The organism is Pseudaquabacterium terrae (assembly GCF_013266755.1).
In the GTDB taxonomy this organism is placed as follows: Bacteria; Pseudomonadota; Gammaproteobacteria; order Burkholderiales; family Burkholderiaceae_C; genus Pseudaquabacterium; species Pseudaquabacterium terrae.
This window is the reverse complement of the sequence record NZ_JABRWJ010000003.1, coordinates 735,890-788,610: the sequence shown is the minus strand read 5'-3', so window position 1 is coordinate 788,610 and position 52,721 is coordinate 735,890. Positions and strand designations below refer to the sequence as shown.

Genomic DNA, 52,721 nt, shown 5'->3' with positions numbered 1-52,721 from the left:
GAACGACTCGCGCTTGCCGCCGTTCAGGCCCAGCAGCATGCCGCCGGCATCGCGCTGCACGTCGACGATCGGGTGCACGAACAGGTGCAGCGTCAGGCCGTTGCGGTTGACCTCCATCGTCACGGTGTCGACGAGGAAGGGCATGTCGTCGGTGACGATCTCGATGATCGTGTGCGTCGATTGCCAGCCGTGCTCGGAGATCGTCGGGTTGAAGGCCCGCACGCGGGCGCGGCCGGGCTCGCGCTTGCGCGCGAAATGCCAGTGCGACAGTGCCGCGCCGTACAGGTCGCCGCTGTCGCGCTCGGCCAGGTCCTCGGGATCGACCTGGCCGAAATAGTGATCGACGAAAGTGGCGAGCGTCTCGCGCTGCTCGGCCGGCAGCTTGGCCTGCACCTGGGTCTTGACCGGGGCCAGGAATTCTTCCTGCCGCGCGGCCGCGTTTGTCGTCGTCATCTTGTGTCTCCTCGGTTACCACCCGGTGCGGGTCTAGCGCCATCCACTTGAGCCACCGCGAAGCAACCAACAGTGGCAAGGCGCCGGAGTGGAAGCGGCACGACAAGCGGCTTCTGCCGCTCGTCGTCATTGCGTCGCCAGTAAACTCTCAACTCGTTGACCGTGCGCCTACCGGCGGTATGAGCTCAGAAGCCTCGGCTCTTGACTTCGGCGAGCGACCCTTCGATAGCGACACACACCTTGTCGACCGCCATTGCGTGAGCCGAGGAGACCAGTACAGTCTCCGTCGGCCGCACGGTCGGTGAGGAGTGCCTTTGGCACGCAGCTGAGACCAATCGCGCGCAGCTTGTCTACGCCTTGGTCACGTCGTGGAGGACTCATCGGTACGGGGACGGCGCCTCCGTACAGGCACCCAACGAAGGCAACGACGAAGTCGAGTCCGGGCGGAAAGATGAGCAGTACCCGTTGGCCGGCGAGCCCAGGGTCGGATTGCAAGAGGGTTCCCAATCCGCGCGCTTGCCGATCAAGATCAGCGAAGCTCGGCCGATCCACCTCGTCCTCGCCGTCGCGCAGATACACAAACGCGGCATGCCGAGTGATCGCGGCGTTGCGGCGCACGACTTCGACGAAGTTGGCGTCGGCTCGGACGGCACGCTCAGGAAACAGGGCGCTTTGATCCATGTCGCTACGGGTACTCGCTCACTGGTGGCGCGCCCATCGCTGAGACGCCTACCCGCTTTGCATAACGCGTGCCAAGGGGTGACGTTTCATGAGGGCGGCGTAGACCGTTGATTTGCGGGCGATATCCGCGGCAGCGCTGAAGCGCCGTCGCGCCATGGAGGGCGCCTTCTCATACCACCGACCAAGAAGCAGTGCGGCAAAGGAAACGCCACACCCTGGCACAAACCCTGAGTGCCTGGCCCGCGATGGAGCGCCACCGCGCAGGCTCGGCCATCGTCGTCCCGGTCATCTTCGACCGGTGGCTTCGGCGCCCTTCGGCTCCCTCAAGGCGCTGCCGCGCGATGGCAAGCCCGTCGTGAAGTGGCCGACGCTGGGCGATGCGTTCCTCGATACCGTCCAGGCACTGCGCCAGTTGCTGGGCAAGCGAACAGGCTCGGCAGCCAGCCCCAGCGTCGCGGCGGCGGGCCAGTCCAGCCCCGGCCAAGCGGTCACGGCGGCGACGCCGCGCCCTCGTTCCGGAACCTTGACGCTCGCACGCAAATTCAAGGACAACGATCGCGATAACTTCCTCGTTGCTCTGGCGAACACGGCGATGGACGAAGTGCGCAAGGCGGAATGGAAGGCCGAGGCCGAGCTTGTGCAGCAGGCGCTGGGCGAGCTCGGGCCGAGCGAACGCCGATCGATCCTGTGGGCGATGCGGCGCAACCCGTCGGGCTGGAGCCCGGCACAGGCCAGCGTTATGCACTGGCTGCAGCGCGCCAACCTCAAGAGTGCGCGAGCGTGGCGGCTGAAGATGGGGTTGCGGGAAGTATTCGCTTTGGCGCGATCGCACAACCATGCCGATATGGCCGCAGCAGACCTCAAGCGCTGGATCTCGTGGGCTCGGCGCAGTCGTCTGGAGTCGTTCAAGCGGCTGGGTGCCACCCTGAAGGAGCACTTCGACGCCGTCGTGCGCGGCATGCTCGATCATCGATCCAACGCCTTCGTCGAGGCGATGAACGGGCAGATGCAGCAAGCCAAGCGCGCGGCCCGCGGCTTCCGCACGGCGGCCAACTTCATCGCCGTTGCCTACCTCCGACTCGGGAAACTCACGCATATCCCAGTCTCGCCATTCGTTCGCGCTATGCCGCGTTCTTCAGGCGCTATGTCTCATTGAAGCGCGATCTCGCGCTCCACCCGAAACGACGAAGAGCCGTGAAGGGCTGGCGGCAGATGCCCATGCGCGGGCTGGAAAAGGCCGAAGGCGAATGGACGCTGGTAACGCTTGCATGGAATGTCAAGCGCTTGCACGCGCTGAGGGCAGCATGATGCGGGGGAAATGCCGCGCGAAACCCTCCCTCGGGATGCCCCTCAGGGCACGCTCAGATCGATCAGCGATCACGCAGACAGCCGATTGGACCCTTATCGCACCGCGAACGTCGACAGAGCCAACGTGCTCTCGGTTCAGCGCTCGTGCGGGCTCAAGTCCGACAGGCTCCTAGCAATGGCACCACCGCCCTGGTGCATCCTGGCCGCTGCTTGCGGGCGAAGCCCCGGCCCACGCCGCGGGCGGGCCACTCTCGGTGCCGGCCGCTCAACGAATGACGGCATGGCGCCGGACGCTGCAGCCAAATGGTCGTTCTGAATGGCCTTGGCCACCTGCACTCCGTGCGCGAGGGCGGTGGTGACGCAGGGATGCCAGAAGTTCGTCACCTCGCCCGCGGCGAACAGCCCCCTGAAGCGAGGAACGGCTCCGTGCCGGTCCACGACGATGTAGCCATCGCGCAGCGGCAACCGAATCCCGGCCGGAATACTCGCCTCGAAACCGAATTGCACGCCGAGAACGTCGTATGCGGCTGCGTTGACCGTCATGCGCACCTGGTCGGCATCGAATGGCCCCACATGGACACAGTGCGACGGAATCTCGCGTTGCAGGATCGGCTGCGCCCTGGGCGTGTGCCGGCAATAGACGTCGACGTTGCGCGCGCCGCGCCGAAGTGCGAAGACGGCCTGGTCGAAGGCGTTGTCGCCGCCGCCGAGGATCGCCACGCGTTTGCCATGGACGTCGATCCTTTCCATGGAAATGCCAGGACCAATGCCCACGTGCTCGGTTTCCATGAATCCACCGCACCGCGGCTTCGAGCCGGTGGCGATCACCACGTAAGTGGCACGCAGTGACTCCTTGGCAGCTGATACCTCCCATCCGGAATGGTCGGCACGATACCGAATGGCTCCGACGTCGAAACCCAATCTGCAGGGCACTGACGCCGAACGCACATGCTCTTCCAGCTGTCGGGCGACTTCCTGACCCGTCTTGCCTTGCACGCTCGGAATCCAGCGGTTGGTATAGGGGCTGCGCAGTTGCAAGCCACCAATCGCTCGGCCAGCGTCGAGCAGCATCACCTTCAACCCGAGTTGATGCAACCACAGCGCGCACGCCGCCCCGGCAGGCCCGGCGCCGACCACCAAGACGTCTTCCATGGCTTGTTCGTCCCCTGCGTCGTGGGCGCGTCCGCGACAAACGCGAACGATGAACCGACCCACCCCCAGAGCATGCCGCTCACCAGGATGCGGCCCGCCATCGGATGCGAAGCTCAGGCAGATCCAGCGAAGAACCCACCGCGGGTGTACGGCAGCAGCCGCGCCGCGCTCGAGGATCTTCGCGTTACCGGCCGGGGCTTCGCACGCTTCGCGGGTGCGTGCGCCACGCCGCGTTTGAATCTGCGCATTGCCGCGCTTGCTGCACTGCGAGCAAGCGGCATGGTGGACCAAACAACGCAAAGGAACGGGAATGTCAAATTCGATATCGCCGGTCGGCGGCCCCACTGGGGTGCAAGCCGTCCAGCAACTCATGATGAGTGTGATGGAGGTGATGCTCGCGGCCATGCAGTTCAGCCAGGCGGCATCGCAGGCCGGCGGAGTGCAAGGCCTGAAGGACCTGATCAACGGCAACTTGCAGAGCGGCGGCAACCAGGTCGGCGGCGGCCCGGACAGCAGTGGGGGCCCCGGTGGGCCGAGCGGCCCGGGCGGACCCGGTGGCCCGGGCGGCCCCAGCCAGGTGGGCGGCCCCTCGGGCACGGAGCCGACGGGGGAAGGCGGCGGCATCATGCAGATGCTGCAGCAGCTGTTGCAGCTGCTGATGATGCTGATGCAGCAGATGTCGCAGGGCGGGATGGATCCCAACGAGGATTCCGGCGGCCCCGGCCAAAACATCGGCAATCCGCCCGGTGGCCCGACTGGCACCCCGCCGGTCGGAGGCCCCAGCGGTGGGGGTTGTCCCGGTGGGGGTGGTCCCGGTGGCGGCGGTCCCGGTGGCGGCGGCCCGGGTGGCGGCGGCCCCGGCGGCGGCTCGCCTTCACCCTCTAGCCCCCCTCCCGCAGGTTCGACCGGCACGCCGTCGACCGACAAGCCCGGTGGGGGGACCAACCCGACCACCGGCACCGGCGGCACGAGCTTGCCGACTGCCCAGCCCAAGCCGAGCGGCCCCACGGGCAATTCGACCGATCCGCTCAGCACCGAGCCGCAGAAGGGGCCGTTGTCCGAAGCCGAAGGCAAGGAGATGGCCAAGAACGTGGCCGAGCAGTTGCAGAAGGACTTCGGCTTCACGCCCGAGCAGGCCGCCGGCATCGCCGGCAACCTGTGGCACGAGAGCGACGGCATGAACGCCAACGTCAACGAGTACGCCTACGCCGGCAATGAACCGTACGGCCAGCCCAACTCCACCGACAAGGGCTACGGCTGGGCGCAGTGGAGCTACGACCGCAAGCCGCAGTTCATCAACTGGTGCAAGGAAAACGGCCTCGATCCGGCCAGCCCGGCTGCCAACTACGGCTTCATCAAGCACGAGCTGGAGAACAACGAGTCGGCGACCGTGGATGCCGTCAAGGGCACCAGCACACCCGAAGACGCCGCAACGATGTGGCGCAAGGTGTACGAGCGTGCCGAGGATCCGCAAGACACCAAGCGCACGACTGCAGCACGCATCCTGTACGACTTCATGAACGGCGATTGACGCTGCGCAATCGACCATCTGCCAAGCGGCGCATGCCTGCGCGGCGATAGGAAACACACATGTCAAATTCGATATCGCCGGTAGGCGGCCCCAGCGGAGTGCAAGCCGTCCAGCAGCTCATGATGAGCATGATGGAGATGATGCTCGCGGCCATGCAGTTCCAGCAGGCATCGCAGGGCGGCGGGCTGCAGGACCTGAAGGGCCAGATCAACAACAATCTTCAAGACGGCAGCAACCAGGTCGGCGGCGACCCGAGCAGCATCGGCGGCCCCAGCGGCGTGGGCGGCCCTTCCGGCACGGACCCGATGGGTGGCGGCGGCGGCATCATGCAGATGCTGCAGCAGCTGCTGATGATGCTGATGATGGTGATGCAGCAGATGTCCCAGGGCGGCGAGGGCGGCGGGGGCTTCAGCCCCAACGGCAACTCCAGCGGCCCGGGCCATACCCTGGACTCGGGCTCGCCGTCGGGATCGCCGACCGGCGGGGTCTCGTCCTCGGGGGGCGGCACTCCGGTGGACTCGAACTACCCGAGCCGCACTGGTCCGGCCGGCGGCCAGTACGACGACGCCATCAACAGCGCGGCCGCCAAGCACGGCATGGATCCCGAGGTCATCAAGTGCGTGATGGCCAAGGAGTCGCAGGGGGATCCGAATGCCACCTCCAGCGCCGGTGCCGTCGGCCTCATGCAGGTGAAGCCGGAAACAGCCAGCGAGCTGCTCGGCCGACCGGTGACCGCCGAGGAGCTGAAGAGCAACCCGGAGCTGAACATCGAGGTCGGCACCATGTACCTGAAGAAGATGATGGACGAGAAGGGCAGCCTGGAGGACGCGCTGGGCGGCTACAACCAGGGGCCGAATGCCGACTGGCGTTCCATTCCGGAGTCGCAGAACTACGTCCAGGAGATCATGGACGCACTGGGCAGCGGCTCGCTGCCCAGCTGGTGACGGGAACGCCCATGTCGAATTCGATCGAACCGGTGGGCGGCGCGGGCAACGTGCAGGCGATCCAGAAGCTCATGTCGAGCGTGATGGAAGTGATGCTCGCGGCCATGCAGTTCCAGCAGGCCGCAGGCGGGCTGACAGGCCTGAAAGACCAGATCAACGGCAATCTCCAGAGCGGCGGCAATCAGCTCGGGGGCGGCCCCAACGGCCCCGGCGGGCCGGGTGGCCCCAACGGGGTAGGCGGCCCCTCGGGCACGGACCCGACAGGGCAGGACGGCGGCATCATGCAGATGCTGCAGCAGCTCTTGCAACTGTTGATGCAGCTGATGCAGCAGGCGTCGCAGGGCGGCGGTCCGTTCAGTCCCAATGATCAGGCCAAGGGCCCGGGCGCAGGCATCGACGGGCCTCCAGGCGGACCCACGGAAGGCGGCCAGCCCACCGGACCAGGGGTCCCCCAAGGTCAACCCGGAAAGCCATCCCCGTCGCCATCGCCATCGCCGTCGCCGTCGCCATCGCCATCGCCATCGCCATCGCCATCGCCATCGCCATCGCCATCGCCATCGCCATCGCCATCGCCATCGCCATCGCCATCGCCGTCGCCGTCGCCGTCGCCGTCGCCGTCGCCGTCGCCGTCTTCGACCACCGAGACCGGCGCGGTGGACACCACGCCGCTTCCGGGCAGCGGCGGTGACCTCACACCGGCGCAGATCGGGGAGAAGTACAAGAGCGAGATCGATCGCGCCTCCCAGGAGACGGGCATACCGCCGGACATCCTGGCCGGCATGATCTGGCAGGAGTCCAAGGGCAATGCCAGCACGCCGGGTGGCGGCCTGATGCAGATCCAGGGCAGCGAGTTCGAGACGTACGGCGGCGGTGACGTCAACAACCCCGGCGACAACATCATGGCCGGCTCCCGCTACATGAAGGAGCTGTACGACAAGTTCGGCAGCTGGGAGCTCGCGCTGCGCGCATACAACTCCGGCCCCAACGGCGTCGACGTCAACGACTACACCGCCACGCCCGCCGGCACCGGCGATTCGACCTACGTGGACAAGGTGCTGAAGGCCGCGGAGGAATCCGGACTGTGATTCCGCGGGGGGCGGCGTCACCGGCCCGCCCCTCCGATCTGTCGTCGCGGCTCAACGCTCAACGATGCTCATCCGGCCCGTCGAGGCCTTCATGGCAGTGCGGTTTCGTTCGATACCCGTACATGCCATCCACAAGCGCTCGAACTGAACGACCGGAGAGAAAGCGGATGAACCCCATTGAATTCGCCGATTCGATCCGGCAGCAACTGCGTACCGACGGCTACTCGGTCCTGCGAGGCGGAGCCGCCGACGGCGAGCTACTGGACGGCCGCTACTGGTTCTGCTGGTCCCGCACCGGGATCGAAGACGCCGAGATCGGTCCTCCCTGCGAGTCCGAGCTGGCCGCGTGGAACGGGGCGCTGCAGCACCGCCTGTCGAGCAGTTCCATCGGACCGCATGGCTCGCCGTGGGGCCAGCCGTCGCCGATGGGCAACTTCTATGCGATCGGATCGCCGAAGGAATCGCTCGGCATCGAGCAGGACGCCAGGAGCCCGCGGACGCCGCTTGCAGCTGCCTTGCAGAAGGAAGAGTCCCTGCGACAACAGACCGTCTACACGAACGAGACCTACCAGGTGCGCGTGAGCGTGGTCCGCGCGCCCCTGGGGGCGCAATACGGGGACGTGGCCTGGCTGTCGATCAAACGGCACGACGACGCCGCCGTGCACGATTGGAACGATGTGCAGGAGATCAAGAGCCGGATCATCGGCGCCGAGCATGAAGGCTTCGAGGTCTATCCCGCCGACAGCCTGACGGTGGACACGGCCAACGAACACCACCTGTACGTGTTTCTCAACAGCAAGGTGCGGCTGCCGATCGGTTATCGACTGCACCAGGCGATGTGTGGCCAAGCGGCCGCTGTTGTCCGGGCGGAAGACGAGCTGAGCTCTTTGGTGCTGACACGGCATCCGCAACAAAACTCAACAGGGGCCAATAGGCTGTCAGTTTCGGGCGCTGCTCGACGATAAACAGCCATCGCCTCATGCCTTAGGAGAAATCGAATGATCTTTCGTCTGACGCGCAAGTTGTTTCTTCTTGTCGCCTCGATGACCCTCACCGTCCTGGCGGGTACGGCCCTGGCCGCCACGACGACCACGACCTACACCGTGCAGATGACCGTCGTCGCCTCCTGCGTGATCGGGAGCGCGTCGACCCTCAACTTCGGCGGCAGCCAGGGCGTCATCACGACGAACGTCGACCAGACCTCGACCGTGCAGGTGCAGTGCACGGACACCACGCCCTACAACGTCGGCTTCAACGTCGGCACGGGAGCGGGCGCCACCGTGGCGGTGCGCAAGATGACGAACGCCGGCAACACCATCAACTACAGCCTCTACAGCGACAGCGGGCGCACCACCGTCTGGGGCAACACGGTCGGCACGGACACCGTGGCCGCGACGGGTAACGGCGCCAGCCAGTCCTACACCGTGTATGGCCGCGTGCCGCCGCAAACGACGCCGGCGCCCGCCACGTATTCCGACACGATCACCGTCACCGTGACCTATTGAAGGCTGACGCTCACTACAGGAACTAGCCATGTTGCGACGCTTCTTGCTGCACCTCCTGCCGCTCTTGGCTCTGGCCCTGGCCCTGGGCGCGCCCAAGCCGGCCGCCGCTCAAGCGGCAGCGCTGAGAGTCCAGCCGGTGCTCGTCGATGTGACGGCGCCAGGCGCCGCATCGACGCTGCGCCTGCACAACACAGGCACCAAGCCGGTCAACGTGCAGTTGCGCGTGTTTCGCTGGACGCAGGTGGAAGGCAAGGAGGTGCTCGAGCCGACGCAGGACGTGGTGACGAGCCCGCCGGCATTGACGCTCGCTCCCAACGGCCAGGCCGCGGCGCGCATCGTGCGCGTGAGCAAGCGTGCGGTGCAGGCCGAAGAGAGCTACCGGCTCTACGTGGATCAGTTGCCCGATCTCGCGCAGCAAGAAGCCAACACGGTGAGCCTGCTCGTCCGCCAATCGATCCCGGTGTTCTTCAGCCACCCTGCGTGCAAACGCACGCCCTCGGCATGGTCGATCGTCGCCGACAACGGATCGGCAGCCATCGTGGCCGAGAACAGCGGCGAGTCGCGCGAGCGGATTTCTTCTCTTCGTATCCAGTTGCCGAATGGCGAGAACATCAGTCTGGGCGACGGATTGGCGGGCTATGTGCTGGGCGGCTCGCAGATGCGTTGGTCTTTGGGGGCGGGCCCCTTCGCGGGCGTGGAATCGGTTGCCGTGTCGGGACAGACGGAGAAGGGGCCTTTCCAAGCGATGGCTCGCACTCGTTAGGTCGTCGTCGCGGGGTTCCACAACAAAGCTCAGGGCCGCACAAAACAGCGTCAGGTTCGACGACAGTGAGGACGATAAAGCCTCAGGAGAATTCACATGTTCATTCGTCTCACGCGCAAGCTGGCACTGCTTTTCGCCGCGATGGCGCTCACCATCCTGGCAGGCCCGGCCCCGGCAGCCACCACGACCACGACCTTCACCGTGCAGGTGACCATCGTCGCTTCCTGCGTGATCGGAAGCGCCTCGACCCTCAACTTCGGCGGAAGCCAAGGGGTCATCACGACGAACGTCGACCAGACTTCGACCGTGCAGGTGCAGTGCACGGACACGACGCCCTACAACATCGGCTTCAACGCCGGCACGGGATCGGGCGCGACCGTGGCCGTGCGGAAGATGACCAACGCGGGCAACACGATCAACTACAGCCTCTACAGCGATGCCGGACGCACGACGGTCTGGGGCAATACGGTCGGCACGGACACCGTAGCAGCGACGGGCAATGGCGCCAGCCAGTCCTACACCGTGTATGGGCGCGTGCCGGCGCAAACGACGCCGGCGCCCGCTACCTACTCCGACACCATCACCGTCACCGTCACCTATTGACGGCCACGCTCACGCCCAGAGTTGGACATGCTGCGACGTCTGCTCGCGTCCGCCAGGCGCCGCATCCGCAGCGCGGCACTCGCGCTGGTCGCGGCGGCGTGCCTTGCCGCACCCGGGACGGCAGCGGCCGAAGCGCTGTGGCTCGAGGTGCTGCTCAACGGCAACCCGACGCAGCTGATCGCCGAGTTCGACCGGTCACCCGACGACCGCATGTCGGCAAAGCGGGAGGAGCTCCAGGCCTTCGGGCTCGAGATACCGTACGCCGGCCCTCTCGACGAGTTGATTGCGCTCGATAGGCTGGAAGGCCTTTCATACCAATACGACGCGCCCTCACAGCGAATCTCTATTGTCGCGCCAGAGGCATTGCAGGCCGTGAAGCTGTACGAGGCTTCTGCCCAAGCCGCGGTCGCTTTGCACGGGCAGAAGTCCTCCGGCATGGTGCTCAACTACTGCCTGTTCGCCGGCGCGGCCGGCAAGGCATTGAACGCCACGAGCATGCGCCGGCCCGACGCGTCGCTCGCGCTGGATGCGCGCGTGTTCTCGCCAGTCGGCACGCTGAGCCAGTCGGCCATCGTGCGCACCTCGTCCGTGAAGCGACTCGAGGCCACGCGCCTCGATACGACCTTTACGGTCACCAACGAAGAGACGCTGACCACCTACCGGGCGGGCGATACGATCGCCGGAGGCTTGGCGTGGACGCGTCCAATCCGCATTGGCGGCCTCCAGATGCAGCGCAACTTCGCGGTTCGCCCCGACCTGGTCACGCTGCCTTTGCCCTCTTTCGCCGGAAGCGCTGCGGTGCCGTCGACGGCCGAGATCTTCGTGAACAACACCAGCATGTTCTCTCAGGATCTTGCCCCGGGCCCCTACCGGATCAACAACGTTCCCGTCGTTGCCGGCGCAGGGGTCGCGAGCGTCGTGCTGCGTGATGCAGCAGGCCGCGAGACCGTGACCAGCCAGCCGTTCTACGTGTCGCCACGGCTTCTTGCGCCGGGACTCACCGATTTTTCCGTGGAGGTCGGCGTGCCTCGGCGATCGTTCGGATCCGCGGGCGACTCGTACAGCCGCACCCCCGTCTTTTCGGCGAGCGTGCGCCGAGGCATCTCGCCATGGCTCACGCTCGAGGGGCACGCCGAAGGCGGCGCCGGGCTCGTCAACGGCGGCGTCGGCGCGTCGGTGCTGCTGGGGAGCAAAGGCGCCGCATCGGCGGCCGTCATCGGCAGCCGTCGGCACGGCGAGAGTGGCTCCCAGGCCTTCGTCCACGTCGAGGCGGCACCATGGGGCATGCCCGTCAGCGCCAGCTCGCAGCGCACGTTCGGAGCCTACGCGGACCTGGCCTCTGCCACCGCCCGCGTTCAGCCCGGCACGCCCACGCCCACGTTCATGCCCACCTTCGATGCTCGGCCGAACAAGAAGCTCGACCGGCTCAATCTCAGCCTTCCGTCCAGATGGCTCGACGGCAAGTCCAGCCTCGGTATGACGCTGGTCAGCCAGCAAACGTCGACGGGCCACGCGTCGAAGACGGCAAGCGCCTCGTGGTCGCGCCCGCTGTGGGGCGGCGTTTCCCTCTTCGCGGCGGCATCCGCCACCACCGGCGCCCGCAAAGGCGTCAGCCTCTTCGCCGGCTTGTCGATTCCCTTCGATCGCATGTCGACCACCACGGCGGTCTCGTCCGGGCCGAGCGGTAAGAGCGCCTCGATCGAAATGACCCAGCCGCTCGGCGAGACGCCGGGCAGCACGGGTTGGGGCATTCGCGCCAGCGAGGGATCGTCACGCTTCCAGGCGGCCACCGTGTCGCATCGCCTGCCCTTTGCGCGCGTCGAGGCCAACGTCACGCGGGACCAGGGCGGCGTGCGCGCGACTGCTCAGATCGATGGCGCCGTGGCCACGTTGGGTGACGGCGTCCTCTTCGCCAACCGGATCGACGATGCATTCGCCGTCGTCGATGCCGAGCTGCCGGGCGTGACGGTTTCCTACGAAAACCGCCCGATGGGCAAGACCGGTGCAAGCGGCAAGCTGCTGGTTCCTGCGCTGCGCTCGCATGCGAAGAACACGCTCTCGATCGACATCGACAACCTGCCCGTCGACACCACCGTCGACGCCCTCACGACGGTCGTGGCGCCCCGGCACCGCGCCGGTGTGCTCGTGAAGTTCCCGGTGCAGGTCCGCACCGACACCGCCGTGCTCGTGCTCCACGCGCCGGATGGCGCACCGCTGCCAGTGGGTGCGCAAGGGCGCATCGAGCAGGGCGAGCCCTTCGTCGTGGGCTATGACGGGCGGGCCTTCGTCAAGGGGCTGCGTGAGCGCAACACCGCCATCGTCGAGACGGCCGGCCGGTCCTGCCGGGCATCGTTCGGCTTTGCCCCGGTCTCGGGCGAGCAGGTGCTGATCTCTCCGGTCGTCTGCCATTGAGGGCATGACATGAATCGATCAACACTTCTGCGCATACTATTCACCCTGGCGGCGCTCGTGGCGGCGTCGCTGCCGGCGCGAGCGGCACTGACGTGTTCCGCCACGCAGGCAAATCTCAATTTCGGAACCATCGACGTCACCCAGAACACGTCCTTCTCGACGCAGGTCGCCCAGACGACCACCTGCTCCGGCGGCACGCCGGACGCCTATATCAAGCTTTGCTGGATCTTCAACGCAGGAAGCGGGGGGCAGTCGAGTGGAGGCTCGCCGAGATACATGAAGAACGGGTCCAACCTGCTCGCTTATGACCTGTACATGGACGCTGCACACCAGGAAGTGTGGAATGATTGGTATTGGGTTGCGACCGTTCGACTCGACGGTTCCGGCAATAAAACGCTCAACGGCTTCAACGATGTCTACGCGAAGGTCAATGCCGGGCAGCAATCAGTGGTGCCAGGCGCCTACTCCTCGACCTTTTCCGGTGGTGAGGTGGCCTTGATCTACGGCTACGCGAGCGAAGGCAACTGCTTCGGTGGCCTTTTGAATTCGTCGCCAACCCCCGTGTTCGATGTGACGGCTACCGTTCCCACTGTGTGTTCAGTTTCCGCTTCGACGCTCAACTTCGGGTCCACGGGCGTGCTGACCGCCAACGTCGACAGCACCACGACCGTGTCGGCCACCTGCACCAACGGCACTCCGTACACGATTTCGCTGAGTCTCGGGTCCGGTGCCGGCGTAACGCTGCCCACCGCGCGCAAGATGACCAATGCCGGCGCGACGGTGACCTACGGCCTGTACCGGGACTCAGGTCGCACACAGGGGTGGGGCAGCTCGATCGGAACCGATATCGTGGCTGCCACCGGGACGGGGTTAGCGCAGAACCACACGGTCTACGGCCGCATCCCGGCGCAGACGACGCCGGCGCCTGCCACCTACAGCGACTCGATCGTCGTCACGGTGACGTACTGATCGCGCCGCGGCCGGGCCGCCCGCCTACGGCTTGAGGGCCGTTCGCTCCTGTGAAGCCTCCGCTCGCGCCAGCATGCCCACCACGGTGGTCGGATCTTTCCTGGCCGCCTCGTTTCTTGTCGGCCCCCCTCTGCCTGCCGTGTTGGCGATAAGGGCAGCGTAGGCTTCCGGCGTCACGCCATCGAGCGTTCTCAACGACGGATCGGCGCCGGCCTCGAGCAGTTGTCGGACGGCGTCACGGCTCTCGAGGGCCGCAGCCAGGAGCAAGGGCGTGGGCTGGTTGCGGGTCGTGGTGCGTTGGTTCACGTTCACGCCCGCGACATCGAGGACCGCCTGCAAGGTGGCGGGATTGCCCGAGCGCACGGCCTCGTGCACGGCTGTGTAGCCCCTCTTGCCGGATGGGGCGTTGACATTCGCGCCGTTGGTGATGAGCGTGCGGACGGCTGCAGTCCGTCCGGCGCGGGCCGCATGCCGCAGCTGGCCGTCTCTGCGCTTCTGCGGATCGCGCTGCAATGCGTCGACCACCGGCCTGGTCAGCGAACGCACAGCATTCGCAACACGGGCGGCGGCCGCTTCGATGCGGTCGCCCAGTCGTCGACCACCGCGCGGATTCTCGATGTTGGCATTGACGGCTGCGCAGCGAAGGACGGGATCAAGATGCATGGTGATGGCTGTCGCCGTTTTTTGGTCTGGCGCGAACTGTGCTGCGTGAGCGCACTCGCCAGCGGCGCGAGGCGAAAAGACCTCTTCCGAAGCGAAAGTTCGCTCGAGAGGGCCCGGGAGAAGGGCGTACTTTTCGCGCCGGGGCCACGTCGCTTCGCTTCCTGCGACCGGCCAGCGGCGGAGGGCTTTACCGTCTCACCATGGGACATTCGGATTTCAAAGCATTGGGTGCGGCACGCGATGCCGCGATTCTCGGCTGCTTCGAGGCTTACCTGCTGCACCAGGAGGTGTCCTCGAGCGGCAGAACGACGCTGCTGGACGCCGCGCGCCGCTTTCTGCACTGGATCGAAGGTGGCGACGACCTCGTCGATCGTCTCCATGCGGCCGACGCCAGCGATGAGCTCTGGCGCATTCGGGAGAAGTTCCTTCGTGCCGACTGCCCCGACCGCGACTGCCGCCATGACGTGCGCGCACACCTGAACCAATTCCTTCGCTTCCTGGTGCCCATGCGCGGCTATCATTCCGGCTGACCGGACTGACAGAGCCCAGCAGCATGGATCCAGTTGGCGTGCGTCGCCTCTCGAGGTTTCTCGCCTTCTTGCTGTTCTGGTTGCCGGTTGCCGCGGTGACCGCCTTCGGCGCCCAAGAGGCGACGCCGACCGTCTGCCTGGCCGATCAGTGTCAGGTGCAGTTGAAAGAAGCCGAGAACCAGCTGCTGCAGTCGCGGCAGAAGGCGGTCGAGGCGCATCACCGAGAAGCCGAAGCCCGCCGGTTGGCGCTGATATTCGCGATCATGATGATCGCCGCTGTCCTGGCCGGCTTGGCGCTCTACCTGGGCCGGCGCGCGGCTGCGGCAAGGGTCCGGTCGCGGCACCTCCAGGCGCAGGCCGATGCCGCTGCCGAGGCCGGCCGCGCCAAGGGCGCTTTCCTGGCCAACATGAACCACGAGTTGCGGTCGCCGCTGAACGCGATGCTGGGCTTCAGCCGCCTGTTGATGGCCGAGCCGTCGTTGAGCGCAAGGGTCCGGCAGGATGTCGCGATCATCTTGCGCAGTGGCGAGCACCTGTACGCGCTGATCAACCAGATGCTGGAGATCTCCAAGATCGAGGCCGGTCGTCTGGGCTTGGACCTGGTGCAATTCGATCTGTATGCACTGCTCGAAGAGCTCGAAGAATCCTTCTCGCTGGGCGCTCGGCAAAAGGGGCTGCAATTGCTGGTCGGCGCGGCCGGCACGGTGCCGCGGCACGTGAAGACCGATGTGGTGAAGCTGAGGCAGGTGTTGACCAATCTGCTCACCAACGCGATCAAATTCACCGCAACGGGCAGCGTGGCGCTGCAGGTGGAAGCGCGATTCCATGCTGAACGCACCCATCTGAGCTTCAGCGTCACGGACACCGGGGTTGGCGTCGGAAGCGAAGAGGTGCGGAAGCTGGACGGGACCTTCATGCAGGCGCAGGCGGGGCGGCATTCCGCCGAGAGCACGGGTTTCGGCCTCTCGGTCACGCGAAGTTTCGTGCAATTGCTCGGCGGCGAGCTGCGCGTGACGAGCCAGGCGGGCCACGGCACGACGGTGCAGTTCGAGCTGCCCGTCGAAGTCGTCGCCGGAGCGCGGGCGGCCGGCGCGCACGATTCGCCTCGCCGCCGCGTGACGGGCATCGCCGAAGGCCAGCGCGGGGTTCGAATTCTGGCGGTCGATGACTGGCCGGAAGGCCGGCAGTTGCTGGTGCGGCTGCTCGAGCCGCTGGGTTTCGAGGTGCGCGAAGCGGCCGACGGCCTGCAAGCGGTCGAAGCATGCGAACAGTGGTCGCCGCATCTGGTGTGCATGGACATGCGCATGCCGGTGATGAACGGCCAAGAAGCCACCCGACGCATCAAGGCCCAGCCCGGCGGGGAGCGCATCGTCATCGTGGCGCTGACTGCCAGCAGTTTCGGTGAAGAACGCGAGGCCATTCTGGCGTGCGGCTGCGACGACTTCCTGCGCAAGCCCTTCCGCGAGGAGGCGTTGCTGGAGCTGCTTGCCCGGCACCTGGGCGTACGCTACGAATACGAAACCTTGTTGCCGGAGCGCGAGGACGAAACCCCGCGAGCGTCGATGGCTGCGCTGCCCGGCCCGCTGCGCGAGGCGCTCGGCGAAGCCCTGGGCCGCTTGGACGTGGATGCGATCGAGCGGGCCATCGACGCGGTGACTTCGCATGACGAAAAGCTCGGACGCCGCATGGCGGAACTTGCCGGGCTCTTCGACTACGACAGGCTGCGCAAGATGCTCGAAGCGGCGCCGCGCGAGGGAGCGGCCTGAGGGCGAATGCGCTTGTCGGCTTTGCCATTCAGCCCGAGCCCGCTCCCTGGACTTGGCTTCGCCCTGGACGACAGAGCTTCGGCTACCCGCAATAGTGTCCCCGTAGCCAGGACCATGATTGCCTGCATGCCCGTTCCGAGAGCCGACGATGAATGATCACGCCCATCCGCAGCAGCCGGCACCGCCGAGCTCGGAGCGGTTCTCCGCGCCGCGCATACACGAAGTACGACCCTCCCTGCCGCTGGACGACTATGCGCGCTGCAAGCTCGACGAGGCCGATGCCCGCTTGCAACACATCGTCGGCGAGCTCAACAGCGGCCTCCATCACCGCGCGGTCGCGATGTACGAGATGCGTGAGGTGGCTGGCTTGATCGACCAGATCTGGCTGCCCGAGCACCGCTCGCTGGTTCGCGCCGCGGGCGCCATGAAACCACCACCCGAGGCGCCCACGGGATCGAACAACTCCGTCGACTGGGACGTGACGCTCGCAATGGCCGCCACCATCTGTCGCAAGGCGGAGCAGGGGGAGGGGCTGGACGAGCATGAGGAGGCCGTGTCGCGCATGATCGCCTTTATCAGCACGGCCAGTATGGTCCTCGAGGTAAAGCAGCGCTGGATCCGCCAGCTGGAGGCCGAGGCGCACGTGTACGACCCATCGAACAATGGCCGCTATCCTTACCGCGACGTGCACGGCCTGCCGCTGCGCATCGTTGCCCTCCATCCGCTGTCCGAATGCTCGCAGAGCGGCCGGCGCTATGGCAGCGAGGCGGTGCTGCCGTTCGTACGCTGCACTCGGCCGGACGACGCGGGCGCCGAGGTGGCGATCAGTGCCGCCGAGCGGTCCGCACTGTACGACGCGCTGGCCTGCGTACCGTTCGCGGCCGAACACCTGCGTCGCCCCCATGAAGCGGCGATGATCGGTTTGCACAACACGGTGGTGGCCACGCGTGCCCTGCCGGCGGGCACGTGTATCGGCGTTTGCGGCGGCCCGGTGATCGGCTCCGAACTGGGTGACTGGCGCGCCGTCGTCAGCTACAGCCTCTTCGCGTGGTTGCTGCAGGACGAACATCGGCTCATCGACTTCCAGAATGTCGACGTGAACGACTGCGAGCTGGTGACGATCCAGGGCGACAACATCGTGTCGCGCATCAACTCCATCTTCGACGACGAGAACGGCCTGCCGGTGCGTCAGGCGGCCGAGGGGTACAACGTCGAGGCGGCCTGGTTCCGGGGTAGGCTCGACGACGGGCGCTGTCTGGCCTTCACCGCCTTCTTCACGCAGCAGGACATCGGGCCCGGCGAGGAATTGCGCTGGGACTACTGGTATTCCGAAGAAATGGTGCGCCACTCCATTGCGGAGCCCATCCTGGCTTCGAGTCGACCTGGTCGGCAAGACGACTCAGCCGAACGAACGGCGGGAAGTGGGCACGGCGCGGTCTGACCGGCCGCTCTTGCCAGGCGTCAGGATGACGCAGGCGCCCGTTCCTGCTGCGGGCAAGGCGCTGCGGCGCTTCGTCGGCATCGAACTGGGCCGCGAACGCGTACCCGAGTGCGAAGAATGCTTCTACGGAACGCGAACCCTTCACGTCTTCGGGCACAGCCCGAGCACCTGCCGATCCATCGGGCAGGCCGCCGTCGACGGCTTTCTGCAGGACTTGAGCAGGGACTCGGTCGGCCGGTAGTAGCTCCAGCCCTTGGGCAACGCGGGAAGATCCGGCGCAACCTGCTGCCACTTGTCATGGCCCTGGCGTTGCAGCAGATCGATGTTGCGGCAGATCGACGTCGCCATCTGGACCACCTGCGTCTGCGTCGCGCCGAGGGGGAAGTCGTAGGTGACGAGCAAGGTCTTCACCGACAGCGTCGGTACGTCGGTCTTCAGCAGGTTCGGATAGCTGCGCGACCTGATCACGGCGGGCGCATACGCCCTCAACACGTCGCGCGAGGAGGCGGAGGCCTCGTCGAGCTTGAGCAGCTTGTACGTGCGGCCGGCGTCTCCCTGCAGGCTGGAAAGCAGCGAGGCGGGCTGCCCCGCGACGACGATGACGACGTCGATGCTGCCATCCGCGGCGAGCTTGGCCAATGCCTCCTGATTGGGCAGCGTCGTGGTCCTGCCGGCCGGAGGATCCGTGTAGAAGAGCTTGCGATAGACCGTGGTCGAGGTCATGGCGGTGCCGCTGCCCGACGGCCCGATGTTGATGCGCTTGTCGCGTATCTCGTGGATGTGGGTCAAGGGCGAGTCGGCGCGCACGATGAAGTGCACCTCTTCGTCGTACAGCGGCATGATGACGCGCAGCGGCTGAATCATCCGGGCGGCCTGCGCATCGCCGGCGGCGGCCTCGTCGGTATAGGCCTGGTAGACGTCGGACTGCACGAGTGCCAGCTTGGTGCCGGGCTCGTCGCGCAGGCGCCGCACGTTGTCGACCGACCCGTTCGATGGCAGGCTCACCATCGTGATGCCCGCGGGCTGCGCGACGAGTTTCGCCAGGTCCGACCCGATCTTCTGGTAGGTGCCATTGGAGGGTCCGGTCACGATGTTGAACACCGGCTGGCCGTTCGGGAGGGCAGCACCACACCCTGCAAGCAAAGCCCAGAACAAGAGGACGCGTCTCAGCATGATTGTCTCCGTCGTTATAGGAAGGTCTAACGCAGAGGTCATGCCAGCTCGCGCTGCGGGTGCGTCACCCGGCGTCCGATGCATCAGCGGCGTGGAAGTCCGCACTTTCCGGCCCGGCTGCGGGCGGCTTTTCGCACTGGCGGCGGTCAGCCCTCTTCGGGGTCTGCGTCGGCGCCCTGGCGGCACCTGAACTGGCTCAAGTCGATGGCGTGTTTGCGCACCTTGTCGTAGAAGGTCTTCTTGGCGATGTCCAGGGCTTCGTACACCTGCTTGGGCCGCCCGTCGAACTGGCGCAGGGCCTGCTCGAGCAGCGCCTTCTCGATCATGTCCATCTGAAGCGCCAGCGCCTGGGGTGCTTCGTCGGACGCGAGCGGCGCATCGTCGACGCTGCGCAGAAGACCGAGCACCAGCCGATCGGCAGCGTTGCGCAGCTCGCGCACGTTGCCGGGCCAGTCGTGTGCCATCAGCTGTCTCAGCTGGTCCTGCGGAATGGCCGGCGCGTCGCGGCCGTAGCGCAGCGCGGCCTGGAGCACGAAGTTCTCGAAAAGCAGCGGAATGTCTTCCTTGCGTTCGCGCAGCGGCGGCAGGTGCACCAGCGCCACGCTGAGCCGGTAGTACAGATCGCTGCGGAACTTGCCCTGGTCGCTCAACTGGCGCAGATCGGTCTTCGCTGCCGCGACGACTCGGAAGTCGACCTTGACCGCATCGTTCGAACCCAGGCGTTCGACCTTTCGGTCCTGCAGCGTGCGCAGCAGCTTGACCTGATAGGTCAGCGGCATGCTCTCGATCTCGTCGAGAAACAGCGTGCCGCCGCTCGCGTGCTCGATCTTTCCGACACGGCGCTTCGCCGCACCGGTGAAGGCGCCGGCCTCGTGCCCGAAGATCTCGCTTTCGAAAAGCGTCTCGGGGATGCCGCCGCAATTGATGGCCACGAAGTTGGCATGGCTGCGCCGGCTGTGGTCATGCAGGCAGCGCGCGACGAGCTCCTTGCCGGTGCCGGTTTCACCGACCACCAGAATGTCGGCGCCGCTGTCCGCCACGGCCAGGATCTGCCGGCGCACCGTGCGGATGGCGGGCGAATTGCCGATCAGCACCGATTCCACACCGCGCTGGTCGGCCAGTTGCTGGCGCAGCGCATCGACCTCGATACGCAGCGCACGCTTCTCGATGGCCCGGCGTGCCGACTCGATCAGCCGCTGCGGAGGAAAGGGCTTCTCGATGAAGTCATAAGCGCCTTCGCGCATGGCCTGGACCGCCATGGGCACGTCGCCGTGGCCGGTAATGAGCACGACCGGGAGGTCGGGGTCGGTGTGGGTCAGCTTGCGCATCAGCGCCAGCCCGTCCATGCCGGGCAAGCGGACGTCCGTGATGACGATGCCCTTGAAGTCCCCGTCGATCTGGCGCAGGGCTCGCTCAGCCGACTCGACGGCGCAGACTTGGAAGCCGGCGAGCTCCAGGGTCTCGGTCAGGCTCTCGCGGACGGAAGCGTCGTCCTCGACGAAAACGATCTTGAACGCGTTCCCGCAGCGCGCTGCGCCTGCTTGGGCCGGCCCTGCCGGGCGACACGATGTTTGGTTCTTTTCGTCGGACAACACGCTGAACGCCTCCGGGTGAATGCTAACCCTGACACCGGTTCCCAACTCTCATGAATCCTCTGTGGGTCCGAAGGAAGGCCCCTGTGTTGAAGCGCAAAGCGTGCCAGGGCATCGGCGCGGCTGCTGACGGGGGCGCGCGCACGGCGCGAAGGCGCCAAAGAGGGCGGGGAACCACACCAGGCGGTCGCGAAAGAGTGTGGGATGTCATCCCTTGCCGGGGGAATTCGGGAAGAGCCTCCCCAGCGCTCAAGGGGGGCAGTGGCCCGGGTGGTGCATTGGCACAGGATGTGCACAGGACGAGCCGACCAGCTGATGCCAAGGAGAGGACCAATGAAGCAACTGTTCGAGGCGGTCGAAGAGGGGAGGCCCGGGCCGAAATGGCGCAAGCTTTTCCACAATCACTGGCCCGCATACCGGGAGCCGATGCACCAGGAGAGCGGAAGCATGGTGCCCACCCTGTTCGAGTGCCGCCGGGCGCTGCAGGAGCACATGCCCCTGTGGAAGCCGATCTGGGATGAGCAGGTCGAATGCGTCGGCGGCGGCGATGCCGAGGCGCGCTTCCTGTCGATGTGGTGCCCCGCACCTGCCGTTTTCGCGGGCACGCAAGCCTTCTGGCTCGGCAGCGGCGGACCGGCGCTGCTGCATAACCACGACCAGGCGATCCCTGCCCAGGACGTGACGTGGCTGTCCTCGCGATGGGGCGGGCAACGGGTCGTTGCCGTCACCGACCACCTGTGCGGCGCGCTCGACGGCCTGAACGAATCCGGATTGGCGGTGGCGCTCAGCTTCGGGGGCCGCAAGGTGCGGGGGGCGGGCTTCGGTGCGCAGCTGATCGTGCGCTACCTGCTGGAATTCGCGGGCACCACGCGTGAAGCAGCGGCCATGCTCAGCAAGATCCCGGTGAGCATGACGCACAGCATCACGCTGGTGGATCGGCTTGGAAACGGCTCGACCGTGTTCGTCGCTCCGGACCGCGAAGCCCTGGTCGTGCCGCTGCGGGGAATCGCCAATCACCAGCATGCCGTGGAGTGGCCGGAGTACGCCGTCTCCACCCAGTCGCGCGCGCGCTGCCAGGCGCTGGACAAGGCCATTGCCGAGTCGTCGGCCCAGGAAGAGATGATTGCCGCGATGCTGACGCCGCCGCTCTACCAGCGGTCTTCCCGGCGCGGCCATGGCACCTTGTACACTGCCATCTACCGGCCGGACGGGTTGCGTGCGGAGTTGATCTGGCCCACGGGTGGCTGGGTGCAGTCGATCCATCTATTCGAGGAGGGCGTGCGCCATGTCGCACTTTTCGACGGTCCGCGTGGCGGCGCGACAGAGCGTTCGTTCCGCAGCACGATGCCCGGCGAGTTGCCGGAGCTGTGGCCCTCCTGAATCGGCCAAGATTTTTCGCTTCGTCGCTTCTTTCATGCTGGCGGTCTGTCTCGCCGCAGGGGCCGGCGCTGCCGCGGCCACGGAGTCGCTGACGCTCAAGCGCATCGCGGAGACCGGCATCATCAGCATCGGCTACCGCGATGCATCGATTCCCTTTTCGTACCTCGATGGGCGGCAGCGGCCGATCGGGTACTCGATGGACATCTGCCATCACATCGCCGAGGCGGCCAGGCGCCGATTGAAGCTGGCCGACCTGTCGGTCAAGCTGACGCCATTAACATCCGCGACGCGGCTGCCGATGGTCGTCAACCACGCGGTCGATCTCGAATGCGGCACGACGACGAACACGCTCGAGCGCCAGGAAGCCGTGTCTTTCCTGATCACCACGTTCATCGCGACCGGCCGATTCCTGTCGAAGAAGTCATCCCGCATCGACACCGTCGAAGACCTCCGCGGCAAGACTGTCGTGTCGACGGCGGGCACGACCAGCATGCGCCATCTGGCCGAGTTGAACGCGACGCGCGGTCTGCAGATGAAGATCGTGGCCGGAAAGGACCATGCCGAGTCCTTCCGGATCGTCGAAACCGATCGGGCCGCAGCCTTCGCGATGGACGATGTCCTGCTGCACAGCCTTGCGGCGACGACCAAGCGTCCATCGGCGTATCACATCAGCGGCGAGCCGCTGTCCATCGAGCCCTACGGCATCGTCGTGCGCAAGAACGACCCGGCGTTCAAGCGCCTGGCCGACGAGGTCATCCTCGACTTGTTCCGCAGCGGAGAGATCAGCCGCATCTACCAGAAGTGGTTCCAATCGCCGATTCCGCCGCGGCAGATCAACCTGCAATTGCCGATGAGCGCGCAGCTGATGAAGGCCATCGTCCAGCCGACGGACTCGGGTGATCCTGCGAACTACAAGTGAGCTCTCGGACCGGCCTGCGTCACTATTAGCCTTTCAAAGGCAGGGGCGCTGGCTGCCAACTCGGAGGCAAGCAACTGGCGTCGTACTCGCTCGCGCGCCGGGCGGATGGCGGACGATCGTCCGGTCACGGAATCAGGGGCGGGCATCCGTCAGATCCTGCTTCGTGGCGGCGATCGGCTTCTCCAGGTACTTGCGCAGCCTCCACTGGCCGTCGTCCCCTGTCCATAGGTGCTGATTCTCGGGAGCGGACGGCGTCAGCCGGAGCTTGTCGCCATCCGGTACGAAGCCGACGGCTAAGTAGAAGGCCCTGGAGGCGTCGCCAATGGGCGCGAGTAGAAGATCGCCGCTGTAACCACGGATCTGTGAAATCGTTGCTGCCGCTTCGACGAGCGCGCCGCCGACGCCCTGGCTCAGCGGGTGCGAGACGAGCCCCACCACCGACAGGGCGCCGCGTTGGGGCGGACGTTTGCCGGTCAGAGCTGGATCGTTCAGTGCGACCAGGCCGCTGGGCGCACCATCGAACTCGCACGACAACACATAGTGCGAGTGTCGATCGATGTACATGTCCGCGACAAAATCGGCATCGTCGAATCTCTCTTCCCACGCCTTGGCCGACTTGGATTTGGCGCCGTCCGCAGGAGTGGCATCACTTTCCGGCGCAGCGTCCTGAACGTTTTCGCTGAACCTCTGGACGATGTTGTCCACTGTGCCGGCTCCAGGAGGCGAACGGCGCCGTGGGGCACCAGGCGCTCGTAGGCGATCCGCACTTGCGTGTGCGCCCGATCCAAGGCCTGCGCACGTGCACGCTGAACCGAATTCTGCTCGAACCGCTTGCGCAGCCCTGCGGGCGTGAGCGCGAGAGGCTGGTCGGCTTGCGCTGTTGGTGGGGGTGGCATGGGCACCGTGACTGACGTGATCGCCGTCGCATCCAGGGGGTTTTCGGCCGGCAGGTTCAACGTGACCCGTGGCGGCATGGTCGCCCCCTGCGCCGGGGGCGCGCGGCTCTTGAGCTTCAACGGGCCGAGGGAGAGTTGCCACGTGCCATCCGTTGGTGGGGGCGAATTCGGGTTATGGCTCTTGATATCGACGCGAGTGAACGGAATAGGTACTCGGATTTTCATGGCCTGACTGCGTGGTGCGTCAGAGTGCCACTCCGAGCGTGTCGTCGAGTCGCTCACGCGAAGTCGGCGACGCATTTGCGAATCCCCATGAGGCAATTCGCACCGGACGACATGGCTGATTCGCGACTCGATCCACCCACCGCTCCGGCACTCGGGCAGGTCGCCCGGCGCTGCCGGTGCCCGCGATGACCGTCACGTCAATCGCCGCCTCTGCCAGCTTTCCGCCCGGACCACCGCGTCCACCAGGCGTCCGACCGGGAAGGGTTTCTCGATGAAGTCGTACGCGCCCTCACGAATCGCGCGCACCGCCATCGAGATGTCGCCGTGGCCCGTCACCAGGATCACCGGCACGTCCGCGTTCGACTCCAGCACGCGTCTCATGAATGCCAGGCCATCCATGCCGGGCAAGCGCACGTCGCTGATCACGATGCCGGGAAAGCCGGGCGGCAGATGGCCAATGGCCGCCTCGGCGCTGTCGAAGGCCCGGACCGCGAATCCAGCGAGCTCCAGGCTTTGCGACAGGCTGTCGCGCACATGCGCATCGTCCTCGACCAGGACGATCTTGAGACCCTCAGGCATGATCCTTGACCTCCACCCGTGTTAGGTCGAACTCGAAGACCGTACCGCTCGTCCCCGTTCTCGCTCGCAGTACGCCGCCGAACTCGCGAACGATGCTGCTGGAAATGACCAGGCCCAGGCCCAGGCCTTCGCCAGGCGACTTGGTGCTGAAGAATGGCTCGAACAGGCGCTGCATGACCGCCTCCGACATGCCGCAGCCGGTGTCGGAAACCTGCAGATGGATGCGCTCGCCGTCGATGCGGCCTTCGACGTGCAGCACCTTGACGGGGGTCTGCTTCATCGCATCGAGCGCGTTCGACATCAGGTTGAGCAGCACCTGCTCCAGCCGGTAGGGATCGCATGCGACCCAGGCCCGCTTGGGCACATCGACGTGGACCTCGACCTGCGTGCCCTCCAGGCGGTTGCGCAGCATCTCCAGGGCGCTGGAGACCGTCGCCGCCACCGGGATCGGGTCGGCAGGCACGGACGCCTTCCAGGCGAAGGATTTCAGCTGCGCGGTGATGCGACCGATGCGCTCGGTCAGGGCGGCGATCGTGTGGAGATTGCGCTCGACGTCTGCCGTGCGGCCGATCGCCAGCAGTTGGCACGTGTTCTCGGACAAGGCGCGTAGAGCGGTCAGAGGCTGGTTGATTTCATGCGTGATGCCCGCGGACATCTGGCCCAGCGTCGACAGCTTGCCGGCCTGTATCAGGTCGCCTTGCGCCGCCCTCAGCTGCTCCTCCGTCCGCCTGCGCTCGGCCACTTCGACCACCAGCGCCTCGTTGGCTCGATGCAGTTCCGACGTCCGCTCTTCCACCCGCAGCTCCAGCGCATCGTTGGCTTCCTGCAAGGCCAGCCGGGCGCTCTGCTGGCTGGCGATGGCACGCCGGCGTTGCCGCAGGTAGAGCACCAGAACGCCGGCCAAGCCGGCGACCGCCGCTCCGCCAACCGCACTGCCGCGGGCCTGGCTGCGGACGCCCGAGGCATCCGACAGGGTGATCAGTCGCCATCCCGAGCGCGGCATGGCGCGCTCCTGCGCAACGTACAAGCCGGTCGACGATTCGGCGTCCGCCGAAGCCAACTGGACGAGTTGCGTGCCATGCTCTAGCGCGCGCACCGGCTGGATGTCGAGCGGCTCGATGGCCTGGGTCGGGTATTTCGAGGACTCGAAGGGGCCGATGCTTCGCTCCGGCGCAAGCGGGTTCGCGCTCTTGAACTTCCAGGCCCGGACCGAGGACATGATGACCACGTCGTTCTCGTCGACGACCAGCAACCGATCGCTCGGCGACACGGCCGCCAGGGCCGTCCACATCGACTCGATCGCTTCCAGACTGGTCTTGACCGCCGCCAGGCCGCTGATGAGTCCCTGCTGTCGAATGACGTGGACGAAGTGGTATTCGGGCGCACCGCGATCGCTGCTGGCGATGAACGAGCGGGACTGTCCGCCTTGCATGGCCTCGGTGAAAAGGCTGGTCTTGGACAGGTCGCTGCCCATCGTGCTGTCAGGTTCGTACCAATTGCTCGTTGCGAGGACCCGGCCCGCCGGATCCAGCACGAACAACGACAGCGAGCCGGCACGCACGTTGAGATTGGTCAGGCGCTTGTTGACGCGGCCCTGAAGCTCCGCATTGCGGGGCGTGCCGAGAAGTGCCAGCAGATCTTCGTCCAGCGCCATGATGCTGGGGATGCTCTCGTGCCGGGCGATCTCGATGTCCAGGCCGGCCGAGTAGAGCTCGAGTTGCTGGACCGCGGCATCCGCCAATGCGCGGTAACCGGCTTGCTCGCTCCACCGGAAAGCGGCCAGCCCGCCGGCGAGCATGAGCGACACGACCAGGCCCCACGCCAAGAGGCCATTGGCGGTGCGAAAAGCGACTCCTTGTTGCAAGGAGTACGGGAGTGGGCGCGGCGTGGACATGGCTATTGGTGGAAGTTTTGCTTGCACGGGCCGTGCCAACGGCCCCATCGTGCTTTGGGGGATCGTTCGCGCGTCATCGCTGCTGCAGGGAGTTTGACGCATGTGCTGGACGCCGGGGCGGGTATACGCAATGGCACCCGGTTCTGCGAAGAAAGTGTCGAAAGCCGCACACGCCAGCCGCGCACGGCAGCGGTCCGACGGGGCCAGCGGAGGAAGGTCGTTCTATTTCGCACCATGGGCACGTTCTTTGCAATTCGTTCGCGGGAAGCAGTAGGGGGGACCCCATGTCCAATCGAAGCGAAGCGCTGGCGGCGCGCATGCACAAGGAGCCGCAGGTCGATGCACCGATGGTGCTGCTGTACTCTCTGGCACCCGCCGGCACCGGCGCTCACTTCTGCTTCGATTGGCGGCGCGCATTGCCACCCCATGTCGTCGTGCGGCATGTCGAGCGCCCGGGACACGGCATGCGCATGGGAGAACCGGCGCTTCGCGACTACGAGACTCTGGTGAGAACGCTGGCCGAAGAAGTGGCCGGCGATATCACGAGCCGCCGGTGGAACGGTGGCAACTTTCGCTACGCGCTTTACGGCCATGGCGTCGGCGCTTGCTTCGCCTTCGGTGTCGCCGTGCGACTGCGGCGGCTGGTCGGCGCCGCACCGGCACGCTGCCTCTTGTCCAACGGCATGCCGCCTCACCACGATCGGCCGCGGCGGTCCACCTTGCCAGACCGCGAATTGCTGCAGTCGATGCACGCGGCGGCCGAGCGTCAGGCCAGAGTGTTCGACCGGGAGCACGTCACGAGCCTGCTGCTGCCGCTGTATCGGGCCGACATGGCCGCGTTCGAAGGCGCCGGGCTCGATGCCGATCGCAACCCCGAGTGCCCCATCACGGCGTTTGCAACCCGCGGCGGCACGCCCTCGGCAGAGGTGGCGTGGGATTGGCAGCGGTACGCGCCCGGGAAGCTCTCCAGGGTGCTGCTGGGCGACGCTTCCGGTGAATCCGTCGCGTTCCGCGAGCCACTCCATGCGGCCTGACCGAGGCAGCCCCTTGCGGCGGGGCGTGAGCGCTCGGGTGTTGCCGTGATCTCCCTTCGCACCGCGCTGATCGCGCCCTATGTCGTCCTGGTGATGGCACTGGCGATCGTGATCGCGAGCTTGTCGTACTCGGCCGGAACCAAGGCCGTCGACACCGTGGCCGAGCATCTGCTGCGCGAAACGGCCGGCCGGATCGCCCAGGCCGTCGAACGCCATGTCGTCGGATCGCGCGCGGTGCTGGAAGCGGCATTTCCGGAGGGTATGCCGGTCGCATCGGACATCGAGAAGGAGATTCCCGCGCTGCGGTCGCGCTTTTGGATCGCGACCTCGATGCACCTCGACCCCAACAACTACGCCTACTACGGCAACCGGGCGGGTCAGTTCTTCGGGATCTGGAGAAACTCGCGCAGTGAAGCAGAGCTGCGCCTCAAGCTCAACGCCGGCGCTTCGCGCGTGGTCTCCCGGTTCACCGGGATCGACGGCGCACTCCACGAGCCCGCGGCGGAGGCAAGGCTCTTCGAGCCGCGCGAACGGCCCTGGTATGCGGCCGGACTGGCCGGCGGCGCGCACGCCTGGACGCCGATCTACGTCGACTTCCGAACCGAAGAGCTCGTGCTGACACGGGCGCGCCGCGTCCTCGGGACGGATGGTGCCTTGGAGGGCGTGGTCGCCACCGACGTATCGCTGCGCGGCCTGAGTGCCTTCGTGCGGCAGCTGCAACTCGCGCCGAACGGGTTTGCATTCATCGTCGAGCCGGACGGCAACCTGGTGGCCGCATCGAATACGGCGAGCCTCGCGCCGAATTCCGACGGTGTCCGAACCCGACTCAAGCTGCTGGACGCGGGCAATGTCGAGCTCTGCGCGGTGTACCGGGCGCTGTTGCCGATGCTCGACGGTATCCGGCCCAATCAACCGGCGACCGTCGTCCGCGTGGCCGGCGCGCAGGTCGTCGACGCGGCCCTCGCGCGTTTCACCGACGACGCCGGCCTCGACTGGTTCATCGGCGTTGCCGCGCCGCGCAGCGACTTCACGCAAGGCGTCACCGAGAACGTCCGGCGCACCGTGGCGCTGGGACTGATCGCCGCCGTGCTGGTCGTCGTGACGGGCATGAGCATCCTGGCCTGGGTGGCGCGCGACCTGCGCCGGCTTTCGGTGGCGGCCATGCGCGCCGGCGAAGGTGACCTGCAAGCGGACGTCGGCATCGATCGGGCGGACGAGATCGGCGACTTGGCGCGCAGCCTCGTGGCCATGCAGGACAAGCTCCGGACCGACCGCCTGACGGGCCTCGTCAATCGTGAGGCGCTGCTGAACCGCATTCGCAAGCGCATTGAAATGCACCGGCGGGCCGACGACATGCCGTTCGCGGTGCTCTTTGTCGACCTGAACCGATTCAAGGAAATCAACGACCGCTTCGGGCATGACGTCGGCGATCGGGTACTGGTGGTGGCCGGCATGCGCCTGCTGCACAGGATGCGCGACAGCGACGTGGTCGCGCGCTACGCGGGCGACGAGTTCGCCGTGCTGCTCGACCACGTGGACAGCCGAGACACGGCTGAGCGGGTGCGTCAGAAGGCCGAGCTCGCCTTGGGCGATCCGCTCGAGGGCGAAGAGATCGCAGGGCTCGCGGACCTTCCGCGTCTCGGCGGCGCTGTCGGCGTTGCGATGTTCCCTGCTGACGGGCGCAACGCCGAGGAACTGATCCAGCGTGCCGACGCGGACATGTACGCGCGAAAGCCGGGCAGCCGGGAGGCAGGGCTGTCATGGCCGGCGGGCGGCCAAGCCGTTGATCCGGTCAACGCGTCGGGTTGAGGCTCCCATGAGACCATTCCGCAGGCTCCATCGCATGAGATCGAGCGGACCGCTCAGGGCGCTTTGCAACGAAGCCTCCGTTCGGCCGGGCGACCTGATCTACCCGATATTCGTCGACGAAGGCCTGTCGAGGCCGGTCGAGGTGGCGACGATGCCTGGTGTGCTGCGCCACACCGAGCAATCCCTTCTGCAGGAACTGGAGGCGGCGCGCGCCTCGGGCATCGCTTCGGTCATTCTCTTCGGCGTCTCACAGCGCAAGGATGATTGCGGTTCAGACGCCATGCGTCGAGACGGACTGCTCGCGCGCATGATCGGCAGTGCGAAGACCCGCTTCCCGGACCTCAATATCATCGCCGACATCTGCATCTGCGAGTACACGACGCATGGTCACTGCGGATCGCTGACGAGGGACCGGATCGACAATGACGCCACCATCGCGAACCTCGGCCGGCAGGCGGTGGTCGCCGCCGCCGCCGGCGCGGATGTGCTCGCACCGTCCGGCATGATGGACGGCATGGTGAGCGCCATCCGCTCGGCCCTCGACGAGGCCGGCTTTCACGAGAAGCCGATCCTGTCCTATTCGTCGAAATTCTCGTCGAGCTTCTACGGCCCTTTCCGCGAGGCCTCCGGCATCACGCTGGGCAAGGGCAATCGAGAGGCTTACCAGGCCGATCCGTCGGCGCCTCGGCAGGCACTGCTCGAATCGCTGATCGACGAAGCCGAAGGTGCCGACGCGCTGATGGTCAAGCCCGGGATGGCGTACCTCGACATCCTCTACCGGCTCAAGGAGCGCACGCTGCTGCCCGTCGGCGCCTACCAGGTCAGCGGCGAGTACGCGATGATCAAGTTCGCCGCGCAGCACGGCGCGCTCGACGAGCGCGCGGCGGTCCTGGAGTCCCTGCTCGCGTTCAAGCGCGCCGGCGCTGACTTCATCCTGACCTATTTCGCCAAGGACGCCGCCCGCTATCTGGGTTGAAGGCAGGAACGAGGCCGGGGTGACCCCGCCGCGATCCGGGGGTAGGGAGGTGGCGGGCGGGAATCCCCACCCGCCTTCGGGTGCGCGGTGTGGAATCCGCAACCTGCCGATGACCCGCCATGTCCTTGCTGCCGCGTCCTCCTCCTGAGAGCACAGCGGCGCCGCACCGGCTTGGACGAGCAGCGCCTGCGCTGGCACGTTCCGTGCGATTCAACGCCGTGTCTTCTTGACGTCTTCCGATTCACCATGTCAATCAATCAACAGCTTCAAGCCCGCAAGGAAGCCGCCACGCCCCGGGGCGTTGCCGTCTTTGCATCGTTCTTCGCCGCGCGCGCTCGCAACGCCGAACTGTGGGACGTCGAAGGGCGTCGCTACATCGATTTCGCGGGCGGCATCGGCGTGCTGAATACCGGGCACCGGCATCCTCGCGTGATGCAGGCGGTGCAGGCGCAACTCGAGCGCTTCACGCACACCGCCTACCAGGTCGTGCCCACCGAGGGCTATGTCGCCCTCGCCGAGCGTCTCAACGAGGTGACGCCGGGCATGTTCCACAAGAAGACGGCGCTCTTCACGACGGGCGCAGAAGCGGTGGAGAACGCGATCAAGATCGCGCGGGCGCACACCGGGCGTCCGGGCGTCATCGCGCTGAGCGGTGGTTTCCACGGTCGCACCTACCTCGGCATGGCCTTGACGGGCAAGGTGAACCCGTACAAGAAGGGGTTCGGTCCGTTCCCCGGGTCCATCTATCACGTGCCGGCGCCGATGGCGCTGCACGGCGTCACCGTCGAGGACACGCTGTTCGCGATCGACACGCTGTTCAAGAGCGACATCGATCCGCGCCAGGTGGCCGCCATCATCGTTGAGCCTGTGCAAGGCGAGGGCGGTTTCCACGTGATGCCGGAGACGCTGATGCTGAAGCTGCGCGAGATCTGCGATGCGCACAGCATCGTGCTGATCGCGGACGAAGTGCAGAGCGGCTTTGCGCGCACGGGCCTGATGTTCGCGATGCACCATCACCCGGTTCAGCCCGACCTGATCACGATGGCGAAGAGCCTGGCCGGCGGCCTGCCGCTGTCGGCGGTGACGGGCCGTGCCGAGATCATGGATGCGGCGGAGCCCGGCGGCCTGGGAGGCACGTACGCCGGCAACCCGCTGGCCGTGGCGGCGGCGCACGCCGTGCTCGACGTCATCGACGAAGAGAACTTGTGCGAGCGCGCGGAGCAGCTGGGCTCGCGCCTGCGCAGCGCCTTGGAAACGGTGGCGGTGGAGTATCCGGTGATCGCCGAAGTGCGCGGACTGGGCTCGATGCTCGCCATCGAATTTCTCGACCCCGAAACGCGACGCCCGCTGCCCGAGGTCGCCAAGCGCGTGCAAGCCAGGGCCTTGCTCGACGGCTTGCTGCTGCTGACTTGCGGCAGCCACGGCAACGTCATTCGATTCCTCTATCCGCTCACGATCGAGAACGCCATCTTCGACGAGGCCTTGTCGGCGCTTTGCCGGGCCTTGGTGGACTGAGGGAGGAGGAACGATGCGACACACATTGAAGCGACCCGACCTGCTGCGCTGGCAGGCGTTCGTCGGTGGCCATTGGAAGGACGCGCGAAGCGGCGCCATTGCTGGTGTCACCGATCCAGCGAGCGGAGAAATGGTTGCTCAGGTTCCGCTGCTGAGCGCGGCCGAGGCTGACGAGGCCATCGCGGCCGCGGACACGGCGTTCCGGACTTGGCGCCACACCAGCGCCAAGGAGCGATCGACGATCCTGAGACGACTGGCCGCCCTGATGCACGAGCACAAGGACGACCTCGCGGTCATCATGACCACGGAGCAAGGCAAGCCCTTGGCGGAAGCGGCGGGAGAAATCGTCTATGCCGCCTCTTTCATCGAGTGGTTCGCCGAGGAGGCGCGTCGAATGTACGGCGAGGTCGTTCCCTCGCCCCAGGCGGCCAATCGGATCGTCGTGGTCAAGGAGCCCGTGGGCGTGTGCGCGGCCATCACGCCGTGGAATTTTCCGACGGCCATGCTGGCCCGCAAGGTCGGCCCGGCATTGGCCGCCGGCTGCACGATGGTCGTGAAGCCCGCTCTCCAGACCCCGCTGTCGGCGCTGGCCTTCGCGGCGCTCGCCGAGGAAGCCGGCGTGCCGCCCGGCGTGTTATCGGTGCTGACGGGCCGGGCCGCCGAGATCGGCGGCGCCATGACGCGCAGCACCGTCGTGCGCAAGCTCAGCTTCACCGGGTCGACCGAAGTCGGCCGGATGCTCATGCGCGATTGTGCCGACACGATCAAGAAGCTGTCGCTCGAGCTCGGGGGCAACGCGCCGTTCATCGTCTTCGAAGACGCGGACCTGGATGCTGCCGTCGAGGGCGCACTCGCCTCGAAGTTCCGCAATGCCGGGCAAACCTGCGTATGCACCAACCGCCTCTACGTGCAGCGCCGTGTCTACGATGATTTCGCGGCGCGGTTCGTCGAACGCGTGAAGGGTTTGAAGGTGGGCAATGGCATGGACGCCGGGACCACCCAGGGTCCCCTGATCGACGAGGCGGCCGTCCGCAAGGTGGAAGAGCACGTCGAGGACGCTGTCGGCAAGGGGGGGCAGGTGCTTACCGGCGGCAAGCGGCACGCGCTCGGCGGCCGGTTCTTCGAGCCCACCGTGTTGGCCAATGCGGGCGCCTCGATGAAGGTCGCGCGCGAGGAGACCTTTGGGCCGCTCGCGCCGCTGTTCGCCTTCGACACCGAAGCGGAAGCCATTGCGATGGCGAACGATACCGAGTTCGGACTGGCGGCGTACTTCTACACCCGCGACATCGGCCGCGCATGGCGGGTCGGCGAAGCGCTCGAGTACGGCATGGTCGGCATCAATACCGGGCTGATCTCGACCACGGAAGCGCCGTTCGGCGGCATCAAGCAATCCGGACTGGGCCGTGAAGGCGGAAGCACGGGCCTGGACGAATACACCGAGCTGAAGTACCTGTGCATGTCGGGCGTGGGCCGGTGAGCAGCGTGAAGATGATCAAGCCAAAGAAAGAGAAGGCAGTGCCGTCAGGAACGAATCCATTCGCCGTCGCCGGAATCCAGATGTATGTGTCCGATCAGCAGGACAACATCGCAGCGATGGAGCGCTACGCAACCCACGTCAAACAGCGATTCCCTTGGGTCGACATGCTGTTGTTCTCGGAGCTCGCCTGCTTCGGTTCTCACCCGGAGAAGGCCGTGCCGCTGCCGGGGGAGGTCGAAGCACGCCTGTGCGACATCGCGCGCAGGCATGGCCTGTGGTTGATCCCCGGTTCGTTGTTCGAACAGCGCAACGGCCAGATCTACAACACGTCTCCGGTCATCGATCCATCGGGCCACGTCGTGACCCGGTTCCGCAAGCTGTTCCCTTTTCGGCCGTATGAGCGCGGCATTGCGGCCGGTACCGAGCACGTCGTGTTCGACGTGCCGGGGGCGGGCAGGTTCGGTATCTCGATCTGCTACGACATGTGGTTCCCGGAGACGACGCGGCAACTCGCCGCCATGGGAGCCGAGGTGATCCTGCACCCGACGATGACCGACACCATCGACAGGGACGTCGAATTGGCGATCGCGCAAGCCTCGGCGGTCACCAACCAGTGCTACTTCTTCGACATCAATGGCATCGGCTCCGGCGGAAACGGCAAGTCGATCGTCGTCGACCCCTCGGGATATGTGCTGCACCTCTCGGACGGCACGCCTCAGATCATTCCGGTGGAGATCGACTTCGAGAAGGTCCGCAGGGAGCGCGAGCGTGGCCTGCGCGGGCTGGGCCAGCCGCTCAAGAGCTTTCGGGACCGCGAGGTCGACTTCCCGGTCTACCGGGGCGGCCCGGAGGCTGATGGCTACCTGCGCACGCTTGGTCCGCTCGTGAAGCCGCGCGCGGCATCGACCGATGGCGCGCACGCGTGCGGCCCCGGCGGCGTTGTCTGACCTGCATTGACCTGAGGGACTCCAAGAATGGCTCGCAAGCTTCGCACCAAGCCCTACACGTCGCTCAACCGTTACCACAGCGTCTGGGAGATGCGTGCCGACGGCTGGATCAACCTGACCGATGATCTCGGGCGCCTTGTCGACCTGGGCTCGGGAACGCCCGAATTCCGCGAGCGCCAGGCGCGCGTCAAAGAGACGTTAGAGATGCTCCTGCCGATCGAGAGCTATTGGGCTTTCCCCGGCAAGCGGCTCTTCGGCGAGCTCTGCGGCTGGTTCGCGGCCGGCGAGCTGGCGCGCTTGCATTCTGCCGCCAGGCGCATCAATCGCCTCCTTGCGAGCAACGCCTACCGCCACCAGGAACCGGCGATGGACACGGACGGCGAGATTCCGTCCGAGATCGACACCGAAGAGGAGCGGCTGGCCCAGATACAGCGCCCCTACTTCGAGGTGCTGATCGTCGACGAGATGAGCACCGACGAGGAGGAGGCGTTGCGGCGGCGGGTGCACAAGAAACGGCGGCCCGACGACGCGTTCATCTTCGACATCGTCGTCGTACCCAGCTTCGAGGACGCGCTGATCGCGGTGCTCTTCAACATCAACCTGCAGGCCTGCGTCATCCGGCACGGCTTTCCATTCAAGTCCGAGTACCAGCTCGACCTGCTCGGCAAGTTCCTCGACGGCGTCGACGAACACATCGAGTGCCTGCCGGAGTCCGAGCGCGGTCCGTTGCTGGGCGCGAAGATCTCCGAGGTGCGGCCGGAGCTCGATCTCTACCTGGTCACCGACATCAAGGCCGAGGAGATCGCCATCCGCGTCGGCGATATCTTCAAGCGCGTGTTCTTCCGCGAGGAGGACCACACCGAGCTGTACATGGCCATCATGCGGGGCGTGGGAGAACGGTTCCGCACGCCATTCTTCACCGCATTGGTCGAGTACTCGAAGCAGCCGACCGGCGTGTTCCACGCGCTGCCGATCGCGCGCGCCAAGTCGGTCGTCAATTCGAGCTGGATCCAGGATCTGGGCCAGTTCTACGGCATGAACCTGTTCATGGCCGAGACCTCCGCCACCTCCGGCGGACTGGACTCGCTGCTGGATCCGGTGGGGCCGATCAAGCTGGCGCAGGAATACGCGGCCCGGGCGTTCGGCGCGCGGCGGACCTTCTTCGCGACGAACGGCACCTCGACTGCCAACAAGATCGTCGTGCAGGCCATGGTGCAGCCCCATGACATCGTGCTGGTGGATCGCAACTGCCACAAGTCCCATCACTACGGCATGGTGCTGGCCGGGGCGCAGGTGGCGTACCTGGATTCGTACCCGCTGAACGACTACTCGATGTACGGCGCAGTGCCGATCGCGGAGATCAAGCGCACCTTGCTGCGCTACCGGCGCGCGGGCCTGCTGGATCGAGTGAAGATGGTGCTGCTGACCAACTGCACGTTCGACGGCGTCGTCTACGACGTCGAACGGGTGATGGAAGAGTGCCTCGCGATCAAGCCGAACCTGATCTTCCTGTGGGACGAAGCCTGGTTCGCGTTTGCCCGCTTCCACCCCACCTACCGCCGGCGCACGGGCATGTCGGCCGCGGCACGATTGCACGCGAAGTACCAGAGCGCGTCGTATGCCGACCGTTACCAGGCCTTCTCGCGGGAGTTCGCCGCCGAGGACTGGAACGACGAGGAAAAGCTGGTCGCGACGCGCTTGCTGCCCGACCCCGCGAAGGTTCGCATCCGCGTGTACGCCACCCAGTCCACGCACAAGACGCTGACGTCACTGCGCCAGGGGTCGATGATCCACGTGTGGGACCAGGACTTCAAGGACAAGGCCGAAGAGGCTTTCCATGAAGCCTACATGACGCACACGTCCACCTCGCCGAACTACCAGATCCTGGCGACGCTGGATGCCGGCCGCCGGCAGGCCGAGCTCGAGGGCTATGAGCTGGTGCAACGGCAGCTCGATCTGGCCATGATGCTGCGCGAGCAGGTGCTCAAGCATCCGCTGCTGAGCAAGTACTTCCGTTTCCTGAACGTCGGCGCGGTCGTGCCGGCGGAGTTTCGCGACTCCGGCATCGACACCTACTACGACGCGCAAACCGGCTGGACCAACATGGAGGCCGCCTGGCGCGTCGATGAATTCGCGCTCGATCCAACGCGGCTGACCCTGTCCATCGGTGCTTCCGGCATCGACGGCGATACCTTCAAGAACGCGTACTTGATGGACAAGTACGGCATCCAGATCAACAAGACCTCACGCAACACGGTCTTGTTCATGACCAACATCGGTACGACCCGCTCCTCGCTGGCCTACCTGATCGAGGTGCTGGTGAAGATCGCCACGGAGATCGAAGCCGGCGTCAACGACATGAGCGCCATCGAGCGCCGGCTGCACCAGAAAAGGATCCACGGGCTGACCAAGGCGCTGCCGCCACTGCCGGATTTTTCGAGCTTCCACTTCGCCTTCCGCCATGCCATGCATCCCAGCCTGGCCGATACGCCGGAGGGCGACATCCGCAGCGCGTTCTTCCTCTCGTACGACGAAGCCAACTGCGAGTACTTGACCATGCGCGAGGTCAACGAAGCGATCGCCACCGGTATCGAAGTCGTTTCGGCCCTCTTCGTCATTCCGTATCCGCCCGGCTTCCCGGTACTCGTGCCCGGCCAGGTCATCAGTGCCGAGATCCTCGCGTTCATGCAAGCGCTGGATGTGCGGGAGATCCACGGCTACCGCCCCGAACTGGGCTTTCGCGTGTTCACGCCCCAGGCGCTCGAGCGGATGGCGTCGGAGAACGCGGGCAAGGCGGCGGCGGCCGTTGCTGCTCGCGCCGCGGCACCCCAGGAGCCCGCGCGAGCTCACGAAACCGAACAGGCCACCCTGAACAAGTAAGGAGGAGACATGCAATCGATTCGCAACGTGTCGGACTTGCGGCTGTACTTTCATCGCAACGAACGACCGATCTACTTCATCAGCGCGACCAATTTCAATCTGCTGGGCATCGACCAGTGGGTCAACCGCTTCCAGTACGTCGCGCACATCGATTGTTTCGACGGCCGCCACCCGAACGTCTTCGTGCCGAGAAAGCTGCCTCACGAAGAATTCACGTCGATCGAAGACATCAACAACTACCTGCTGCAGCACAAGGACGTGGTCGACTTCATCGAGCGTCGCGGCGGCAAACCGGTCGCGACCTTCCTGATGTTCGACGAGCGCACGGAAGAACTGGCACGCGACATCGGGCTGGAGGTGTGGTTTCCTCCGGCAGCGCTGCGCTCGCGCTGCGACAACAAGATGGAGACCGTTCGGATCGGCAACAAGGCCGGGGTGGCCTCGGTGCCGAACGCGCTTGCCAAGGTCACCGGATGGCAGGACCTGCTGGCCACGGCGGACCGCCATCGCCTGGGCCACGACCTGGTCATCCAGTCGGCGTTCGGCGACTCCGGCCACACGACCTTCTTCATCGCCAGCGAGGCGGACTTCGAGCGACACCGCGACGAAATCGTCGGCGAGGCCGAGCTCAAGATCATGAAGCGGATCAACTGCCGGGGGGCCACGCTCGAAGCCTGCGCCACCAGCAGCGGGACGCTCGTCGGGCCGCTGCTGACCGAGATCGTCGGCGCGAAGGATCTCACGCCGTACAAGGGGGGCTGGTGCGGCAACGAGATCTTCCCCGGTGCGTTCAGCGAAGAGGTCCGGGCCAAGGCCCGCTCGATGGCATTCAGATTCGGCAACCAGCTGCTCGAGGAAGGCTATCGCGGCTACTTCGACCTGGACTTCCTGATCGACACCGACAACGGCGAGGTGTACCTGGGCGAGCTGAATCCGCGCATCTGTGGCGCGAGCCCGATGACCAATCACGCCGCGTTCGCCTACGCCGACGTGCCGCTCTTCCTGTTCCACCTGCTCGAATTCTCGGGCGTGCCGTTCAGGCTGAACGTCAACGAGCTGAACGAACGCTGGGCGGACCACGTCTTCATCGACTCCTGGTCGCAGATCGTCCTGAAGCACACCGACGAAAGCATCGACGTCGTCTCGAACGCGCCATCGAGCGGCGTTTACCGCATGGACAACGAGGGGCATGTGAAGTATCACCGCTTCGACGCGAATCGCCGCGCCATCGATTCCGAGTCGGAAGCGTTCTACCTGCGGATCACGGGCCAGGGCGACTATCGCTACCCGGGTGCCGACCTCGGCATCCTGATCACCCGGGGCCGCTCGATGGACAAGGATTTCCGGCTGAACGTGCGGGCGCGAGACTGGATTCGGGGCATCAAGGGCTCCTACCAAGGGGGGCCGATGCCGCGCACGGCGGAGCCCTGTGCTCCGGCGCCCGGCGCGTTCAAGATCCTGTGAGGCGAGATGCGTTGGTCGATTGAAGCCATCGAGGAGAACGCTCCCGGTCCCAAGTGGCAGCAGCACTTCCGAACCCACTGGCCGGCTTACCAGAGCTGGTTCCTCCGCGGCGGGATGGGCGCCCGGCGAAGCTACACCGAATGCCGGCGCGCACTGCGCAAGCACATGCCGCTGTGGGAGCCGGTGTGGGAGCGTCTGGTCGACCTTGCGGGGGGCGGCGACATTGAGGCCCGCTTCATGTCGCTGTGGTGCCCGCCGCCGTACATTGCCGGCTGCTCGCAGGCTGTGTGGACCGGGCACGGAGATCCGGTGCTGGTTCGCAACTACGACTATGCGCCGGCGTTGTTGGAGGGTGCATGGCTGGCGACACGGTGGGGCGGCCAGCGCGTCATCGCGGTCAGCGACTGCCTGTGCGGCGCGCTGGACGGCATCAATGAGTCCGGGCTCGCCGCGTCACTGTCGTTCGGTGGCCGCAAGGCGCGCGGCGAAGGATTCGGCATTCCGCTGGTCGTTCGCTACGTGCTGGAGTACGCCACCACGACGCGCGAAGCGGTGCGGCTGCTCAGCTCGATTCCCGTGCACATGACCTACACCGTGACGCTGCTCGACCGCTTCTCGAACCACAGCACGGTGTTCGTCGCTCCGGATCGGCCGGCCGAGGTCGTGCCGCTCGCCGGGGTCACCAACCACCAGCATGCGGTGGAGTGGGCCGAGCACGCCGCCGCCACGAATACGGTCCAGCGCGGCGCGGCGCTGAACCGAGCCGTGCTCGCTTCGGGATCGAAACGCGAGATGGTCGACGTGATGCTCGCCGAGCCCTTGTTCCAGACGTCCTATGAACGTGGCTACGGCACGCTGTACACGGCCGTCTACCAGCCCGCTCAACTCTCCGCGGAGCTCGTGTGGCGAACGGGCACCTGGCGGCAGTCGATCGATGCCTTCGACGAAGGGCGTCGGGAAATTCGCGAGACCGGTTCGAGCGGGATCTCTGAGAATTCGAGGGCGTGTGAGCAAATCCCGCCTGCGGTCGATGCGCGCAGTGTGGATTGCCGCCCTGTCAAACAAGGGCCAGCCGAACGCACGTAGGCCGTCCCCGGGGGGGCGCGGGACATCGACGAGATTCATCGACGCGACGTCTCGAATTGGCATGACTCATGCAACGGGTCCGATAGCGCAGGACCAGGCTCCGTGCGCCATCGATCATCGTTACAGCAAGGAGACCTCATGCGACATACCACTCTCGCCTTCGCCCTCGCCCTTACCAGTGTCTTCACGGCCAAGCTCGCCCAAGCCGACACCCTCAAGAAGATCAAGGAAACTGGCGCCATCACGCTGGGTGCGCGCGAATCGTCGGGCGCCCTGTCCTACACCTTGGGAGACGGCAAATACGTCGGCTTCCATACCGAAATGGCGCAGCGAATCACCGCCGACGTCCAGCAGCAGCTCGGGTTGCCGAAGCTCGACGTCAAGTTCCAGCCCGTGACGTCGGCCAACCGCATTCCGCTCGTCGTCAACGGCACGGTCGACCTCGAATGCGGGTCGACCACGAACAACGCGGCGCGACAGAAGGACGTGGCCTTCGCCGTGACGACCTACGTCGAGGAGGTGCGCATCGCCACCAAGGCGAACTCCGGCATCAATTCGATCAAGGACCTGTCCGGCAAGAACGTCGCCACCACCACCGGCACGACCTCCGTGCAGACGCTGCGCAAGCATGAGCGGACGACGGGCGTGGATTTCAAGGAAGTCTTCGGCAAGGATCACGTCGACAGCTTCCTGCTGCTGGAAACCGGCCGTGCCGACGCCTTCGTGATGGACGGCGCCATCCTGGCCGGCAACATCGCCAAATCGAAGAATCCCTCCGACTACAAGATCGTCGGCGAGGTTCTGTCGGTCGAACCGATCGCGTGCATGCTGCGCAAGGATGATCCGAATTTCAAGCAGGCCGTGGACGAGAGCATCAAGCGCATGATCAAGTCCAACGAGCTGGCCAAGCTGTATGACAAGTGGTTCATGCAACCGATTCCGCCGGCAAACACCCGGGTCGGCCTGCCCCTGTCCGATGCGACGAAGGCCGCTTGGTCCAACCCGAACGACAAGCCGATGGAGGAACTCGTCAGGAAGTGATCGACCGGCAGGACCCGGCGCTGATGGGCGCCAACGACCGAATGTCCCGTGCTTAGGCACGTGAGACATGGCGGCGAATAGAAGGAGACAAGATGGCTTATACATGGGATTGGCAGGTATTCCTGCAGGACACCGGCGACGGGCGCAGCTACCTCCTCTGGCTGATGTCGGCCTGGGGATGGACGCTGTCCGTCGCGGTGTTGGCGCTGTTGGTGGCCCTCGTGGTGGGCTCGCTGATGGGCATATTTCGTACGACACCGCTGAAGCCGCTCGTGTGGCTCGGCAACGCCTGGACCGAGGCCTTCCGGAACGTTCCGCTGCTGGTTCAGCTTTTCCTCTGGTATCACGTGTTGCCGGCGATCTTCAGGGACCTGCAGTCGATACCGAGCTTCCTGCTCGTGGTGGTCGCCCTGGGTCTGTTCACATCCGCGCGCGTGGCTGAACAGGTCCGCGCAGGCATCCAGACGCTTCCCAAGGGCCAGCGCTATGCGGGCCTGGCCATGGGGTTGACGCTGCCGCAGACGTACCGCTACGTTCTGTTGCCGATGGCGTATCGCATCGTCATACCCCCGCTCACTTCCGAGTCCATGAACATCGTCAAGAACTCGTCGGTGGCGTTTGCCGTAAGCATCGCCGAGCTGACGATGTTCGCGATCCAGGCCCAGGAGGAAACGTCCCGCGGCATCGAGATCTATCTCGTGGTCACGGCGCTGTACTTCGTGTCGGCTTTCGTGATCAACCGGATCGCGCTGTACGTCGAAGAGCGGGTGAAGGTGCCCGGCATGATCGGAGGCGGAACATGATCACTCTGGACTTCGGGTTTCTCGATTGGGGCGTCATATCGGCGTTCGTCGCCAAGGGTGCGATCTACTCGGTGCAACTCACCTTGGTGGCCATGATCGGCGGCATCACCCTGGGAACGCTGCTGGCGCTGATGCGCCTGTCGGGCAGGAGCGCACTGGTGGTGCCGGCGGCGGCCTATGTCAACACCATGCGTTCGATCCCGCTCGTGATGGTGATCCTGTGGTTCTTCCTGCTGATACCGCTGGTCATCGGCCGTCCCATGGGCGCGGAGATCTCGGCCGTCATCACGTTCACGCTCTTCGAGGCGGCCTACTACTCGGAGATCATGCGGGCGGGCATCCAGTCGGTTCCTCGCGGCCAGGTGCATGCGGGCTACGCGGTGGGAATGACCTACCCGCAATGCATGTCGCTGGTCGTGCTGCCGCAGGCCTTCCGCAACATGCTGCCCGTCCTGCTCACGCAAACGATCATCCTGTTCCAGGACACCTCGCTGGTCTACGCGATCGGTGCCTACGACATGCTCAAGGGTTTCGAGGTGATGGGCAAGAACTTCAACCGCCCGGTGGAGACCTACCTGGTCGCCACTGTCGTGTACTTCGTCATCTGCTTTGGCCTGTCGACCCTGGTGCGCCGCTTGCAGAAGAAGATCCAGATCATTCGATAGGAGTCTCTCCATGATCGACATCCGAAACGTCTCCAAGTGGTACGGCCCCTTCCAGGTGCTGACCGATTGCTCCGCCACCGTGAAGAAGGGAGAGGTCGTCGTCGTGTGCGGGCCCTCGGGCTCCGGCAAGTCGACGCTCATCAAGACCGTCAACGCGCTCGAACCCTTCCAGAAGGGTGACATCGTCGTCGACGGCACCTCGATCGCCGACAGCAAGACGAACCTGCCGAAGCTGCGCAGCCGCGTCGGCATGGTGTTCCAACACTTCGAGCTCTTTCCCCACCTGACCGTCCGGGAGAACCTGACCCTGGCCCAGGTCAAAGTACTCGCGCGAGGCAAGGAGGAAGCTCAGGTCCGGGGCCTCAAGATGCTCGACCGCGTGGGCTTGATGGCCCACAAGGACAAATACCCGGGGCAGCTTTCCGGCGGGCAGCAACAGCGCGTGGCGATCGCGCGAGCGCTGAGCATGGACCCGATCGTGATGCTCTTCGATGAACCCACCTCGGCCCTCGATCCGGAGATGGTCGGCGAAGTGCTCGACGTGATGGTGAAGCTGGCCGGCGAGGGCATGACGATGATGTGCGTGACGCACGAGATGGGCTTCGCCCGCAAGGTCAGCCATCGCATCATCTTCATGGACGAGGGCAAGATCGTCGAGGACTGCAGTCGCGACGACTTCTTCGGGCGGCCGGAAGCGCGTGTTCCACGCGCCAAGGAGTTCCTGTCGAAGATTCTTCAGCACTGACTGCTGTGCCTGTGGGCCGGGGCGGGAAGCGGCAGTGACCAAGAGAACGATCGGGCCGCCATCTCAGGCATTGGCCACGCTCGTGTCCGTTTGCGGCCATGCTGCCCTGCTCGAGGAGCCCGATGACCGCGCCACGGTGGAGACGCAGTTGCTCTTCGGGGAGCGCGTGCTTGTCATCAAGGAGTGGGGGGATTGGCTCGAGGTCGGCAAGGTGTTCGGCGCCTACTGTCATCGGGGCTTCGTGCGGCGGTCAGCACTCGCCGATTCCGCCCACGAGGCGACTCACCGCGTCTGGGAGACGTGGACCCCCATTCGATCCATTCCTCGACTCAAGGCGGTCGCGGTCGATCGCATCTCACTGGGATCCGAGCTGCGCGTTGTCGGCGAGGCAGAGGATCACTACCAGATCTGGCCACTTGGCTGGGTGTTCAAGAAGCACGTCCGACCGATTGGCGTGGTCGCGACTGACTTCGTCCAGACGATGCGGCGTTTCGTGGGGACACCGTTCGTTTGGGGCGGCAGGTCTTCGTTCGGTCTTGATTGCTCGGGCATGATTCAGCTGGGCCTGCAGCTCGCGGGGGTGTCGGCGCCGCGCGCCATGGCGGACATGAGCGACACGCTGGGTCGGCGCGTCGAAGAAGAAGGGGGGCCGCTGCCCGGAGACTTCATCTTCTACTCCGGACACTGCGGAATGTTCGTCGATGAATCCCACGTCATCAACAGCAATGGAAAGGCGGGTCGGGTTCAGATTGAGCCGTTCGATGAGTTGCACCACCGCATGGTCAACGTCCGCCAGTACATGTACATAGGACATCGGCGACTGGTGGCCGAGCCGAGGCCGGTCCATGGACTGGACCGCCGCCTTTGAGAACCTCATCGCAGGTCACTTCGTGATCACCGGCGGAACTGGGCTGTACTTCGGGCCACAGGCGGCGGCAAGCGGTGGGGCCACGAGGGGTCGCAGGTCGTCACAGCACATGGCGTGTTCGAGGCCGAGGGGGAGATGACGTATTGAACTGACTCAACCCCATCGGCGGCGGCGGTCGTTGCCGCCGCCTGCGGGTGCTTCTGCGGGAAGTTCAATGTCCGGCCGTTCAGGCTCGCATTCCACCAAGTCGCGTTCGGCGAGGTGCATCAGAAGTCAAGGTCCAACAGGTCGTCGTCGTCAAGATCGGTCGATGCTGTCGTCTCCGTCTCCGATTCGCTCTCGCCTGACTCCGCTACGTCTTCTCGATCGTGCCGACCGTAGTGGTCGGACTGGGCCATATCCGTGATGCTGGTATCGGGTTGAATTGCTTGGCCACTCCGCTCTGCATTGTGTCGGAGCCAGGTGCGGACATCCCGAGCCGTGTGCGAGAGCTCGTCGAACCGCCGCACTTGAACCCGGAACGCTTCCTGCTTCGCGTCATTGGGCTCCGCGTGAAGCTTCAGGCCCACCCTTTGGTCGGTCATGGAGCCATCATCCAGGGTGACCGGCGTAATCCTGAAACAGGCCTCGCGCCAGCCGCTGGCGCCGCCGTCATCGGCTTTCTGCAAGGCCTTGAGATCATCGATGGCGCGCCTTACCCAGCGGTTGGCGAAGGTGGCGAGGGAGTTGCTGAACTCCTTCCCGCCCTTCTCCGTTGTTGCCGTGGTGAGGTTCCCCGGACGTTCGTACCGCTGTCGGAGAGTTTGTCCCTTCTTGTTGACAATCTCATTTGCGAGCGAAGGCGATGCCTCCAGAAGCTGATCGACCTTGCCCTTGCGGTCCTTGTCCTGGATGAGCTTGAAGTGCGACGCCGTCAAGCCCGTCATGCGTTGGGGAGAACGCTGCAGGTACAGATCTGGGTCCGAGGGGTGTTTCCATGATGCATCGGGGAGGGCCCCCTTTCGGATCTCGTCCAGCGTCTGGACGGTCCGGTTCATGGCTTTGAACGATTTGGCCAGCAGTGCGAGCGACATCACAATGCAGCCGGCGCCGACCTCTTGAATGTTGGTGCCAGTCGCCAGCGTATTTCCGTGCGCGTGGGCGGACAGCTTGGTGCGCTGGTGGTCATAGGCGATGGCATCCTCGTATTTTCCATTGACAGAATCGACCACCCACGTCGCCATGGCTCGGTCTCCGTCTTGCTTGCCGCCTCCGTTGGCGATGACAGCGCTCCCATGCCTCTGCGATCGGGTCACCACCGCAAAGACCGGCTCTGAAGCATCGCTTCTAGCTCTAGCAGTCAAGTGCGCTGCCAACTCCGTCCCGAAGTCGAAGACCATAGCGTCCATTCCGGGCATCCGCTTGTTCATGCTGTACGCGAGAGCAACGCCCAGGTCGCCCAGCTTGGGCTGCCTGGTATCCACGGCTTCCAGCTGCCGCATCGTGGACCGAAGATTGTCGCGATAGAGGGCCTGTTCTCTTGGCGTCATGGGTTGCAGGTTGGCCACTGCATGTCGCATCGGATCGGCCGTGTCCAGTCCTTCGGTCAGCGGTCTTCCGAGTTGCTCGAGAACCGCAGCACCTACCCGACGCACGTGGCGGGCAGGCAGTTCGGGTGCGGTACGCTGGCCGCACAGAAAGGACTCGAGACATCCCAAACCCGCGGCGAGATGTTCTCGCACTTGCGCGAGCGTTTCCTTTCCTGATGCCGCGGCGTGAGAGGCTTCCTTGTAAAGTCGGTGAAGCACCTGGTACTGGACCGATGAGTTGTCCACGTTGGGCAGCTGATTCAGGAGTGATGTCCAAACGGGTGCCTGGTGCGCTATGACGGCGATTCTTTGGGTGTCCGTCTTGCTGCCACTTCCGAGCGACAGGTATGCGTCAAGCCATCGTGCTGCATTGCCCAGCGCCGTCGAATCGGTGATCGTGGGGAGCGCGGCGGATAGCACCAATGCCACGGGCTGGAGCGATCGTGCGGCACCTTCGTGCTTGAAGTCCGGCGTGGACCGCTCGGTCGGCATGAGCTTCCATGCTGCGTCCACCACATCCAGGTTCACCTGCATGCCGGGAATCCATTTGGTCGTCGCCAGGGCGGGTGGCGCAGTGCGCGGACGTTGCCGGTCCTGCGGTTGATTCGACTGCGCGAGGTCCTGGTTCCGACGGGGAAGGGCAGACCCCGCGTCCAACCCACGAGCAGGTTGAGGCGCACCCGCGGTGCCCGGCATCGATGGCTGCGGCGGTGGCGTGCCCAAGCGGTCTCCAATCGTTGGCATGGAATCGAACCCCCGTCCTCAACGCGTCCGTTCACGGTCTGTGCACGACCATTCATTCATCATCCGCCGGTGACGTCGCGGCGGCTCGGTCGGGTTGCCAGTCCAGCTGTTCATCTTGCTTCTGGCAAGTGAGTTGGATCAGGAGCCGTCGGCTACATACCCCAGTCCAAACCACGACAGCCCGACCAAGTCGATGCGCTGCGCGTTCAGCTCGGTATCGGCGGCCATCACGGCGAGCTCGGCGGCCGATGTGCCGCGCTCGATCATGTCGACGTAGGGCTGGCTCTGCCATGCCGCGGGTGGTGTGCCGAATAGGTTCGTCCACAACTCCGCGACGACCGCGGCCGGCGAGTGAAGCCCTTCGGCCCGGAGCAGTTCGTAGGCGATCGCGACATCGCTGTAGCCGGCATCCTTAAGGCCGAGCGCGCGGCCGACGAGCCGCTCATCGCCGAGCCCATCAATGCCGGCGACGGCACCGATCAGCCGCGCCACGCGGCCGGCGTTGCCGCCGAGGTCGAGCGCGACGGCGATATCGGTGAACTGCAGGCGTTCGACGTTCAACAGCAGGTCGCGGCCGTCGCGGCCGTCGTACAGGTCGCGCAGCGACCAGCCCCACGCGGCGGCGTCCCACGACAACTCGTACTGGTAAGCCGCGCCACTGAAGAGGGCCGTGTCGATGCCCATGCCGCCGTCGATCGTGTCGTCGCCGTTCCCGCCAGCGATGCGATCGGCTCCGGCGTAGCTGCGGATCAGGTCGTCCAGTTGCGTCCCCCATAGGACATCGTCGCTCGAGGTTCCGACGAGCTTCGGTGATGCCGCGGCCGGCGTGCGCACCGTCAGTTGGTCCCAGCCGTAGGCGCCCCAAGGGTCGACGGCGACGATGAGCACCGACACGTCGCGCGCGCCGGCGTGCGGCTGGCCGCTGAGCGTGCGGGTCGGTGCGTGGAACGACATCCACGACGGCAACTCGCTCCCGTCGGCCTGGATCGCGTAGTACCGCAGCGCATCGCCGTCGCCGTCGCCGTCGTAGAACGTGGCGCGGGGCACGACGAACTGCGCGGTCCGTCCCTCGGTCCACGACAGGTCGGGCAGCGGCGCGACGGCGAGCGGCGCGTGGTTGACGCCCGTCGCGGTCAGCGCGGACAGATTGATGGGGGTGTCGAAGAGGTGGTCGGTCATCGGGGCGTCCTGCGGGGATGCGGGAAGGATGCATCGCGTCGACGCGCGGCGCGGCGCCGGAGACGAAGCGGCGCCGCGGCTCGCGAAGTGAAGCCGGCACCCGAAGCCATGGCGAGGGCAGCGAGGCGGGCGCTCGAACGCTGTGGGCGATCGCGGGTTCGCCTTCGTTCGGCGCGGCACGCCTTCGCCTTGTAGGCCCCGACATCGCCATGCCGCTCTACCCTGCGGGTCGGCCCCTCGACAGTCGCAAGCCAGCACTCATAGACCATGCCTCAAGACGCCCGCATCAACATCGGTTCAGCCTCCGGAAGCGCCTGGTCAGTCCCCATGGCCCTTTCTTCGATCCTCACCACATTGAGGTCCTTCGCGCGCAGCATGGCCGCTACCGTGGCTTCCAGGGTTGCGGAACGGGTGGGCAGCCACTTCAATGCGATCAAACCCTCGGGGCCGCCACCGTCCACGCTGAAATGGCCGACCACACCGCCGTTGGGCGCGAAGGTCGAGGTGGGACCGGACGCGCGCGAGCTCGGTCGGCTGCAGCACGTGGAGCACCTGCCCGTGGATCTGCGGCAGTGCGCCGAGGCGAACCTGAAGCGTCTGCCAGGCCTGAAGGGCTACCTTGGCACCGTGGGGCGGGGCTTGGAAGTCATGCGCTTGCGGGAAATGATTCCGGAAGAGCGTGCGGCCAAGGAAAGGGAGAAGGCCAAGACCGGCACTCCGTTCTACAACTGGGTTCCGGAGAGCACGGGCAAGTTCAGCCTGGACGTCCACCAGGCCGAGTTGTTCATCGGCTCGAAAGCGCACGATGATTTGATCCGAATCCCGATCCACGACGGCCCGCATCGCGCATCCGTGTCGCTCGTCCGCGCCGGCGGGCTCCTGGCCGCCGGGATCGACACTCCTCGCATGGCGTGCTTCACGCAGGTGGCTGGATCGGACGCGGTGTACTTCCGGGTCGGCCGGGATGCTGTGAACGCTGGCCACACCCAGAATGGCGCGTGGCGCGCGTTTCCGATCGGCAATGGCCACCACCTCATCCCATCGGTCGGCGACAGTGACGGCGAAATGGCCTGCGAGCTGATGATGCGCATGAGCCGAGGGGAGCAGTTGGACGAGATGGTGGACCCGGCGAACCCGGCCAGTTGGGGCCGGCAGCCCAAGAGCATCGCCGAGCGCTGGCGGGCTCGCACGGGCGGCAGAGAGCAGGTCGTGCGCATTCCCAAGGGGCGGAAGAAGCCGATGCCGTTCGATGCCCTGGTGCGGGACTTGCGGCAAGGACTGCACGACCACGGTTGCGCACTTCTGACGGCCACGACCGGTCTGAGCCCTCGGTATCTGGTGTTGTTGGACATCCAGATGCACGGCGACGCGCAAGGCGTGGCCATCGTCGCTGACCCGCACACAGCCACCGTGACCGCAGTTGCGTTCGGACCCGATCAGCAGTCTCTCGTGCCGCCCGACTGCCGTTACGGCGAAAGCCGGCTGACGGCGCAGTTCTTCACCCGCGATCTCAAGTACTCGGCCGTGCAAGAGCCCGCCGAACCCGGTGAGCCGTCGAACCAAGAGCCATTTCCTTCCGCGTGGTCCTGAGAATCGACCGCAGGGTCGGGGTCAGGCGCTGCCGCTGTCGCCGGCATAGTCGCCAGCGAGGGCGACCTGCGGCGCTCGGCGCTACCGATCTGCGATGGCTTCGCGGGCTGCCCGCGCAAGCGCTCGATATCGGCCGGAACCGGGAACGCGCGCCGATGACCGAGCAGCGTCGCAAGCAGCGTAACTTGCACGATCCGAGCCGCCCCGCTCACAGGTAGAAACACCCCTGCATCATGGGCGTATGGGCGCTGAACCGCGCTTCGCCAGGCCCTGGATCTGGAGCCGATCGGGCTCCCAATTCGTTGATCTGCAACTTTCTCTCTCTCACGCCGCGGCTGCCGCCGGCCTCGTGCCGCCAAGGCCTTGAAGACGGGCGAGCATCTTACGTTCGCGCAGGCACCGAAGAACCCAGGCCGTGCGGGCCGCGCGCTGCCATACTTCGCGGCGGGGAGACGAGCATTGCAGCGTTAGGCCGGCAGAGCGAACCGGCGGGACGAGGATGGTCAGGACGCCGTTGTCGGTGCCCCGTGTCGCGGCATGCCTGGCCGCCTTGCACGGGCTCGTCTTCCTGGTCCACCGGGTGGCTCCGATCCCGGGACTGTCCGGCATCGTTCCCAGTGCCGACATCATCGGCCTGGTCAACCCGCTGCTCTTCGTCGCGATCGCCGTGTGTTTCTGGAGCGCAGCGGCGGCGCGGCCTGCGTCGATCCGGCTGCAGCGCGTCGCCGGCGTGTGCGCGTCGATCCTGGTGGCAGTCCCCGCCGCGTACCTGATCGACAGTGCGAGCGGAACGGCCATCGGACTCGACGCGTTGCTGCGGTCGGCCCCGCGGATGCCGTTCAACCCGGGCCGTCTGTCGCCGAACGGCAGCGTCGCCTTCATCCTCACCGGCGTCGCCTTCCTGCTGCTCGGCCGACCCGCGGGCAAGCTGCGCAATGCGTTCTACGTGGCCTGCACGTGCGCGGTGGCCTTCATCGGCCTGGCGGGCATCACCGGCCATCTGCTGGGATTGCAGACGCTGTACAAGCTCGCCGACTTCAATCGCATCCTGCCGCCCACCGCCGTGGCGTTCGCGGTCGTCGGCGCAGGGCTGTGGGGGCTGCACGAACACGGCAGGCAGGTGCCGCTGCAGCAGATCGAAGGCCGCATCACGCGCCGGACGCTCGCGGTCATCACGCTGGTGGCGCTCGGCGGGGGCATTGCCGGATTCGCGGTGATGCGCGAGAGCTTCCAGCAGTCGCTGTCGAGGAACCTCTATCTGGCCGCCAACACCACGGCAACGTCGCTCGCGCACACGATCCAGGTCGGGCTGCGGTTCCCGCGCACGGTTTCGAGGCGTCCCGCCGTCGCCCAGGCACTGGACAAGCTGGCGGCCGACCCCGCCGACCCGATATCGCGCGCCTTCCTGCAACGCGTCGCGCAGAACATCGTCGGCGATGAGCTGAGCAGCGCGGAGTTCGTCAGCGTCGCGGGAGCGGTCCTGGCCAGCGCGGGCAACAGCGTGCGCGCCGAGCTGAGCGTCGTTCACCCGCTGCGTGCGTCCGGGCAGGTCGCCCGGCTGGGCTGGCACGAAGGTTATGTGCTGACCACGGAGAGCGACGTCCACCACGACGGGCTGCCGGTCGGCCGGCTGGTGACCGAGCAACGCATGCCGCTCTTCGATCGCCTGGTGTCCGACGTGCGCAGCTCGAACGAAACCTCGGATGCCGCCATCTGCAGCGTCGACCAGCGCTGGGCGGTGTGTGCGCCGACGAGGTTTCGGCATGCGCCCTTCACGATTCCGCTGTACGACGAGACAGCCCAGCCGGCGTTTCCGGTCGTCCGCGCGCTGCGGGGGCACAGCGGCGTGCAGGTGGCCAAGGATCCGCGCGGCATCGACGTCGTGTCGGCTCACGTGCCGATCGGCGAGCTGGGCCTCGGCCTGGCCGTCAAGACCGACCTGAGCACGCTCTACGCACCGCTGCGCTCCCGGCTGGCCGTGCTCGCGCTGTCGATCGGCGGCCTGATCGTGGTGGCGATCTACGCGCTGCGCAGCCAGGTCCGTCCGGTCGTGCGCCGGCTCGCCGACAGCGAGCGCTTCATGCGCCACGTGACCGACGGCCTGCCCGTGCGCATCGCCTACCTCGATCAAGGCGCGCGCTACCTGTTCGTCAACGATGCGCACTGCAAGCGATTCGGCCTGCCGCGCGACGAGATACTCGGCCGCACGCGCCAGGAGCTCACCGGCACCCCGCTGAGCGGCGATGCAGCCGCCGCCCTGGCAGGCGTCCTGCAGGGGCAGGCGCAGCAATTCGAGTTCGATGAGGTCGTCGACGGCCGGACCGCGCGCATCCACTGCCAGCTGATCCCCGACCGGGCCGACGACGGCAGCGTGCGCGGCTTCTATTCGACCGGCGTCGACGTCACCGAGCGCAACCTCGCCGAGCGCTCGCAGAGAGAGCTGGCCGCGCTGCTGGAGAACACGACCGATGCGGTGGTGCAGATCGACCAGCATGGCAACGCGACCTTCATGAACCCCGCCGCGCGGCGCTGGCTGAACATCGACCTCGAAGAGGACGTGCATGCACGCAACTTCGCCGAGTTCACGACGCCGGAGACCGACGAGCTTTTCCTGCGCACGATCGTCCCCGCCGTCGCCGCCAGCGGCATCTGGCTCGGCGAGGCCACCATTCGCGATGGCCTGGGGCGCGTGGTGCCCGTGAGCCACATGGTGATCGGGCATGCCGACGAGGACGTCGCGCGCTATTCCTTCGTGATGCGAGACATTTCCGAGGCGCGCCTCGCGAAGGAGCAGCGGGAACGCGAGCACAGAGAGGAAGCGCAGCGCCTGATGCAGCTGTCCCAGCTCGACCCGATGACCGGGCTGCTCAATCGCGCCGGCTTCGAGGCCTTGCTCGATGACCGGCTGCGCACGCTGGACGCGCGCACGAGCCTGGCGCTGCTGTACGTCGACCTCGACCGCTTCAAGCCGGTGAACGACACGCACGGCCACCCGGTCGGCGACGAGCTGTTGAAGCAGTTCGCCACCCGGCTGAAGAGCGCCGTGCGGCCGACCGACGGCGTGGCCCGGCTCGGCGGCGACGAGTTCGCGATCGTCGTGACGAACGTGCGCGACGGCTCCAGCGCGCGGGTGGTCGCCAGGAACATCATCGCTGCAGCGGCGGCACCGTTCCAGCTCGGAGAGCTCATCGTCCACGTCGGAGCCAGCGTCGGGATCGCGCTGAGCAGCGGCGGCAACGACGATTGCGGCGCGCTGGTGGCCCGGGCCGATGCGATGCTCTATCGCGCGAAGTCGATGGGGCGGGGGCAGTTTGCGGAGTCGTGAGCAGCCGAATGGAGATTGAAGAATGTTGCGTGGTCACTGTCGGGTTTCAAAGTTCGTCGCTGCAATGGCCGTGACGGCGATGGCGACATCACTGGCGGGCTGTGGTGTCTTCGTCACGATGTACGCCAGCCAGACGTCGAACGACGGAGGAAACGACAGCGAGAAGTTCAGGCCGGAGACTGACCGCTTCCTCGTCGACATGGCGCAGCGCTTCGGCTTGATGGCACTTCTCGCCGAGGCCGTCTACCGCCGTGACCTTCCGAGGGACGCGCGCGACAGTGACGGCTGCGCCTACCTCGCCACAGCAGGGTCAGGCGCGCCAACGCCGACGTATGGCATGCCACAGGTGCGCACCGGGCGGTGGCTGCGTTGGACGCCGAAATCCAAGGACGGCATCGTGCCCTGTCTCGATGACCCCTCCGGCCTGCACTACGAGACCTACGTTTACGAGCGAGAAGCGGGCAAGTTCGAAGAAGCGGTGATCGCCTTCCGCGGCACCGAGAACCGTCCGGGGCAGATGTTCAACGACTGGCGCTCCAAC

Annotated in this window: 44 protein-coding genes (1 of these 44 cut by a window edge); 33 read left to right on the top strand and 11 right to left on the bottom strand. The window is 66.0% G+C overall.

What is annotated here, in order from left to right:
• On the bottom strand, nucleotides 1–453 hold a 453-nt coding region (locus HLB44_RS12665), incomplete at its 3' end, for an NAD-glutamate dehydrogenase domain-containing protein (protein WP_173122920.1).
• Between the two features lie 168 nt (nucleotides 454–621).
• Nucleotides 622–1,005 carry an AMP-binding protein gene (locus tag HLB44_RS38345; protein WP_425500803.1) on the bottom strand — a complete coding sequence of 128 codons (384 nt, stop codon included), beginning with the start codon at nucleotides 1,003–1,005 and terminating at the stop codon, nucleotides 622–624.
• Here HLB44_RS38345 and HLB44_RS37210 point away from each other — a divergent pair.
• Both HLB44_RS37210 and HLB44_RS37850 read left to right on the top strand, forming a co-directional pair.
• A complete protein-coding gene (locus HLB44_RS37210) occupies nucleotides 970–1,245 on the top strand; it encodes a hypothetical protein (RefSeq protein WP_246312202.1) in 276 nt (91 codons plus the stop codon). The genes HLB44_RS38345 and HLB44_RS37210 overlap by 36 nt on opposite strands.
• Nucleotides 1,246–1,432: 187 nt before the next feature.
• On the top strand, nucleotides 1,433–2,290 hold the full coding sequence (locus tag HLB44_RS37850; protein ID WP_173122918.1) for a transposase: 858 nt from the start codon (nucleotides 1,433–1,435) through the stop codon (nucleotides 2,288–2,290).
• Nucleotides 2,291–2,577: 287 nt separating this feature from the next.
• Here the strand turns inward: HLB44_RS37850 and HLB44_RS12650 are convergent, their stop codons facing one another.
• The gene (locus tag HLB44_RS12650) at nucleotides 2,578–3,999 is read right to left on the bottom strand and encodes an FAD-dependent oxidoreductase (RefSeq protein ID WP_217283622.1); all 1,422 of its coding nucleotides are present in this window, start codon (nucleotides 3,997–3,999) and stop codon (nucleotides 2,578–2,580) included.
• Between HLB44_RS12650 and HLB44_RS12645 the strand changes: the two genes are divergently transcribed.
• From HLB44_RS12645 to HLB44_RS12605, 9 genes are all read left to right on the top strand, one after another.
• Nucleotides 3,977–5,125 (top strand): phage tail tip lysozyme, encoded by a 1,149-nt coding sequence (locus HLB44_RS12645; RefSeq protein ID WP_173122917.1) that lies wholly within the window; start codon nucleotides 3,977–3,979, stop codon nucleotides 5,123–5,125. The two genes, HLB44_RS12650 and HLB44_RS12645, sit on opposite strands and share 23 nt — an antisense overlap.
• A gap of 122 nt (nucleotides 5,126–5,247) precedes the next feature.
• On the top strand, nucleotides 5,248–6,069 hold the full coding sequence (locus HLB44_RS12640) for a lytic transglycosylase domain-containing protein (protein WP_173122916.1): 822 nt from the start codon (nucleotides 5,248–5,250) through the stop codon (nucleotides 6,067–6,069).
• A gap of 11 nt (nucleotides 6,070–6,080) precedes the next feature.
• Entirely contained in the window at nucleotides 6,081–7,154 is a 1,074-nt protein-coding gene (locus HLB44_RS12635; protein WP_173122915.1) for a lytic transglycosylase domain-containing protein, read from the top strand.
• A 167-nt stretch (nucleotides 7,155–7,321) separates the two neighbouring features.
• Nucleotides 7,322–8,119 carry a DUF7694 domain-containing protein gene (locus HLB44_RS12630; RefSeq protein ID WP_173122914.1) on the top strand — a complete coding sequence of 266 codons (798 nt, stop codon included), beginning with the start codon at nucleotides 7,322–7,324 and terminating at the stop codon, nucleotides 8,117–8,119.
• A gap of 33 nt (nucleotides 8,120–8,152) precedes the next feature.
• The gene (locus HLB44_RS12625; protein ID WP_173122913.1) at nucleotides 8,153–8,659 is read left to right on the top strand and encodes a Csu type fimbrial protein; all 507 of its coding nucleotides are present in this window, start codon (nucleotides 8,153–8,155) and stop codon (nucleotides 8,657–8,659) included.
• Between the two features lie 28 nt (nucleotides 8,660–8,687).
• A complete protein-coding gene (locus tag HLB44_RS12620) occupies nucleotides 8,688–9,422 on the top strand; it encodes a fimbrial biogenesis chaperone (RefSeq protein WP_173122912.1) in 735 nt (244 codons plus the stop codon).
• A 96-nt stretch (nucleotides 9,423–9,518) separates the two neighbouring features.
• On the top strand, nucleotides 9,519–10,025 hold the full coding sequence (locus tag HLB44_RS12615; RefSeq protein WP_173122911.1) for a Csu type fimbrial protein: 507 nt from the start codon (nucleotides 9,519–9,521) through the stop codon (nucleotides 10,023–10,025).
• A gap of 27 nt (nucleotides 10,026–10,052) precedes the next feature.
• Complete coding sequence (locus HLB44_RS12610; RefSeq protein WP_173122910.1) at nucleotides 10,053–12,437, top strand: fimbria/pilus outer membrane usher protein; 2,385 nt, start codon at nucleotides 10,053–10,055, stop codon at nucleotides 12,435–12,437.
• A 9-nt stretch (nucleotides 12,438–12,446) separates the two neighbouring features.
• Nucleotides 12,447–13,406 carry a Csu type fimbrial protein gene (locus tag HLB44_RS12605; protein ID WP_173122909.1) on the top strand — a complete coding sequence of 320 codons (960 nt, stop codon included), beginning with the start codon at nucleotides 12,447–12,449 and terminating at the stop codon, nucleotides 13,404–13,406.
• 24 nt (nucleotides 13,407–13,430) lie between these two features.
• Here the strand turns inward: HLB44_RS12605 and HLB44_RS12600 are convergent, their stop codons facing one another.
• Nucleotides 13,431–14,069: an ankyrin repeat domain-containing protein gene (locus HLB44_RS12600; protein WP_173122908.1), complete on the bottom strand. Its 639-nt coding sequence runs from the start codon at nucleotides 14,067–14,069 to the stop codon at nucleotides 13,431–13,433.
• A gap of 200 nt (nucleotides 14,070–14,269) precedes the next feature.
• Between HLB44_RS12600 and HLB44_RS12595 the strand changes: the two genes are divergently transcribed.
• From HLB44_RS12595 to HLB44_RS12585, 3 genes are all read left to right on the top strand, one after another.
• On the top strand, nucleotides 14,270–14,599 hold the full coding sequence (locus HLB44_RS12595) for a hypothetical protein (RefSeq protein ID WP_173122907.1): 330 nt from the start codon (nucleotides 14,270–14,272) through the stop codon (nucleotides 14,597–14,599).
• A 23-nt stretch (nucleotides 14,600–14,622) separates the two neighbouring features.
• The gene (locus tag HLB44_RS12590; RefSeq protein ID WP_173122906.1) at nucleotides 14,623–16,365 is read left to right on the top strand and encodes an ATP-binding response regulator; all 1,743 of its coding nucleotides are present in this window, start codon (nucleotides 14,623–14,625) and stop codon (nucleotides 16,363–16,365) included.
• Nucleotides 16,366–16,513: 148 nt separating this feature from the next.
• Nucleotides 16,514–17,806: an SET domain-containing protein gene (locus tag HLB44_RS12585; protein WP_173122905.1), complete on the top strand. Its 1,293-nt coding sequence runs from the start codon at nucleotides 16,514–16,516 to the stop codon at nucleotides 17,804–17,806.
• A gap of 141 nt (nucleotides 17,807–17,947) precedes the next feature.
• Here HLB44_RS12585 and HLB44_RS12580 read toward each other — a convergent pair whose 3' ends face one another.
• Together HLB44_RS12580 and HLB44_RS12575 are read right to left on the bottom strand one after the other, a co-directional pair.
• Nucleotides 17,948–19,021 carry a TAXI family TRAP transporter solute-binding subunit gene (locus tag HLB44_RS12580; protein ID WP_173122904.1) on the bottom strand — a complete coding sequence of 358 codons (1,074 nt, stop codon included), beginning with the start codon at nucleotides 19,019–19,021 and terminating at the stop codon, nucleotides 17,948–17,950.
• A gap of 104 nt (nucleotides 19,022–19,125) precedes the next feature.
• Nucleotides 19,126–20,487: a sigma-54-dependent transcriptional regulator gene (locus HLB44_RS12575; RefSeq protein ID WP_343051308.1), complete on the bottom strand. Its 1,362-nt coding sequence runs from the start codon at nucleotides 20,485–20,487 to the stop codon at nucleotides 19,126–19,128.
• A gap of 417 nt (nucleotides 20,488–20,904) precedes the next feature.
• Between HLB44_RS12575 and HLB44_RS12570 the strand changes: the two genes are divergently transcribed.
• Nucleotides 20,905–21,951, top strand: coding sequence for a C45 family autoproteolytic acyltransferase/hydrolase (locus tag HLB44_RS12570; RefSeq protein WP_173122903.1), 1,047 nt, complete (start codon nucleotides 20,905–20,907; stop codon nucleotides 21,949–21,951).
• 34 nt (nucleotides 21,952–21,985) lie between these two features.
• Nucleotides 21,986–22,870, top strand: coding sequence for an amino acid ABC transporter substrate-binding protein (locus HLB44_RS12565; RefSeq protein ID WP_173122902.1), 885 nt, complete (start codon nucleotides 21,986–21,988; stop codon nucleotides 22,868–22,870).
• Between the two features lie 132 nt (nucleotides 22,871–23,002).
• Here HLB44_RS12565 and HLB44_RS12560 read toward each other — a convergent pair whose 3' ends face one another.
• The 3 genes from HLB44_RS12560 to HLB44_RS12550 all read right to left on the bottom strand — a co-directional run bounded on the left by HLB44_RS12560 (nucleotide 23,003) and on the right by HLB44_RS12550 (nucleotide 26,395).
• Nucleotides 23,003–23,575 (bottom strand): GNAT family N-acetyltransferase, encoded by a 573-nt coding sequence (locus tag HLB44_RS12560; RefSeq protein WP_173122901.1) that lies wholly within the window; start codon nucleotides 23,573–23,575, stop codon nucleotides 23,003–23,005.
• A gap of 608 nt (nucleotides 23,576–24,183) precedes the next feature.
• Nucleotides 24,184–24,570 carry a sigma-54-dependent Fis family transcriptional regulator gene (locus tag HLB44_RS12555; protein ID WP_173122900.1) on the bottom strand — a complete coding sequence of 129 codons (387 nt, stop codon included), beginning with the start codon at nucleotides 24,568–24,570 and terminating at the stop codon, nucleotides 24,184–24,186.
• Nucleotides 24,563–26,395, bottom strand: a complete 1,833-nt coding sequence (locus HLB44_RS12550; RefSeq protein ID WP_173122899.1) for a sensor histidine kinase — start codon at nucleotides 26,393–26,395, stop codon at nucleotides 24,563–24,565. Before HLB44_RS12550 ends, HLB44_RS12555 begins: the two co-directional genes overlap by 8 nt.
• 386 nt (nucleotides 26,396–26,781) lie before the next feature.
• On the opposite strand from HLB44_RS12550, the gene HLB44_RS12545 reads away from it, so the two are divergent.
• From HLB44_RS12545 to HLB44_RS38180, 14 genes are all read left to right on the top strand, one after another.
• Entirely contained in the window at nucleotides 26,782–27,498 is a 717-nt protein-coding gene (locus HLB44_RS12545) for a thioesterase II family protein (protein WP_173122898.1), read from the top strand.
• A 45-nt stretch (nucleotides 27,499–27,543) separates the two neighbouring features.
• Nucleotides 27,544–29,307, top strand: coding sequence for a diguanylate cyclase domain-containing protein (locus tag HLB44_RS12540; protein ID WP_217283621.1), 1,764 nt, complete (start codon nucleotides 27,544–27,546; stop codon nucleotides 29,305–29,307).
• Nucleotides 29,308–29,314: 7 nt separating this feature from the next.
• Nucleotides 29,315–30,283: a porphobilinogen synthase gene (hemB, locus tag HLB44_RS12535; RefSeq protein WP_173122897.1), complete on the top strand. Its 969-nt coding sequence runs from the start codon at nucleotides 29,315–29,317 to the stop codon at nucleotides 30,281–30,283.
• A gap of 246 nt (nucleotides 30,284–30,529) precedes the next feature.
• A complete protein-coding gene (gene gabT / locus HLB44_RS12530; RefSeq protein ID WP_173122972.1) occupies nucleotides 30,530–31,798 on the top strand; it encodes a 4-aminobutyrate--2-oxoglutarate transaminase in 1,269 nt (422 codons plus the stop codon).
• Between the two features lie 13 nt (nucleotides 31,799–31,811).
• Entirely contained in the window at nucleotides 31,812–33,275 is a 1,464-nt protein-coding gene (locus HLB44_RS12525; RefSeq protein WP_173122896.1) for an NAD-dependent succinate-semialdehyde dehydrogenase, read from the top strand.
• Between the two features lie 11 nt (nucleotides 33,276–33,286).
• A complete protein-coding gene (locus HLB44_RS12520; protein ID WP_173122971.1) occupies nucleotides 33,287–34,222 on the top strand; it encodes a carbon-nitrogen hydrolase family protein in 936 nt (311 codons plus the stop codon).
• 27 nt (nucleotides 34,223–34,249) lie between these two features.
• Nucleotides 34,250–37,102 (top strand): aminotransferase class I/II-fold pyridoxal phosphate-dependent enzyme, encoded by a 2,853-nt coding sequence (locus HLB44_RS12515; protein WP_173122895.1) that lies wholly within the window; start codon nucleotides 34,250–34,252, stop codon nucleotides 37,100–37,102.
• Nucleotides 37,103–37,111: 9 nt separating this feature from the next.
• Nucleotides 37,112–38,566, top strand: a complete 1,455-nt coding sequence (locus HLB44_RS12510) for a biotin carboxylase (protein ID WP_173122894.1) — start codon at nucleotides 37,112–37,114, stop codon at nucleotides 38,564–38,566.
• A gap of 6 nt (nucleotides 38,567–38,572) precedes the next feature.
• Entirely contained in the window at nucleotides 38,573–39,652 is a 1,080-nt protein-coding gene (locus HLB44_RS12505) for a C45 family autoproteolytic acyltransferase/hydrolase (RefSeq protein ID WP_173122893.1), read from the top strand.
• 138 nt (nucleotides 39,653–39,790) lie between these two features.
• Nucleotides 39,791–40,693, top strand: coding sequence for a transporter substrate-binding domain-containing protein (locus HLB44_RS12500; RefSeq protein WP_173122892.1), 903 nt, complete (start codon nucleotides 39,791–39,793; stop codon nucleotides 40,691–40,693).
• A gap of 92 nt (nucleotides 40,694–40,785) precedes the next feature.
• Nucleotides 40,786–41,496, top strand: a complete 711-nt coding sequence (locus HLB44_RS12495) for an amino acid ABC transporter permease (protein ID WP_173122891.1) — start codon at nucleotides 40,786–40,788, stop codon at nucleotides 41,494–41,496.
• Entirely contained in the window at nucleotides 41,493–42,161 is a 669-nt protein-coding gene (locus HLB44_RS12490) for an amino acid ABC transporter permease (protein ID WP_173122890.1), read from the top strand. Before HLB44_RS12495 ends, HLB44_RS12490 begins: the two co-directional genes overlap by 4 nt.
• A gap of 10 nt (nucleotides 42,162–42,171) precedes the next feature.
• Entirely contained in the window at nucleotides 42,172–42,906 is a 735-nt protein-coding gene (locus HLB44_RS12485; protein WP_173122889.1) for an amino acid ABC transporter ATP-binding protein, read from the top strand.
• A gap of 34 nt (nucleotides 42,907–42,940) precedes the next feature.
• A complete protein-coding gene (locus HLB44_RS38180) occupies nucleotides 42,941–43,774 on the top strand; it encodes an NlpC/P60 family protein (RefSeq protein WP_173122888.1) in 834 nt (277 codons plus the stop codon).
• 266 nt (nucleotides 43,775–44,040) lie between these two features.
• Here HLB44_RS38180 and HLB44_RS12475 read toward each other — a convergent pair whose 3' ends face one another.
• Nucleotides 44,041–45,876 (bottom strand): YopJ family acetyltransferase, encoded by a 1,836-nt coding sequence (locus tag HLB44_RS12475; protein ID WP_173122887.1) that lies wholly within the window; start codon nucleotides 45,874–45,876, stop codon nucleotides 44,041–44,043.
• Between the two features lie 348 nt (nucleotides 45,877–46,224).
• Nucleotides 46,225–47,265 carry a putative Ig domain-containing protein gene (locus HLB44_RS12470; RefSeq protein ID WP_173122886.1) on the bottom strand — a complete coding sequence of 347 codons (1,041 nt, stop codon included), beginning with the start codon at nucleotides 47,263–47,265 and terminating at the stop codon, nucleotides 46,225–46,227.
• Between the two features lie 327 nt (nucleotides 47,266–47,592).
• Between HLB44_RS12470 and HLB44_RS12465 the strand changes: the two genes are divergently transcribed.
• From HLB44_RS12465 to HLB44_RS12455, 3 genes are all read left to right on the top strand, one after another.
• On the top strand, nucleotides 47,593–48,855 hold the full coding sequence (locus HLB44_RS12465) for a hypothetical protein (RefSeq protein WP_173122885.1): 1,263 nt from the start codon (nucleotides 47,593–47,595) through the stop codon (nucleotides 48,853–48,855).
• Between the two features lie 415 nt (nucleotides 48,856–49,270).
• Entirely contained in the window at nucleotides 49,271–52,180 is a 2,910-nt protein-coding gene (locus HLB44_RS38175; protein WP_173122884.1) for a diguanylate cyclase domain-containing protein, read from the top strand.
• Nucleotides 52,181–52,244: 64 nt separating this feature from the next.
• Nucleotides 52,245–52,721 carry the 5' portion of a Tle-like phospholipase domain-containing protein gene (locus HLB44_RS12455; protein ID WP_173122883.1) on the top strand. It continues 561 nt past the right edge of the window, so only the first 477 of its 1,038 coding nucleotides appear in the window; it begins with the start codon at nucleotides 52,245–52,247; the stop codon falls past the right edge of the window.

Bases quoted from the DNA above. Each gene is read 5' to 3' on its own strand.
- HLB44_RS12645 (WP_173122917.1), top strand. From the start codon at position 3,977: ATGGAGGTGATGCTCGCGGCCATGCAGTTCAGCCAGGCGGCATCGCAG.
- HLB44_RS12650 (WP_217283622.1), bottom strand. From the start codon at position 3,999: ATGGCCGCGAGCATCACCTCCATCACACTCATCATGAGTTGCTGGACG.
- HLB44_RS12640 (WP_173122916.1), top strand. From the start codon at position 5,248: ATGAGCATGATGGAGATGATGCTCGCGGCCATGCAGTTCCAGCAGGCA.
- HLB44_RS12635 (WP_173122915.1), top strand. From the start codon at position 6,081: ATGTCGAATTCGATCGAACCGGTGGGCGGCGCGGGCAACGTGCAGGCG.
- HLB44_RS12630 (WP_173122914.1), top strand. From the start codon at position 7,322: ATGAACCCCATTGAATTCGCCGATTCGATCCGGCAGCAACTGCGTACC.
- HLB44_RS12625 (WP_173122913.1), top strand. From the start codon at position 8,153: ATGATCTTTCGTCTGACGCGCAAGTTGTTTCTTCTTGTCGCCTCGATG.
- HLB44_RS12620 (WP_173122912.1), top strand. From the start codon at position 8,688: ATGTTGCGACGCTTCTTGCTGCACCTCCTGCCGCTCTTGGCTCTGGCC.
- HLB44_RS12615 (WP_173122911.1), top strand. From the start codon at position 9,519: ATGTTCATTCGTCTCACGCGCAAGCTGGCACTGCTTTTCGCCGCGATG.
- HLB44_RS12610 (WP_173122910.1), top strand. From the start codon at position 10,053: ATGCTGCGACGTCTGCTCGCGTCCGCCAGGCGCCGCATCCGCAGCGCG.
- HLB44_RS12605 (WP_173122909.1), top strand. From the start codon at position 12,447: ATGAATCGATCAACACTTCTGCGCATACTATTCACCCTGGCGGCGCTC.
- HLB44_RS12600 (WP_173122908.1), bottom strand. From the start codon at position 14,069: ATGCATCTTGATCCCGTCCTTCGCTGCGCAGCCGTCAATGCCAACATC.
- HLB44_RS12595 (WP_173122907.1), top strand. From the start codon at position 14,270: ATGGGACATTCGGATTTCAAAGCATTGGGTGCGGCACGCGATGCCGCG.
- HLB44_RS12590 (WP_173122906.1), top strand. From the start codon at position 14,623: ATGGATCCAGTTGGCGTGCGTCGCCTCTCGAGGTTTCTCGCCTTCTTG.
- HLB44_RS12585 (WP_173122905.1), top strand. From the start codon at position 16,514: ATGAATGATCACGCCCATCCGCAGCAGCCGGCACCGCCGAGCTCGGAG.
- HLB44_RS12580 (WP_173122904.1), bottom strand. From the start codon at position 19,021: ATGACCTCTGCGTTAGACCTTCCTATAACGACGGAGACAATCATGCTG.
- HLB44_RS12570 (WP_173122903.1), top strand. From the start codon at position 20,905: ATGAAGCAACTGTTCGAGGCGGTCGAAGAGGGGAGGCCCGGGCCGAAA.
- HLB44_RS12565 (WP_173122902.1), top strand. From the start codon at position 21,986: ATGCTGGCGGTCTGTCTCGCCGCAGGGGCCGGCGCTGCCGCGGCCACG.
- HLB44_RS12555 (WP_173122900.1), bottom strand. From the start codon at position 24,570: ATGCCTGAGGGTCTCAAGATCGTCCTGGTCGAGGACGATGCGCATGTG.
- HLB44_RS12545 (WP_173122898.1), top strand. From the start codon at position 26,782: ATGCACAAGGAGCCGCAGGTCGATGCACCGATGGTGCTGCTGTACTCT.
- hemB (WP_173122897.1), top strand. From the start codon at position 29,315: ATGAGACCATTCCGCAGGCTCCATCGCATGAGATCGAGCGGACCGCTC.
- gabT (WP_173122972.1), top strand. From the start codon at position 30,530: ATGTCAATCAATCAACAGCTTCAAGCCCGCAAGGAAGCCGCCACGCCC.
- HLB44_RS12525 (WP_173122896.1), top strand. From the start codon at position 31,812: ATGCGACACACATTGAAGCGACCCGACCTGCTGCGCTGGCAGGCGTTC.
- HLB44_RS12520 (WP_173122971.1), top strand. From the start codon at position 33,287: ATGATCAAGCCAAAGAAAGAGAAGGCAGTGCCGTCAGGAACGAATCCA.
- HLB44_RS12515 (WP_173122895.1), top strand. From the start codon at position 34,250: ATGGCTCGCAAGCTTCGCACCAAGCCCTACACGTCGCTCAACCGTTAC.
- HLB44_RS12510 (WP_173122894.1), top strand. From the start codon at position 37,112: ATGCAATCGATTCGCAACGTGTCGGACTTGCGGCTGTACTTTCATCGC.
- HLB44_RS12505 (WP_173122893.1), top strand. From the start codon at position 38,573: ATGCGTTGGTCGATTGAAGCCATCGAGGAGAACGCTCCCGGTCCCAAG.
- HLB44_RS12500 (WP_173122892.1), top strand. From the start codon at position 39,791: ATGCGACATACCACTCTCGCCTTCGCCCTCGCCCTTACCAGTGTCTTC.
- HLB44_RS12495 (WP_173122891.1), top strand. From the start codon at position 40,786: ATGGCTTATACATGGGATTGGCAGGTATTCCTGCAGGACACCGGCGAC.
- HLB44_RS12490 (WP_173122890.1), top strand. From the start codon at position 41,493: ATGATCACTCTGGACTTCGGGTTTCTCGATTGGGGCGTCATATCGGCG.
- HLB44_RS12485 (WP_173122889.1), top strand. From the start codon at position 42,172: ATGATCGACATCCGAAACGTCTCCAAGTGGTACGGCCCCTTCCAGGTG.
- HLB44_RS12475 (WP_173122887.1), bottom strand. From the start codon at position 45,876: ATGCAGGTGAACCTGGATGTGGTGGACGCAGCATGGAAGCTCATGCCG.
- HLB44_RS12470 (WP_173122886.1), bottom strand. From the start codon at position 47,265: ATGACCGACCACCTCTTCGACACCCCCATCAATCTGTCCGCGCTGACC.
- HLB44_RS12465 (WP_173122885.1), top strand. From the start codon at position 47,593: ATGGCCCTTTCTTCGATCCTCACCACATTGAGGTCCTTCGCGCGCAGC.